Source organism: Streptomyces pinistramenti (assembly GCF_020564935.1).
In the GTDB taxonomy this organism is placed as follows: Bacteria; Actinomycetota; Actinomycetes; order Streptomycetales; family Streptomycetaceae; genus Streptomyces; species Streptomyces pinistramenti.
On sequence record NZ_JAJCXB010000008.1, the window covers coordinates 1 to 56773 of the forward strand.

Consider the following 56773-nt stretch of genomic DNA (forward strand, 5'->3'; position numbering starts at 1 on the left):
CGCCCCCCCCCCCCCCCCCCCACGCCCGATGCGCCGGGAGAAGTACGGTCCGCTGCCTTGTCGGGGACGGCGTGGGCGCCGCGCTCTGCGACGATGAGGGACACGTAGGGCCGGTCCGCGGCGGTGTCGTCATATTGTCCCGTGGTCGCGAAGCCGCAGTCGGCGAGGAGCTCGGGCCAGCGGTCGTAGGGCACCAGTGGGCCGTCGGGCCGGACGCCCCGGTCGGTGGAAAGCCAGAAGGAGTCCAGCAGGCCGAACACCGGAGCCAGGAGTTCCACGCTGTGGGTTTCCAGGGCGACCAGGTGGCCGCCGTCGGCGAGCAAGGTAGCCATGCCGCGCAGGGCGCGGGAGATGTCGCTCGTGGCGTGCAGGATGTTCGCGGCGATGACGAGGTCGTAGGCACCTGGCTCGAAGCCTTGGGCCACGGGGTCACTGCCTGCGTCCAGCACCTGGTGGATGAGGAAGTCGTAGGTGTGGAAGCGCTTCTTGGCGGGGGGGAAGAACGCGGGTGACACGTCGGTGAAGGTGTAGTGGACGCGCTCGGGCGGCAGGTGTGGCAACAGGGCCGCGGTGGTGGCGCCGGTGCCCGCACCGACCTCGAGGATGCGCAGCGGCCGGTCGGCGGGCCAGCCATCGACGACATTGCGGATCCAGCCGACGAGCGCATGGGTGTGCGGGGCGAAGAAGGTGCTGGCCTCGTAGAACCGTTGGACGAGGTTGTCGGACTCGGAGAAGAGGAGCTCCAGAGGGTTGGCGTCACCGGTGAGTACCTCGGCGAGGCGGCCCCCGCACACACCGTAGGTGAGGACGGTGACGCTCTGACCGGGAAAGTCCTCAAGCAGTCGGCCGAACAGTTCCTCGGGGCGTGGCGCGGCCGTGCTGCTCCAGGCGTCGGGCCCGGTGGCGGTGAGGACGCCGTGGCTGACGGCCTGGAGCAGCAGGACGTCGAGAAGCTTCGCGTGCTTGGCCTCGACTCCTGCGTCGATGAGGTCGGCCAGGCCGAACGAGGAGTGCTTCGAGGCCGGGAGCAGGTGGCGCACGGCCTGGGCCGTGAAGTGGGCGCAGACTTCGAGCAGACGCGGCTGGAGCGCGTCGCTGATCTGGTGCAGCCGGCCCAGATGGGCGTCATTCCGCCTTCCGACCAGGTCCGGCAGTGACTGCGGGGCAGGCAGCGGGCTCCGGCCGGGCTCAGGTTGGCCAGGTACGGGCGCCGCGCGCAGGACTTCGGTGAGGCGGTCCTGCTCGTCGACGGTCACGGTTTCGAAGCGTCGCAGTTCGCAGCCGAGCAGTTCCATGCACACGTCACCGTCGTCGTCGCACACGGCGATGTCCCACAGGGCGTCGGGGCCGGTGGCGCGGGTGACGTGGGTGAAGCCGGAGGAGGGCAGGGCCTGCCAACTGCGGATGGTGGTGATGCGGGCGGGCAGGAACGGGGCGGGTCGGTCCGCGGTGAACATCAGCGGCAGACAGGTCTGCAGGGCGCCGTCCACCAGCGTGGGGTGGGCGATGACCTCGGGCTCGGGCTGCATCGGCGCGGTGAACTCGTAGCGTCCTACGGTTTCTTCCGGCCCGGTGTGCAGGTGTGTGACGGTCCGAAATGCCGGTCCGTAGTCGAGACCGGCCTGATGGGCGGCTGCGTAGTGCTCAAGGGCGAGATGCTTGTTCGGCAGGCGGCGTTTCAGGGCGGCGATGTCCAGACAGGGGCGCTGTGGGCGCAGCAGACTCCGCACGCCGGCGCGGACGTGCTCGGTCCAGTCCTGTGCACCCGTGCGGCTTCGGATGGTGAGCCTGCCGTCCTGGGCAAGGTGAGTGGCCAGGTGGACGTCGTCCCCGTCCGTGGGGCTTGCCGAGTCGGCGCTCCAGTCGAGGGTCAGGGCTCGGTCGATGGACAGGCCGGTGATTTCGAGTGGTTCGTCGTGTCGGCTCCGCGCGGCGGCCAGAGCCATCTCCACGAAGCCTGCGGCGGGCCATACGACAGCGTCTGTGACCCGGTGGTCTTCCATCCACGACAGCCGGTCGGCGTCCAGACGGTTCAGCCACGTTGCCTCCGGCCCGGGTTGGCGGGAGCCGAGAAGGGGGTGGACACCGGCGGTGTCCTCGCTGGGGGCGTCTTCCTGCCACCAGGACGCGTCGCCGTTCCAGTGCCGCTCGCGCTGCCACGCCACCGCCGGCAGGTCGGCTACCGCGCCGGGACGGGGGAAGTAGCTGTCCCAGTCCACCGCTGCCCCGGTGGCGAGTACGCGCAGGACGGTCTGTTGCAGAGCGTCCACGCCGGCGAACGTCCGGGACAGTGTGGGAACGATCGTGCCGGGGGCGGAAGCGCCGGCGGTGGCACGTCGCAGATAGGCAGTCAGCACGGGGTGAGGGCCGATCTCGACCAGGACGTCGCAGGCGGCGTCCCCGGCTGTCAATTCGGTGGCGGCCTGGTGGAAGCGGACGGGGCGGCGGATGTTGGCCCACCAGTACCCGGCGTCCAGGGCGTCCCCAGACCCGGCGCGGCCGGTCACCGTGGAGATCATCGGAATGCGGAAGGACCCGGGGGCCAGGGATTTCAGTGCACGAGCCAGCTGGTCACGCACGGGGTCCATGGCTTTCGTGTGGAAGGCGTAGTCGAGGCGCAGGTCCCGGAAGAAGACGCCGTCGGAATCCAATGCGGCGCCAAGGGCTGCAAGGTCCTCGTGCGAGCCCGCGAGGGTGACGTCCTGGTCGGAGTTGACCGCGGCGATCTCCACGCGGTCGTTCAGCTGAGCCTGTTCGAGCCGTTCCCTGGCGGCGTGTTCGCTCAGGCCCACCGCGGCCATGCCTCCCGAACCCGCGGTGGCGGCCTGCCCGAGGCTGCGGGCGGCGATGACGCGGCAGGCTTGGGCCCGGGTGAGGCCACCTGCACAGTACGCGGCGGCCACTTCCCCGACGCTGTGTCCCATGACGGCGTGCGGATCAACGCCCCGGGCGGACAAGGCGGCAACCAGGCCCGCCTGAACAGCGAACAGCATCGGCTGCGCGACTTCCGTACGGTCCCAACGGGAGGCGTCGGCGCAGGCCAGCTCGTCGCGGACTTTCCAGCCGAGCAGGGGCTCCAGTTCGTTGCTGACGGCTTCGACTTCGGCGGTGAACGCCCCGTCCTGGTCGAGGAGTTCGGCTCCCATGCCCGCCCACTGCGAGCCGTTCCCGCAGAAGACGAAGCCGATCCGGCCTCCGCCCACCAGGCGTTCGGTAGCAGTGCCGACGTCCTGTCCTTGTGCCGCCCGGGCCAGGACGTCGGCGGCTTGGGCGGGGCCGGTTGCGAAGAAGGCCATACCGTGGCGGCGCCGGGTCCGTCGCCGGCATGAGGTGAAGGCGGCGTCGTACAGGGCCCCGGGCCCCTGCGAGGAGTCGGCGGCCATAGCGGTGAAGTGCTCCGCCCAGGACTCCAGGGCGGCGGTCAGCGCCTGGGGCGTATGCGCAGAAACGATGACCGGCACCGGTCGCGCTGCCGTGCTGACGACTGGCGCGGCGGCGACGTCGCTCACTGCGGCGCTGTCGGCGGTATCAGCCCGGGCTGGTTCCGCCGACAGCACAGGCGGTGCGGCCAGGACGGCGTGCGCGTTGGCACCGCCGATACCAAAGGAGTTGATGCCGACCACGACACGGCTGTCGCCGGGAACGGGGCGGGCGGCGAGTACCGGCTGCAGACCGAGGCGGTCGAAGTCGATCTTCGGATTGGGGGGATCGGAGTGCAAAGTCCTCGGTATGGAACGGGATTTGATCACGACCAACGACTTCAGGACTCCCGCCATCCCGGCCGCCGCTTCCAGGTGCCCGAGATTGGACTTGATCGAACCGATCGGCAGCGGTGTGTCGGCACGGTGGCTGCCGAGCACCTCCCCCAGCGCCGCGCACTCGACGGGGTCGCCGACCAGGGTGCCGGTGCCGTGCGCCTCCACATAGGAAACGTCGCGCGGGTCGATGCCGGCGGTGGCGTACACCCGGCGCAGCAGAGCGGCCTGGGTGCGTGAACTCGGCGCGGACAGACCCACGGTGCGGCCGTCGGAGTTGAGTGCGGTGGCCAGGATGACGGCATGCACCCGGTCGCCGTCGGCGAACGCGGCGGCCAGGGGTTTCAGGACGAGCATCACGGCGCCCTCGGAGCGTACGAAGCCGTCGGCTGCGGCTCCGAAGGGGTGGCAACGACCCGTCGGTGAGACCACTCCGGCCTGTGCAAAGCCGATGAAGGGGGCCGGCGACAGCATCAGGTTCACCGCGCCTGCCAGGGCGAGGGGGCTGCGGCCGGTGCGCAGATGCTCGCACGCCTGGTGCAGCGCGGTCAGGCCGGAGGAACAGGCGGTGTCCACGGCGCTGGACGGGCCGGTCAGATCCAGTTCGTACGAGACGCGGTTGGCCGTGATCGACAGCAATCCGCCGGTCGTGGTGTAGGGATTGCTCGAACGCAGGCGGCGCGCCTGCAGGTCGGCGTAGTCGTGGGTGGAGACACCAGTGATGACGGCGGTTTCGCTGCCGGCCAGGGCATCGATGTCGAGGGCGGCGTCGTCGAGGGCCTCGACCGCGCACTCAAGCAGCAGACGCTGCTGCGGGTCGATGCGGGATGCTTCCTTGGGAGCGATGCCGAAGTACGAGGTGTCGAAGCCGGTGACTTCCGGCTCGGGCAGGAAACCGCCCGCTATGGAGTGGAACTTGCCCGGCGTTCCCGGACGACGGGCTTGATGGGCACTGATATCGAAACGGTCCGATGGCATGGTGCCGACCAGGTCGCGCCCTTCATGCAGAGCATGGCCGAGCTGGTCCAGTCGGTGGATGCCGCCCGGCAGACGCAGGCCCACCCCGATCACCGCCACCGCATCAGCAGGCAGCGAGGCGGGGTCGGAGGCGGTGGAGGGGTAGGGAGAGGAAGGACGGGGTTCAGTCATGGATGCCTCCACGTAACCGGCGCAGGTTCGAATCTCAGGAATGGTGAGGGGACAACGGGGCGTGTCGGGTCAGCGCTCAAGTGCTGAGGGAGGTGCACGGACCGGGGCGGCGGCGTCCACTCCCCCGGAGCTGTCAGGCCGAGGGGCTACCCGGTCGGCTGCACGGGCTTCCGGCCCCATACGGAGACGGCGTGCATGCCGAGGTCCGTGAAGCCCGGATGGTCGATCATGGACAGCGCCGCGTCCAGCTCGCCGGTCAGGGGGGAGCTGTTCCTGGCCTGAAAGTCGCGGAGTTGAGCGAACGACAGACGCCAGAACTCATCCGCGGGACCGCCGTCACCAATCATCACCGGCTGCACCCCCATGCCGCCCAAGGTGAAGCCGCCGTCGGTCACCAGGGCTTGCAACCGTCGGCCCAGGCGGAGATCGCTGCCCTGGGAGACCCCAAGGGTCCGCTCGGCAACGTGCAATCCCTGACGCATCACCGGGTGGGGTGAGGCGTCGGCGGGCCCCAGGTCGAGATCCTCGACCAGGAGGAGACCACCGGGCCGCAGCCACTCAGCCATGGCAGCCAACACTTGTGCGGGGTCGGCCAGATGGCACAGGACCATCCGGGCGTGGATCACCTCGAAGGAGTCGGCGGGAAAGCCGTCCTGGGTCACGTCGTGGCACAGGACGGTGATGCGCTCTTCGGCCGCGAGCTCCTCGAAGAAGCGGGTGTCGATATCGGTCGCGGTGACGTCACCGCTCGGGCAGATCCGGGCCAGCATCCGGGCCACCGACCCAGAGCCTGCCCCGACTTCCAGACAGCGGGCCGTGGTGGGCACGCCTGCCTGTCTCAAGTAGTGCTCGGTGAACGGATCCCACAGGTCCTCCAGTGCACGCAGCCGACCCTGCTCACCGGTCCTCTGGTGGCCGAAAGCCCCGGCTTTGTAGCCGGGCGCCACCTCGGGTCCTGACTGGCGCCGGGGTATGGAATTGAGTCGGGTCAACGAGGGGCCTCCCTAAGGACTGTTCCGTACGGATGATCTTGCCATGCCGGTCTGATCACGGCGTTGGGGCCATCCTGGACAGCCCCGTTCACCGGGCTGAACCCGCGGCAGTTCGGCAAGCTGGTCACTGCGATGCGGAGCGAAGGTACGGACCAGGTGCACAAGGGTCGACCGTGGAGCCTGACTCTGGAGGACCGGATCCTGCTCGTAGCGGCCTACTGGCGTACGAACTTGACGCTGCGGCAGCTCGTCCCGCTGTTCGGGGTGTCGAAGTCGGCCGCCACCGCATCATCGGCCACCTCGGACCGTCGCTTGCGCTTCAGCCCCGGCAGCGGTTCCGTGAGGACGCCGTGCTGATCGTCGACGGCACCTGGTGACCACGCGGGATCATACGGTTGCCCAGCAGTCGAAGAACTACCGGTACTCGACCAACCACCAGGTCGCCATCGACGCCGACTCCCGACTCGCCGTCGCCGTCGGCCAGCCGGTCACGGGCAACCGCAACGCTTGCAAGGCGTGGGAACTTTCCGGTGCGAAGGCCGCCGCCGGTCGGGCCACCGCCCCCGGCAGCTGTTCGCTGACCGCGGCTACGACTACGACAAGTACCGCCGCCTGCTGCGGAAACGCGGCATCAAGCCGGTCATCGCCCGCCGGGGCGTGCCCCACGAGAAGGTTCTGACCTGACGCCCAATCAGGAAAGTCGGCACCGAGTCAGCAACAACCCTGCCAGAGCAGGCTTCACACTGCCGAACCTGCACATGCTCGAAAGGCCGTGAAAGCTACCTCCGACCTGCATGTTTACCTCTCTTGCCGGGGGGATCGTAGAGTCACCTCCCCAGGTGCCCGCACATGTGGAAGAGATTCTCCGCGTAACCGAGGCCGGAGTCCGGGAGGATCGGGGCCGGTCCCCGGCGGCGGCGCTGGTCGGCGGCGACCACGGTCGGCAGCTTCGCCGGCAGGGCCAGGGACTTGGCGCGGTTGGCGGCGGGGCTGCCGTCGTCCTCGGTGGGGTCCTCGGCGCCGAAAGAGCTGACGGCGGTGCGCAGCACGTCCATGGGGTGGCAGGTTTCGGGCAGCCGGTTCAGCAGCTCGGACGTGGTGCGCTCCAGCGGGCGCAGGGCGCGTTCGCGGGCCTGGAAGTCCGCAGCCGGCCCGGGTCGGGGAGTTCGCCGTACCACAGCAGGTGGGCGACCTCTTCGAAGGAGCGGTGCGCGGCCAGCTCCTGGACGGGGTAGCCGCGGTGGGTGAGGGAGTTGGTCTCCTGGATCACGGTGGAGATGCCGGTGGTGTCGGCGATGATGCCGGCGAGCCCGCGGTGGATTCCGGGCATGGTGGTGGTCATGGTGTGGGCCTCCGGTGTCAGGTGCCGGGCGGGAGGGTGAAGTCGAAGACGGCCGTGTCGAAGGCCGTGTATTCCTCGTAGCCGAGGAGTTCGTAGAGCCGGGAGCGGGACTGCATGCGCGGCAGCAGGGACTCCTGGGTGCCCTCGGCTGCGAGTGTGCGCAGGCCGTCCTCCACGGCTCCCATGGCCAGGCGCAGCAGGGTCACCGGGTAGAGGGCGATGTCGTAGCCGAGGTTCTGGAGGGTGCGGGTGCCGAGCAGGCGGCTCTTGCCGAACTCGGTCATGTTGGCGAGCAGGGGTACGGGAACCGCTTTGCGGAACGTCTCGAACTCGGCTTCGTCGGCGAGGGCTTCGGGGAAAATCGCGTCGGCGCCCGCGTCGACGTATGCCTTCGCCCGGTCGATCGCCGCGTTCAGGCCCTCGACGGCGCGGGCGTCGGTGCGGGCCATCAGCAGGAAGCCGGGGTCACGGCGGGCGTCGACGGCGGCGCGGATGCGGCGGGTCATCTCCTCGCGCGCCACGACGGCCTTGCCGTCGAGGTGGCCGCAGCGTTTGGGGTTGACCTGGTCCTCCAGGTGGAGTCCGGCCAGGCCCGCGTCCTCCATCAGCTGGACGGTGCGGGCCGCGTTCATCGGTTCGCCGAAGCCGGTGTCGGCGTCGATGAGGACGGGCAGGTCGGTGGCCCGGGTGGTCTGCTGGGCGCGGGCGGCGATTTCGGTGGAGGTGGTCAGGCCGATGTCGGGCAGGCCCAGGTCGGCGGCGAGTACGGCGCCGGAGAGGTAGGCGGCTTCGAAGCCGGTGTCCTGGATGAGGCGGGCGGAGAGCGGGTTGAGGGCGCCGGGCATGGTCAGCAGGCGGCCGGTGGCCAGCCGCTCGCGCAGGGCGCGGCGGCGCTCGGCCGGGGTGGTGCGGGTGTGCAGCATCAGAACAGCCCCTTCGGCAGACCCGCGTCGTACGCGGCGACGGCATCGGTGTCGGCGGCCGGGAACAGCCCATCGAGGCCGGCGGTGGTCAGCTCGGCCAGGTGCGCGGCGGCGGCCAGGAACCGGTCCTGGCCGTCCGGTGTGACGATGCCGTCGGCGAGGGTGCGGAACTTGCCCTCGTAGGCCGGGCGGTCGAAGGGGCGGGCGCCGGACGGGTGGGCGTCGGCGACGGCGAGTTCGTCCTTGATGACCGTGCCGTCGTCGAGGACGATCACCGCGCGTCCGCCGAAGGCACGGCGGTCCGGGTCGGGGTCGTGGTAGCGCCGGGTCCACTCCGGGTCCTCGACCGTCGTGATCTTCTGCCACAGCTCGACGGTGTCCGGGCGGCGGGCGCGGCCGGGGGCGTAGGAGTGCTCGTGGTGCCAGGTGCCGTCCTGGAGGGCGACGGCGAAGATGTAGGGCACGGAGTGGTCGAGGGTCTCGCGGCCGGCTGTGGGGTCGTACTTCTGGGGATCGTTCGCGCCGGAGCCGATGACGTGGTGGGTGTAGTGGCTGGTGTGCAGCACGATGGAAGCCACCCGCTCCAGCGGGCCGGTCTTCTCCCGCAGCCGCCGCGCCAGGTCGATGACCGCCTGGGCCTGGTACTCGGCGGAGTGCTCCTTGGTGTAGGTGTCGAGGATCGCGCGGCGGGGCTCGCCCGGTTCGGGGAGGCGGACGGTGTAGTCGGCACCGGGGCCGTCGAGCATCCAGGCCAGGAAGCCGTCCTCGCCCTCGTAGACCGGGGACGGGGAGGTCTCTTTGCGCATCGCCCTGTCCACGGCCTCGATGGCGGCCTTGCCGGCAAAGGCGGGCGCGTACGCCTTCCAGCTGGAGATCTCGCCCTTGCGGGACTGCCGGGTCGCGGTCGTGGTGTGCACCGTCTGCTGCACCGCCTGGTACACCGTCTCCGTCGGCAACCGCAGCAGGGCGCCGAGGCCGCAGGCGGTGGCGGCGCCGAGGTGGGCGATGTGGTCGATGCGGTGCGCGTGCAGGCAGATGCCCTTGACCAGCGCGACGTGGATCTCGTACGCGGCGACGATGGCGCGCAGCAGGTCGGCGCCGGTACGGCCGGTGTGCTGGGCGACGGCGAGCAGCGGCGGGATGTTGTCGCCGGGGTGGGCGTAGTCGGCCGCCAAGTAGGTGTCGTGGTAGTCGAGTTCGCGCACGGCGGTGCCGTTGGCCCAGGCGGCCCACTCCGGCGAGACCCTGGCGCGGGAGCCGAAGACCGCGGCTCCGGGGGCGGCGGCGCGGTGGGCGGTGGCCTGGGCGCGGGCGACGGCGACCGGGCGGCGCGTCAGGGAGGCGACGGCGACCGCGGCATTGTCGATGACCCGGTTGACGGCCATGGTGACGCTGTCGGCGTCCAGCTCCTCGGTGGCGGTGGCCACCGACGCGAGTTTCCAGGCGAGTTGCTCCTCGCGCGGGAGCCGGTCGGCGCTGGGACGGACGCGGACGTGGTGCTCGATCACGGGACTCCTCATGGTGTCGGCGTTCCTGTGGTGATGACCGTGAGACTGCCCGGTGGGCGTACCGGCGTACCAGCGTTCCTGCGTGCGGAATCCGTACGCGGCCGAGCTGCGAATCCGCGGAATCTGCGAACTCTGCGGATGCTACGTTCACTTCCCCCGCCGCCGTGGCACCGCTGCCCGGCGGCCCACGACGGGGAGGTGCCCCATGGCCCGGCGACCGGCAGGCCGCACGGTCTACGCCCACGCCGAGCTGCGCCGCCCGCGCCGGGAACACGGCATGAACCAGGTGGACCTGGCCCGCGCGCTGGGCATCTGCACCAGCTACGCCAACCGGATCGAACAGAGCCAGCGCCCGCTGACGGTCCCGGTGCTGCTGCGGATCGCGGAAGTCTTCGGCGTCGACACGGAGTTCTTCTCCGAGGCCGAAGAGGACCGCCTCGCCACCGATCTGCGGACCGCCCTCGCGGATGAGGCGTGCGGGGTGCCGCTGCCCGCCGCCGCGGAGATCACCGAGGCCGCCCGCGCCCACCCGGAAGTGGCCCGTGCCCTGGTCGCCCTGCACCGCCGCTACCGGGACGCCGCCGAACAGATCGCCGTGCTCGCCGCGCCCGACGCGTCCGATGCGCCGCTGCTGCCCGGCGAGCCGCACGACGAGGTCCGCGACTTCTTCTACGCCCACCACAACCACTTCACCGCGCTGGACGCCGAGGCGGAGCGCATCGCCGGGGCCATGGAGCTGGAGCCGGGCCGGGCGTCCGTGCCACTCACCGCACGCCTCGCCGAGCGGCACGGCGTCCGCGTGGTCCGGGCCGCTGCGCAGCGCTCGTCCGACGCCAGGCGCTACGACCCGCACACCGGCCTGCTGTTCCTGCCCCCGTGGCTCAGCGACGGCCGGCGCGCCTTCCAACTCGCCACCCAGCTGGCCCTGCTGGAGCAGGGACCGCTGCTCGGCCGGCTCGTGGCGAGCGCCCCTGAGCTGACCTCTCCGGATTCGGCGGCGCCGGCCCGCATCGGCCTGGCGAACTACTTCGCGGGCGCGCTTCTGATGCCGTATGCCGCCTTCCACACCGCGGCCGAGGAGGTGGGCTACGACATCGAGTTGCTGTCGGCGCGCTACGGCGTCGGCTTCGAGACGGTCCGCCACCGCCTGACCACCCTCCAGCGCACCGGCCGCCGGGGCGTGCCGTTCTCCTTCCTGCGGGTCGACCGGGCCGGAAACATCTCCAAGCGGCAGTCGGCGACCGACTTCCACTTCTCCCGGCTGGGCGGCACCTGCCCGCTGTGGACGGTGTACGAGGCGTTCTCCGCGCCCGGCCGGATACTGGCCCAGGTGGCCGAAATGCCGGAGGGCAAGCGGTACTTCTGGATCGCACGGACCCTCGCCCGCCACGGTTACGGCCACCGCGCCCCGCGCGCCGAGTTCGCCCTCGTGCTCGGCTGCGAACTGCGCCATGCGCACCGTCTCGTCCACGCCGAGGGTGTCGCGCTGGACGGCGCCGGTGCGGCCACACCCGATCAGCCTGGGCTGCCGGATCTGCGAGCGCCGCGACTGCGCGCAGCGGGCACGGCCACTGTCCGGCGGGCGGCCGGCCATCGACCCCGACCGCCGCACGTACGTCCCCCACCCCGTCGTCCACCGCGCCACCTGACCGCGGCGCACCCGAAGGAGCTTTTGTGACCAGCCGTGTCCTGCTCGTCTCGCCCGCCACGACCGCGTCGCTGCGCCGTGCGGCCTTCGACGACGGCGACCCGCTCGACACCGCGGGCGCGGCGCAGGCCCGCGCGGCGGCCGGGTCGCTGACCGCGCCGGCCGCCGTCGTCACCTCGCCGAGCGTCCGCTGCCGGGAGACCGCCACGGCACTGGGGCTCGATGCCGGGGACACGCCGGCGGAACTGGCCGGTCTTGACGCGGGAGGCTGGCGCGGCAGGACGCTGGAGGAGGTGAGCGCGACCGAGCCGGAGGCGGTGGCCCGCTGGCTCACCGATCCGCGGGCGGCGGCGCCCGGCGGGGAGTCGGTGGCCGCCGTGTGTGAGCGCGTGGCGCACTGGCTGGACGCGCTCCGTCCGGCGGGGCGGGTCGTCGCCGTGGTGGAGCCGGAGGTGGTGCGGGCCGCGGCCGTGCGGGCGACCGGGGCACCCGATGCCGCGTTCTGGCGCTTCGACGTGCCGCCGCTCACGTGCACCGAACTCAGCGGACGGGCCGGACGGTGGAACGTGCGACTCGGGGGTCCGCTCACCGCCATCTGAGAACGCGCTGCGCTCCACCGCCTTCAGGGAGCGCCTTCCGGTGACCGCACAGCAGTGCCGCGAGAGGGCCCCCGGATGATTCCGCGGGCCCTCTCGTACCGGTCGGTCGTGTCACCGGCCGGTCATGTCACCGCCCGGCCGGGCACCGCCGTCGCCGCCGGACGCAGCAGCCGCTCGGCCAACTCGCCGAAGAGCAGGCCGAATCCGGCCCACAGCGTGAGCTGCATGGCGAGGGCGGAGAGCCGGAAGCGCCACAGCAGGGCCGCGGGGAAGTGCTCCGGCGTCTCGTTGATCGCGGGCAGGAAGGCGAACGCGAGGCCGACGACCACGGCGAAGGCGGCCACGGCAGCGACCGTCGCGTACCAGGCGCCGATCCTCGGTGCGAGCCGCTTGCCCAGGAGGGTGGCGGCGACGGCGAGGAGCACGCTCAGCACCATCATCAGGAAGTACAGGGCGGTCCGCTTGCCGATGGTGTCGGGGTTGCCGACGGCGGGCGGGTTGGCCGGGTACTTCAGGAACGGGACGACGTACACCGCGAGCAGAGCGCAGCCGGACAGCAGCAGCGCGGTGGCGCGCGGGCCGAACCGGCCGACGCGGCCCAGGGCGAAGCAGTGGACGAGGGCGGCGATCCCGCCGAAGGCGATCCCGTACACCAGGACCCCGGTGGCGAGTCCGGCGGTGGACTGCACGCCCCGGGAGACGAGTTCGACCTCGTGTTCATGGGAGTGGCCCGCGTGGGCCTCCTCGAAGCCGATGGCGCTGTCGACGTTCGGCTCACCGAGGAGGTACGCGACGATCAGGGCGAGCAGCCCGGCGCCCAGACCGGCGAGCATGCCCCGAACGAGCAGGTTTCTTACCGTTGTTGAGTTCATGAGTATGCGGCGCCCCTCGCGTCAGTGGCAGGGGAAGCCGAGGAGATGGCGGGCGTCGTGCACCCACTCGTGGACTCCCGCGCCGCTGAACACGGAGGTGGCGCCCTGTTCGGCGCCGACGAAGTACAGCAGGATCAGCATCAGGATGCCGAAGAAGACCGCCCAGGGAGCGACCGCCTTCAGCGGCAGCTTGGCCGGTACGGCTGGATCGGTGGCGGTCGGCTGGGCGACGTGCTGCGCCATGGCGGTGCCTCCTTTGGGAGTTCGCGTCCCATCTCGGTGGTGCACAGGACGACGGCCACGGGTCTGACTCACACACCCGCCCCGTCCACGTGGACGGGGCGGGTGTGCACACAGTGGCGCGACCGTGCCGGTCTTGCACCGGCTTCCGTCGTACCGTCGTCGATATCGCACCGAAGGTACCGCGTGTCGCAGGCCCGGCCAAGGCCCGGTCCACGGCGTGATCCCGCTCGCCGGGCGGCCGGACCCGCACCGCCACCACCCGCTCACCCGCTGCCGGTCACCTCAGCCCCTCGCCCTCCGTCTTGCCTGCCCCGGTGAGGTGGTTCTGGAGGCGGGCGTGGCGGAACTGGTACACCGCGCCGGCGCGGCGCAGGGCGCCTCGTTCGCAGGCGTCTTCCAGGAAAGCGACCAGTCTCCAGGGCAGTTGGCCCGTCAAGGGGAGCCAGATGCGGGCGAGGGCGACCCACTGGCCCCAGGCGGTGAGGCAGAGGCAGTAGCCGATTCCGGCCCCGAAGGCGGCTTCGATGCCGAAGGCGAGGCCGAGTTGGAGGCTGCTGATGGGGTCGGCGGTGAGGCTGCCGACGAGTCCGGCCACGAGTCCTGGGATGAGGGCCCAGACGAGGAGATGGGAGATCACGTTCGCGTGGTTCGACCGCAACAGGTCGGTGCAGCTGGCAGCGGCCTTCACGTCGATGGGGGTTTCCAGCCAGGTCATGATCCCGAGTACGAGCCCGGCCGAAAGCCCGACCTCGGGCGGGAACACGAGCGCGGACAGGAGCCCGCCCCCGAGCCCGTCGTCGAGCCCGAGCCGCGGCACGACGACTCGGTCGACGAGCACGAGTACGACGGCGACCGCGAACCCGATCAGGGCTCCGGTCATGACCCGGGTCATGACCCGGGCGGAAAACCGTGCGCCCATGTGTCGTGGACGGCCGAAGAGGCGTGCCCGTACGGGCGAGGGTTTGAGGAGGTCACTGCTGTCGGCGAGCCAGTAGACGAAGCCGAATGCCAGCCCGGTCACGAGCCCGTGCAGGAGTCCGGCGACGGTTCCGCGCCGGATCGCGAAGCCAAGTCCGTGCGACGTGGCGATCAGGTCGATGGGGATGTTGCCGACGCAGGTGACGATCGCGAAGGACAGTCCCGCAAGGAACGCGATCAGGACGGTACGCGTCCAGCGGCTCATCGAGGTGCCGAGTTTCCACCAGGCCAGGTCGGGGGTGTCGAGCTGCTTCAGGTGGTGGGCGAGGTAGCCGAGCCACCGGTGAGCGCGCTGCGGGTTCCAGCTCCGGGCAGGTGCGGTACGCCGGTCGCCGGGCCGCCGCTGGTAGACGGACGGGATGAAGCTGCTCAGGAGATGGTCCTCCAGGGCTTCCCGGGTGGTGAACCGGCCGTCTTCCAGCAGCGCTGCCGGGCTGCGTTTCGGCTCGCCACTCTCAACCTCGTCCTCGTTCTCCGGCTCGCTCTCATCGCTCTCGCTGTAGATGGTGCGGGCGAGGGAGACCATCAGGGGTGTGGCCAGCACTGCGGAGAGGGGTGCCTCGGGCCTGTCACGCAACTCGGCCAGTACGCGGCCCCATTCGGGCATGGCGTCCTCAGGGCTGCTGAGGATCAGGTATTTCCCCGAGTCGGCCAAGGTGAGATCGGTCAGCTCGACAGCCGCAGCGTGTGTCAGACCTCTGGTGCTCTTCCTTTTCGCGGCGGCGTATTCGTCGGAGCGGCTGGTCAGGACCAGCGGCAGCAGGCTGAGGTGGGAGAGTTCCTTCAGCGCCGCAGGGCGGAGGCGCTCGGCGATCTCGTCGAATCCGTCCAGGACGGGCAGGATCAGTCCCCGCGCGACCAGCGCGGCGGCCAGCGTCCTGCCGTCGTCGCCGATCGTGGCCAGGCCGGGCTGGTCACGGATCAGTTGGCTGCTCAGCCAGTCCACCAGCGGGTCGGTGGTGGGGTTCCACGACCCGAGGCTGAAGATCTCCGGAACGGGTTCGCCGGAGGCGCGGGCCTGCAGCCGATCCAGCACGAACCGCAGGCCCAGGATGGTCTTTCCGGAACCTGCGCGGCCCAGCACCACAAGGCGACGGGAAGGGATTTTTTCGTAGGTCTCGGCGATCCGGTCCAGACATCCGTCCAGGTCCAGAGGGTCGGCCGTTTCCCCGTAGGACGTCCGAAGGATGTTTTCCCAATGATCCATCAGGCCCTTGCGCGCCGTTTTCCAGCGCACGGGCAGGGGCCTCGGATCCTGGATCTTCCGTCGTTCCTCCTCGCGTAGCCAGCGTTCCTCCACCGCGGCGGCGAGTCTGTCGGCGGTCTGGGCCAGCTCGCCGTGCGGTGCCTGCGCCGGTACGCCGCCGACGTTCACCACGCCGATGGAGTTGGCCTGGATGACCGGCCCGGTGTGGGAACCGCTCACCTCGTTGTGCACCGGCGGCTCGGCGCCGGCGGACGAAACCTCGGCCATCTCAGTCCTCCGGCCCGTCGGCGTCGGCCCGGCGCCGCCTGCGCCACCAGACGCGCCCCATTGCTGCGGCACCGGCCATGGCACCGACGACCAGGACGCCGACGACCGCACGGAGCGGGGCCGAGAGGTCCGAGCCGCGGCCGATCGCGGATGCGGTGGGGGAAGCGGTGGGGGAAGCGCCGGCCGGGGCGGCGGAGGCCGACGCCGTGCCGCTCGCGGTGGCCGACGGGTCCGCGCCAGGACCGGTGGAGCCGGACCGTCCGGAAGCCGATGCACTCGGGCCGGCCGACCCATCCGACCCATCTGCCCCACCCGACCCGGCAGTTCCCCCTGTCCCGCCCGGCTCAGCCGTGGGTATCCCCTTCGTCTCCGAAGCCGTCGGACTCGGCTCGACCGGCCGGATCGTGAATGACGCCAGAACACCGTCCTGCCCGGAATTCAGACCGCACGACGAGTCGACCTTGCCCAATGGCGTCTCGCCGCCACTCGCGTCTCTCGGCAGAATATGCATGGCAATCCCGCCGACAATGGCCTTCCCTGCCCCCGGCCGGTGAAAAACGAGCGAAGGCAGCGTCCCGCTCGCCTTGACCGTCAGTGAGCCGGAACCCGGGACCTTGGTCACGGGCACCTTGAGCCGCATGGAGATGGGGATCTCACCCTGCGGTGAGGCCACGACCGCGTTCACGGCTGCGGTGCCCTCGACGGTTGCCGCACCGGCCATGCGGAGCGACTGCGTGATGGTGGAACTGACCGTCGCCGAGGTGCTGATGGGCGAGCGGGGGGTGGGCCGGCCGACGACGTGCGTATGCGACGCATTCCATACGACCGAGGCCGTCATCGGCTGGTCGCCTATCAGGGGGTACGAGCACGTGTAGTGCAGAGTGCGCGGATTCGCGTCCGAGGCAGCCGGCCCGGCTCCGAACAACCACCCGACGCTGCCCACGACGGCCACTGCCGTGAACAAGCGGAGACCGCGGCCTCTCACGCCAGCCGTCGGTAATTCAACAAGCATGTCTCCGCACTTTACGCAGCGATATCGGTGGGCGCTGCTGAAATGGCCGAACCTTTACGCATTGCACCGGACCTCCATCAGAACGAAATCCAGTTACCGCTGTGCCTCCGTCTCCTCCTGATCCATGGCGTCGCCCGCAGCACCGACCGCCTCCCGGATTCCGTACCCACGGCGCCCCGTGCTGGACACCAGCACCACCACCGCGGACACTGTCCACCCTCGGCCAAGTTCGTTACGGCGCACGCGAATTCGTTCCCTGTTGCAGCCGTCCTTTCCCGAGCCCTCGCGCTCGGGCAAACCGGAAGCACCGCGCCGGGGCCCGATGACAGCCCCGTCCCCGGCACCAGCCCACACCCGACATCCGGCACCTCTCCCCTGGCATCGTGCCCAGGTCCGATATCCGAGCGGACCGCCCCTGCACGGCCCCTCGCTCGGACCCCGGACCGGGCGAGGTCACCGGCCCCGCATACGATGTGCGGGTGACCTGGACCCTGCAACGCCACGTGCGCCCGCGGCGTACGTTCATGCTGCTGGTCCTGGCGGTGCTGGCCGGGCTTCTGGCGATGCACGGTCTCGCCCCCGGCGGCCTGCCGGCCGGGCACGCCGCGATGTCCGCCCCGTCCGGCACTCATCTGACCCCCGCCGCCTCCGTGCACGAGGCCGGGGATGCCTGCGAGCACGTCTCCGGCCACGGCGCGGGCGGTCACATGCACCACGCGGACGCGACCTGCGCGGCCGCCGGCACCAGCACCGCGCCCGCCCCGATCACGCCGGCCCTGCTCCCCAGCGGGCCGGACGCCGACGTGGCCCCGCCGGGCTGGCCCGCCACCCCGGCCGCCGCCGGCCGGGCCCCGCCCGACCTGACACAGCTGCAACTCCTGCGGATCTAGAGGCGCCCGCACGGCACCCGCACGGCCCCGGCCGAACGACGGTGGTGCCGCGCTCCCGTACGCCTTTCCCCATCCGCACCCTCCTCAAGGAGTTGCCTCCTCATGACCGCACGCCGTTCTCTTGCCCGCCGTTCGCTTAATCGCCGGGCCACCGCCGTCGCCGCTGCCGCCACCGCCGCAGTGCTGCTGGCCGCCTGCGGCAGCAACGACAAAGCTGCCCCCTCCGGAGACGGCAAGGGCTCGATGGCCTCCACCCCCTCGGCTGCGGCGGCCGCCTCCCACGGCACTCACAACGCCCAGGACGTTGCCTTCGCCCAGGGGATGATCCCCCACCACCGCCAGGCCGTGGCGATGGCCGAACTCGCGCCGAGCCGCACGAAGTCCGCTCAGCTCAAGGAGCTGGCCGCAAAGATCGAGAAGGCCCAGGGTCCGGAGATCAGCACCATGTCGGGCTGGCTCAAGGGCTGGGGGGAGAGCGTCCCGTCCGGGGAGATGCCTGAGATGAAGGGGATGGACCACTCCGGCGGCGGCATGCCCGGAATGATGAGCGACGGGGACATGAAGAAGCTGGACAAGCTCTCGGGCGCGGCGTTCGACACGGCCTTCCTGAAGATGATGGTCGGGCACCACCAAGGTGCCCTCGACATGGCCAAGACCGAACTGTCCAAGGGCGCTTACGGCCCCGCCAAGGACCTCGCGAAGTCGATCAACGCCTCTCAGTCCGCCGAGATCGCTCAGATGAAGAAGTCGCTCGGCGAGAGCTGATCCGGCTCCGGAACGGGGGGACGGGAGGGGCGGGCGCCGTCGGTGCGCCGGCCCCTACCCGGCCAGGCCCCCGGCCGACGTCCCCGACCAGGTGGGCCGCGGACCATTGCCGCGACCGCGCCGACAGTGGAGAACCAGACGTACCCTTCGAAGCTGGTCATATCGAGCCGAGCGACGCCGGCGGAGACCGCGAAGGCGTCCCCGCGTAAGAGATGGAGACAGGGATGAGCACGGCCAAGAGGACGGAGGCGCAGTCGCCTGCGCTGCACGGTGCCGACAGCCACGATGTGATCCGTGTGCACGGCGCGCGCGTGAACAACCTCAAGGACGTCAGCATCGAGATCCCCAAGCGCCGGCTGACGGTGATCACCGGGGTCTCCGGCTCGGGCAAGAGCTCGCTGGTGTTCGACACGATCGCCGCGGAGTCGCAGCGGCTGATCAACGAGACCTACAGCGCCTTCGTACAGGGCTTCATGCCGACGCTGGCGCGGCCCGAGGTCGACGTACTCGAAGGGCTGACGACCGCGATCATCGTCGACCAGCAGCGGCTGGGCGGCGACCCCCGCTCCACGGTCGGCACCGCCACCGACGCCAACGCGATGCTGCGCATCCTCTTCAGCCGGCTCGGCCAGCCGCACATCGGCCCGCCCGGTGCGTACGCCTTCAACGTCCCGTCGGTCCAGGCGAGCGGGGCGATCACCGTCGAGCGCGGCGCCAAGAAGGCCGTGAAGGCGACCTTCAGCCGCACCGGCGGCATGTGTCCGCGCTGTGAAGGCCGGGGCACGGTCTCCGACATCGACCTCACCCAGCTCTACGACGACTCCAAGTCGCTCGCCGAGGGCGCCTTCACCATCCCCGGCTGGAAGTCGGACAGCTTCTTCACCGTGCGGGTCTACGCCGAGTCGGGCCTCCTCGACCCGAACAAGCCGATCCGCAAGTTCACCAAGAAAGAGATGCAGGACTTCCTCCACCGGGAGCCGACCAAGGTGAAGGTCGAGGGCGTGAACCTCACCTTCGAGGGGCTGATCCCCAAGATCCAGAAGTCGTTCCTGTCCAAGGACAAGGAGGCGCTGCAGCCGCACATCCGGGCGTTCGTGGAGCGTGCGGTCACCTTCACGACCTGCCCCGAGTGCGAGGGCACCCGGCTCAGCGAGGGGGCCCGGTCGTCGAAGATCAAGCGGACCAACATCGCCGACGCCTGCGCTATGCAGATCAGCGACCTGGCCGAGTGGGTGCGGGATCTCGACGAGCCGTCCGTCGCGCCGCTGCTGACGGCGCTCCAGCACACTCTCGAATCGTTCGTGGAGATCGGCCTCGGCTACCTCAGCCTCGACCGTCCGTCGGCCACGCTCTCGGGCGGCGAGGCGCAGCGCGTCAAGATGATCCGCCACCTCGGTTCCTCGCTGACCGACGTCACCTACGTCTTCGACGAGCCCACCATCGGCCTGCACCCGCACGACATCCAGCGGATGAACGGCCTGCTGCTGCGGCTGCGGGACAAGGGCAACACGGTGCTCGTCGTGGAGCACAAGCCGGAGGCGATCATGATCGCCGACCACGTCGTCGACCTCGGCCCCGGCGCCGGTACGGCGGGCGGCACCGTCTGCTTCGAGGGCACCGTCGAGGGGCTGCGGACCGGCGGCACCCTCACCGGCCGCCATCTCGACGACCGGGCCGCCCTCAAGGGGGCGGTGCGGAAGCCCACCGGCACACTGGAGATCCGCGGCGCTACCGCGCACAACCTGCGCGCCGTCGACGTCGACATCCCGCTCGGGGTGCTCTGTGTGGTCACCGGCGTCGCCGGTTCCGGCAAGAGCTCGCTCGTGCACGGGTCGATCCCGGCCGGCGCGGACGTGGTGTCGGTCGACCAGGGCGCCATCAAGGGCTCCCGACGCAGCAACCCGGCGACGTACACCGGGCTGCTCGACCCGATCCGCAAGGCGTTCGCGAAGGCCAACGGCGTGAAGCCGGGGCTGTTCAGCGCCAACTCCGAGGGCGCCTGCCCCACGTGCAACGGCGCCGGCGTCACCTTCACCGACCTGGCGATGATGGCGGGGGTCGCCACCACCTGCGAGGAGTGCGAGGGGAAGCGCTTCCAGGCAGCGGTGCTCGACCATCACCTCGGCGGCCGCGACATCAGCGAGGTGCTCGCGATGTCGGTGGCCGAAGCCGAGGAGTTCTTCGGCGCAGGCGAGGCACGCACACCGGCCGCGCACCGCATCCTCGACCGGCTCGCCGATGTCGGCCTCGGCTACCTCACCCTCGGCCAGCCGCTCACGACCCTCTCCGGCGGCGAGCGGCAGCGGCTCAAGCTCGCCACGCACATGGCCGACAAGGGCGGCGTCTACGTCCTCGACGAGCCGACCACCGGCCTCCATCTCGCCGACGTCGAGCAGCTGCTCGGCCTGCTCGACCGGCTCGTCGACTCCGGCAAGTCGGTCATCGTCGTCGAGCACCACCAGGCGGTCATGGCGCACGCCGACTGGATCATCGACCTCGGCCCCGGCGCCGGCCACGACGGCGGCCGGATCGTCTTCGAGGGCACACCCGCCGACCTCGTAGCCGCCCGCTCCACCCTCACCGGCGAGCACCTGGCGACCTACGTCGGCACCTGACCGGGAACCGCACGCACACCACCTGTCAGACCTCACGCCCCGGGGCGGCAGCTCGCTCAGCTACCGCCCCGGGAACTCCATCGACGGCTGACCGCGGTCGGCAGCCTGGTCCGCCGCGGGTTGCAGCTGTCCGCCTGTTCCGGCTGGTCACATCACGTGATCGATGGCCGACGGGACGGCGGAGCTGCTTGACGGGAGCGCGCCCGCCACGGCCCACGTCGCAGACCCCGGCGCGAACCAGCCGGCCAGGCGCCCTCATTCGACTTTGACGAGGGTGACCTTCATGGATGGCCTGTAGGTTGTGCCGTCGTCGGTGCGTTCGTGCAGGACGGTCTGGACTCGGTGGTTGTCGCCGAACTCCACGGTGGAACGCGTGGTGTCGCCTTGACAGGTCCACGTGTCGCCGTGCGCGACCAGCCTGCTGACGGTCACGTTGCCCTGGCTGTCGAAGAAGTGAGACCTGTAGTCGCCGCTGGTCTCCTCGTACCCGATGATCTCTGTGCCGCCGACGCCGAACTCTCCGATGCGCCCGTATGCCGAATGGACGATGAAGCAACCTCCGGGAGCCCACTCGTACACGTCGGAGGTGATGATCGCCGGCCCGGGGCTTCCGTCATCGTTGGTCATGTGGCCTTCGTTGATCCATCTCCCCACCCAGGCGTCGAGCGCATCGTGCTGCGGGCCTCGGCCGGATCCCGGGCCGTCGGCGTGCTCCGTGCCTCGGTTGACTGCCACTACTCGTGGTGTCGTCTCGTTCGTCATGGTTGCTCCTCATGAGGTCGGGAGGATGCTCCCGTCGCGCTTCGCCGGCGGCCCGGTCTCGGGGCGGCGGTCTCTGGACGGGCCCGGCTCGGCCAGGGGAGCGGCGCCGCCACGCTTTCGGGCCGTCGGTGCGTCAAGGGCCAACGGCATTCGCAGCGGTGACGGGCGGGCGCTCCGGGCTGGTGTGGTGTTTCCGGATCAGCCGGAGTGCTTCGTTGCGATCCCGTCGTTCGAGCGCAAGGACGATGTCCCGGTGCAGTGCGTGGCGCTGGGCGATGTAGTCGCCCAGGGGCTGCTCGCCGGCCGGCCGGACGTCCAGCGTGTGCGACTCGATGAGATCGAGCAGGTTCTTGTAGAGCGACCGGAGCAGGGCGTTCGGGCTGATGGCCGCGATCTGCGCGTGGAACTGCCAGTTGGCGTGCACGAAGGCGACCGCGTCGGCGGCATCCACCGCCTGCCCCATGACCTCGACCTGCCGGTGCAGACGAGCGATGTCGGCCGGCGAGGCATTCCAGAGCGCGTCCTCGATCAGCAGCGGGTCGAGTGCGTCTCTGATGCGCACGGCGTCCGCGACGTCGGTCTCCTTCGCGTCCAGGGCGAGGACCGAGTTTCCCAGCCTGACCATCGGCGACTGTTCCGCGGCGAAGATGCCGCCGCCGGGGCCGGGGCGCAGCGTGACCAGGCCGCGGGCCTGGAGGAGGCGGAGGGTCTCGTTGAAGGTCCCCACGGAGACGGCACACCGCTTGCGCAGTTCTTCCTTGGTTCCCAGCCGCGTGCCGGGTTCCGCGTCGTCGACAAGGACGGCGATGCGGTCTGCGGCCTGCTCGGCCCGACTGGACACCGCGGAGCGGACGGTATTCAAGGCACTCCCCCATATAGCTGAACCTATTCATTATGAATGTTATGCCCTGCCTTCCCTTGACGTCACCAGTAGCAGCGGCACAATATCGACGTAATCATCATGTTCAATTGGTCGAGCGGGTCGCATCGGCCGGCTCCGGCCGCCTCTCCCAGGGGGTCTCCCTTGCGTATCGCCAATCTTTCGGGCCGTCTCGCCCTCGTCTCCGGTGACGGCCGTGCTCTCGATGTGGAGCGGGCCGGCGGCGGCCGGTTCTCCGCCGACCCGCAGGCCGTCTACGAGCGGTGGGACGAGTTCCGTGCCTGGGCCGCGGACACCACGCTGCCGGACGGCGCCGCCTTCGACCCGGCAGATCTCGGCTCGCCCGCGCCGGCGCCGCGCCAGCTGCTCGCCGTCGGCCTCAACTACCGCGGCCACGCGGCCGAATCGGGCTTCGCCGTCCCCGAGGGGCTGCCGCCGGTGTTCACCAAATTCGCCGGCAGCATCAGCGGCCCGGTCACCGAGGTCGCCCTGCCGAAGGGCGGGCACACCGACTGGGAGGTGGAGCTGGTCGCCGTGATCGGCCGCCGCGCCGAGCACGTGGCCGAGGCCGACGCCTGGAGCCATGTCGCGGGCCTCTCCGTGGGCCAGGACATCTCCGAACGGATCACTCAACTGGCCAGGCCCGCACCGCAGTTCAGCCTCGGAAAGTCGCTGCCCGGGTTCGCCCCGATCGGGCCGTGGCTGGTGACGCCGGACGAGTTCGAGAACCCCGACGACCTCGAACTGCGCTGCGCCATCAACGGCGAGGAGGTCCAGAAGGGCCGCACCCGCGACCTCATCTTCTCCGTCCCCACGCTCATCGCCCGCCTGTCGGCCCTGCTGCCGCTGCTGCCGGGCGACGTGCTCTTCACCGGCACCCCGGCCGGGGTGGGTCTGGGCCGTGAACCGCAGCGCTGGCTGGCCGACGGCGACGTACTGGAATCGGCGATCGAGGGCATCGGCGAGCTGCGTCAGACCTTCGTCGCGAACTGAGCCGCATCGCCACGAACGTAAGGACAAAGGAGTCCCGGACATGGCACTGCACCGCCTGACCTCCGTCACCATGGGGGTACCGAACGTCGCCGAAACGGCCGCGTACTACACGGACTTCGGCCTCACCCCGGACGGCGAGGGCTGGTTCACCACCCGCGACGCCGGCCGCCAGCTCCGCATCGTGCACGCGCCCACCCGCCGCCTGATCGAGGCCCGGATCGGCGTCGACGACCCCGACGACCTCGCCGCCGCGGCATCCCGCCTCGCGCGCATCGGCGTGACGTGCGAGACCACCGGCAGCTGCCTGACCGCGTACGACGAGGCCACCGGCGTACGCGCCGTCCTCGACGTCACTCCCCGTTTCACGCAGCCGGCGATCCCGGCGACGCCGTACAACGGACCGGGCCGCGTGGAGCGGGCCGACACGCGTGCGCCGGCCATCGCGCGCTCCGCACCGGTCCGCCCGCGCAAGCTCGGCCACGCCGTCGTCGGCACCCCCGACTTCGACGCGACGACGGCGTTCTTCCGCGACGGCCTGGGCCTCAAGGCGAGCGACTACATCAAGGACGCCGGGGCCTTCCTGCGCTGCTCCGCCGACCACCACAACATCCTCGTGCTCAAGGCCCCGGTCGCCTTCCTGCACCACACCTCCTGGCAGGTCGACGACATCGACGACATCGGGCGCGGCGCCACCGCCATGCTGGAGGACCATCCCGAGCGGCATGTCTGGGGCCTGGGCCGTCACCACGCCGGATCGAACTTCTTCTGGTACCTCAAGGACCCGGCGGGCAACTTCTCCGAGTACTACTCCGACATGGACTGCGTCGTCGACGACCAGCTGTGGACACCCGAAGTCCTGGAAGGCGCCAAGGGATTGTTCACCTGGGGCCCGCCGCCGCCCCCGTCCTTCCTGCACCCCGATGACCTCGCCGCCCTCATGACCGGCGCCCACCGTGCGGCGAGGTGACCGCACGCCGATGACCCGTGACCCGCAGGGCGCGTACGACGTGGCGATCGTCGGCTTCGGCCCCGTCGGTCAGCTTCTCTCCCTCCTGCTGAGCGGTAAGGGCCACTCCGTCCTCGTACTGGAGCGCTGGCCCGAGCCCTACGAGCTGCCGCGCGCCGTCACCTTCGACGACGAGATCGGCCGCATCTTCCAGGCCGCCGGCGTCGGCGAACAGGTCCGCGCGATCAGCGACCCGGTCCCCGACCACTACGAGTGGCGCAACCGCGACGGCGACACCCTGCTCCGCATCGACTGGTCCGGCACCGGCCCCTCAGGCTGGCCCACCGCCAACTTCTTCTCCCAGCCCGAACTGGAGGCCGTCCTCACCGCTGCCATCGCCGAGCAGCCGACTGCCACGGTGCGCCGCGGCCAGGAGGTGCTGGGCCTCCGCCAGGGCAGCGAGCACGTCGAACTGACGACGCGCGGCGGCGAGACCTTCCGTGCCCGGTACGCCATCGGCGCGGACGGCGCCAACAGCTTCGCCCGCTCCCGCATGCGCACCACCGTCACCGATCTCGGCTTCTTCTACGACTGGCTCATCGTCGACATCGTCCCACGCGACACCGACACCCGCTGGTCGCCGATGAACTGGCAGCTGTGCGACCCGGAACGGCCCACCACCCTCGTATCCGGCGGGCCTGGACGCCGCCGCTGGGAGTTCATGCGGCTCCCCGGCGAAAGCGTCGAGAACCTCAACACCCTCGATACGGCATGGAAGTTGCTCAGGCCCTGGGGCCGCAACCCCGGGAACACCGTCATCGAACGGCACGCCGTCTACACCTTCCAGGCCCGCTGGGCCGACGTCTGGCGCGAGGGGCGGCTGCTGCTGGCCGGGGACGCCGCCCACCAGATGCCGCCGTTCGCCGGGCAGGGCATGTGCTCCGGCCTGCGCGACGCGATCAACCTCGCCTGGAAGCTGGACCTGGTCCTGACCGGTACCTCCGCGCCCGCCCTCCTGGACACGTACACCACCGAGCGGCGCGGCCACGTCCAGCACGCCATCGGCATGTCGATGGCGCTCGGCCGGATCATCTGCGTGCCCGACGAAGCCGCGGCCGCCGAACGCGACGCACGCATGATCGCCACCGGAGCCGACCCGGCCCGCGCACTGCCGCCCACTCCCCCGCCCGTCCTCGGCGACGGCGTGCTCCAGCAGGCTCCGAACGGCGCCCCGCGCCCGGACGTCGGCCGCCTCACCCCTCAGTACCGCATCAGCCACAACGGCAGAACGGACCTGCTCGACGCCCTCACGGGCGGCGGATTCATCGTCCTCACCGACGGCGAGGCGCCTTGCACCGCGCTCGGCACCATGGAGCGGGAATTCCTCGACCGCATCGACGCCACCCTCGTTCCGCTCCACTCCCCCGGCTCCCCTGACACGGTGTACGCGGACGTGGACGACGCCTATCTCCCCCACCTCCGCAAGCACGCCCACATCGCCGCCGTCATCCGCCCCGACTTCTACCTCTTCGGCGCCGCCGCCACACCGTCCGAACTACGCGGCCTGATCACCCAGCTGAAAGAACGGATCCACCTCCTGCCGAACGCTCCGCACCGCGCCCCTCCCACGCCGGCATCCGACGGCGCTTCACGTCACTTCTGAAGGCGCGGGAAGAACCGCCGCGCATTCCCCTCGAACACGGCGACCCGCTCGTCGTCCGAGAGCCGGTCCGTGCCGGCCAGCCGCCGGCCCAGCTCGACTGCGACCGGCGCGGGTGTGAAGGGCCAGTCCGAGCCGTAGAAGACGTGACCGGGGCGGGCCACCGAGCGCAGCGCCGTGAGCAGTTCGGGCACCGGGGCCCCCGCGACGTCGAAGTAGAGCCGGCTGAGCGCGTCACGGAGGCCGGGGACGTCCGCGCCGCTGATCTCCGACATCAGGTCGACGCGGCCGGCGAGCACCGGGAGCGCCGCGCCGGCATGCGGCACGATCACCCGCAGGCCCGGATGTTGCTCCAGGGCACCGGACAGCACCATGTCCGTGACCGACCGCGTGGTGTCGAACATGAACTCCAGCATGGGCCGCGGACAGTCCAGCGTGGGACCGGCGGCACACAGGGGCGAGGTCGGGTGCACGAACAGGGTGGCCGCGCGGCGGTCCAGCTCCGCGTACAACGGCCGGTAGAGGTCGTCGCCCAGGTAGTGGCCGTGGTGGTTGGTCTCCAGGACCACCCCGTCGGCGCCCAACTCGTCGAAGGCATGGGCAGCTTCGGCCAGCGCTCCCTCGATGTCGGGCACCGGCAACGAGGCGAAGAATCCGAAGCGCCCAGGGTGCCCGGCGCACAACTGGGCCGCCTCCTCGTTCACCCGGCGGGACAGGAGACGAGCGGCCTGGTCGTCGCCGAAGTGGATTCCGGGCGATGAGATGGACAGGAAGGCGGTGGCGACGCCGAGTTCGTCCATCGTGCGCAGCGCCGTCCGCACGTCCCACCCGGGGATCCGCGCGATACCGTCGGGCCGTTCGTGCCCGGCCTCGATCAGCGCGTCCCGGTAGAAATCGGGCACGAAATGAGTGTGGACGTCGATGCGGCGCAAAGACATGTGTGCTCCAGAAGCCAGAGCCAGAGCCGGGTGGAGGCTCTGGGACGAAGGTGTGACGCTGATCGGCCGACTATGCATCAGGGCGGGGTGGGCGAGTTCGCCGCGCAGGTGGGTGGGGCCCGTTCAGATGGACCAAAGCTGCGCGGCGGGACACTGTGCGCCGAGTATGCCCAAGCCCCGCCCGTCGCGCCCGGCCGGCCGTGCGCCGGGCGAGGTGTTCCCGCCGTCCCTGGAGCCCGTCCGGATACCCGCGGATCATCCGGGTGTCCGCAGATTCCGCGCCTGAAAGGCGGCGCCATGAGCCGGCTGATCGTCACCGCGTTCGTCACCCTGGACGGTGTCATGCAGGCCCCCAGCGACCGGGGCGAGGACGTCGACGTCGTGGGCCGGCACGAAGGGCTTCGTCGGCGGAACCGACGAGACGAAGGGCGGCGGCCTCACGCATCTCGGCGCCCGCGAATACGGTCCGGACACAGGCCGGTTCATCTCGGTCGACCTGGTGATGGACACCTCGAACGCGCAGCAGACGCCTACGGGAACAACAACCCGCTGGTGTTCGCGGATCCGAATGGGAGACCCTTCGGCCGACTTTTCGACCAGTTGATGGACAGCGCCTTGGACTCGATCGGCGCAATCAAGAAGGCATTCAAGACTCGAAACGCGAATCTCGGTGTCTCAAGGCCGAGGACGTCGATTCCGACGGTCAGCAACCGGGACCTTGCCAGCGACCTGAAGAGCATCTACGCAAAGCCCCAGGCGGAGTCGGTCATGGGTGACGTCAAGGCCGCGACAGCCATCATCTACGACTTCAACACGGGGAAGCGCCTTGACAACAAGGACGAATGGCACATCCAGAAGGGCTGGGGTGCGCCGAGGAGCATTCGTCGATCCTGGGGAAGGACCGAAAGGCACGGGAGACCGGAAAGGGCATGGACAACCTTCTCGACGATCGCGACCGGGCGGTCGCGAAGTCCGAGGCGAAGGAAATCTGGAACGCTCTCAACTCCCGCGACATCACCGGAAAGACCACCCAGACGGTGAAACAGGACGCGGGGTCGAAGAACGTGATCAAAAAGGAAGTCGGCGACGTCACCGAAACGGCGGCCGTCAAGGACCTCACGGGCCAGAAGTTCGAGCCGACCCAGCACAAGGGCCCCAGCCGTTCGGCGAGCCCACACCGCTGTGCGGTTTCGCCAAGTCGTTCGGCATCGCGGGCGGCGTGGCATCGGCGGCCAGGCACCCAGCTACATCAGAGAGTACGGGTGGAAGCGAGATGGAGGGGAATTGTTCAAGGGCGAGGCCGGCCCGTTCTGAGTTTCCAAGGGACAGGGCCCCCACTACCCTGAGGAAAATGGTGGCAGGGGCGGCGGATCCATCTGCGATCCCTCGTCCGGCAACTGCGCCTTATGGTGAACATGATGAGTGAAATCGACCCGCTGGAGATTCCGGCACTGTTGCTGCGCATGGTGCCGGAGACCGCGGAACACATCGCCGAGCTGTACGAGATGCCCGCGGAAAGGGCCGTCATCAGTGAAGCCGCGCGGTATGACACCTTCGTACTGCTGGATGAGGAATTCTCAAGACCGGTGGTCCAGTCGGAACTCAGGAAAGCGCCGCCGGACGGGGAACTCACGGGTAAGTGCTTCGAGTTCGTGGACGTGCTGGTGCGCAGCTCAAACCAAGCCCTCTCGGGGCCCGTGTACTTCCAAGGTCCCGGAGGAACTCCTGGAAGAGGAGGTGTTCCTCCAGAGGCCATCCCCTTCATGTGGGAGGCAACTCGGAAGGCTACGGCGCGAATGCTGACCAGCTACAAAAATCCGGTGCCGGACGCATTACTCCGATGAGATCGTCTGCACCCATATATGGGCCCTTTTCTCCAGAAAGGGCCCATATTCTTTCCTCTGGTGGAGGACGGCGGAGCCTGTCGCCATCTGCGCAGGAGGCGTTGGTCACCGTCCCCTATGGGTAGCTGAAGCCGTGCGGCACTGGTTGTCAGATGCCGCACGGGACACTTCCCGCTACGCCCCAGTCAAGGGGGAGGCGTCCGCATCAGGAGTCGCCGTTCAATCGGTCGTGGAACGTGGGTGCGTCCACCACGGTGGCCAGGGAGTTGGACTGCTCCCGGCAACAGTCATCGGGACGTCCCTCCACTCGTCGGCGCGTGCGCGGTCGTCGTGCCCGGTTCCGGCTGGGGGCGTTGGGCCAGTGCGGTGTCGGCGGCGTCGAGGATGCTGCCGAAGGAGCGGGTGATCATCGGTCGTACGAGGTGTCGGGTGAGGAAGGCGCCGACCAGCGGGGCGCGCATTTCGGCGCGGGTGGTCCAGTTCACCCGGGTGCCGCCGTCGGCCTCGGTGAACGTCATGCGGCCGAGTTCGTGCCGGGACGGCGGGAAGCTGCGCTCGACCACGTACTCGGTGGCGTACGGCGGGTCGTAGTGGGTGATGCGTTCGCGGAGCCGACCGATCAGCCAGAGGTGGCTGCGCACCGCGCCGACGCCATAGGGCGCGGACTCGCCGTGCCGGGTCAGGCGGCAGCGCAGTACCAGGGGCGAGCAGGTGTAGTTGGTGGTCGTGGTGAGCCAGGCGAAGACCTCGTCGATCGGGGCGTCGATGGTGCGCTCGACGGTCATGGTTTCCATGGCTGGGGTACTCCTCGGTCGAGTGGGCGCACCGCGTCGGCGCGGTGCAGCTTGTCCGGGTTGCGCATGGCGTAGAGGCCGGTGATCCGTCCGTGGTGGATCTCGAAGGCGAGCAGCCAGTCGAGTTCTCCACCGGTGCGGCAGAGTGCCGCGGGCATGCCGTTGTAGGTGGCGTGCTCGATGTGGGTCGTCGCGGTGATGCTGGTGCGGGCCACGCCGACGACGAACCGGGCGACGTCGTCGCGGCCGGTGACCGGGCGGCGCGCGGCGACGACTTTCCCGCCGCCGTCGGAGATCTGCACGACGTCGGGCGCCAGCAGGTCCATCAACGCCTGGACTTCGCCGGTCGTCGCCGCGAGCAGGAACCTCTGGACGATGCCCCTGGTGGCGTCGGATTCGGGTTCGAAGCGGCGCCGGCGCGCGTGGACGTGCCGGCGTGCGCGGTGGGCTATCTGCCGGACGGTGACCTCGGCCTTGCCGATCGAGGCGGCGATCTCGCCGTGGGTGTAGCCGAAGACGTCGTGCAGCACGAACACCGCGCGTTCGGTCGGGTTCAGCGTTTCCAGGACGAGCATCATGGCCATCGACACCGACTCGGCCAGGATGGCGTCATCGGCCACTTCGGGTGCGGTGCGGATCGGTTCGGGCAGCCACGTGCCGGGGTATTCCTCGCGCCGTGCCCTGACCGTGCGCAGGTGGTTGAGTGCCTGTCGGGTCACCACGCGGACCAGGTAGGCGCGCGGATGCCCGACCGCGGCCGGATCGACCACGCTCCACCGCAGGTAGCTCTCCTGCAGCACGTCCTCGGCGTCGGCGGCGCTGCCCAGCATCTCGTAGGCGATGGTGAAGAGGAGCGGACGGTGCTCGATGAAGGCGTCGTCAGCCATGGCCAGCCCCCGCTCGGTTCCGGGTGCGGTGACCGGTGCACGGTTGCCGCGCCGTGGACCGGCAGACCGGTTCCGCGGTCAAGCGGACCGAGGTCCCAGTGCCCGTGCCTGCCGCTTGCCGGTGCAGGCGGATCCGTTCGACGCACTCAGCCCGGGGATCCGCCCTCGTCACGGCCACGCCCGCACGCCGGTCCGCCGCCCGCACCCCGGCACGGCCCGCCCCCGGCACCGGCCCACCCCGGCGCCCGTATCCCGTCACCACATCCGGCCCCTCTCCTGGAACGCCCGTCTCGTCGGACGCCCATCGAGACACCCCGGACCGGCGGAGCGTGACAGCCCACCACCGTGATTCACCTCACAACAGGGGCTGTTGGGGCCTGGCGCCCGTCTGCGCCGGGCTGCCGGAGCACGGGATCACCGGCCGCATCGCGCAACGCGGCTCAGCTGCCGCCGATGCTCAGTCCTCCGTCGTGAGCGCGCCCCGCAGCAGCGGGACGAGGGCGTCGGGGTCGGCCCGGGTCAGTTCGTCGAAGGCGCCCGAGTGGCGTCCGAGCATGACGCCGACGACGGCCGCCACCATGATCTCGGCCCGCAGCTGCGGCCGGTCGAGACCTTCCCTGACGAAGCGGTCGCGCAGCGGATCGACCAGGCGGGTGTGGAGTGCCGCGCGTGCGGCGTCCTGTGCGGCGGGATCGCTCAGCCGCTGCACGGCGACCTGGGCCAGGGGGACGGGGCCGCGGCGGTCGGCCCGTTCGAAGATCTCGCGCATCCGTTCCGGGTCGAGCAGGTCGGCCGGGGGCACGTCGCCCCGCTCGGCCTCCAGCGCGGCGACGTACAGCAGGGTCTTGCTGCCGAAGTACCGGGCGATCAACGCCGGGTCCACGCCGGCCCGTTCGCCGATGTCGCGGATCGTCGTACGGTCGAAGCCGCGCTCGGCGAAGAGTTCGCCGGCCGCCGTCAGCAGCAGTTCGCGGCTGCGTGCCGAGTCGTGGCGGCGCCGTTGCGTGCCGCCGCTCACCGCTGGACCTCGGCGCTGCGGGACGTGCTGTCGTTGCGGTCGTTGCGGCGACCCGGCACGGGGGCGCCGGCCGGCCGGCGCGGGCCCACGGGCAGCGGATTGCGGGCGCCTCGCCGGATCAGCGCCACACCCACCAGGGCCGTCACCACCCACACGGCGCAGCCGAGCAGGCCGGCGGCGTGGTAGCCGTCGTTCGACGGAAGGGTCCGCCCGGGGGCGGTGTGGGCCTGCAGGATCACGGCGCTGAGCGCGCTCCCGGCCGAGTAACCGATGTACTTCACGACTTGATTGAAGCTCATCGCGCTGCCGGTTTCGTGCGCGGGCACCGCACCCACGATGAGCGCGGGGGTCACGGCGAAGTTGACACCGACACCGAGCCCGGCCACGGCCATGGTCGCGCACACCCCCCACATGCTCCCCCGGGCGAACACGAAGCACAGCATGGCCGCGAGGGAGAGCAGGCACCCCAGGGGCAGCAGGCGGGGAAGCGGATTACTGCGGGCCAGGAGCCGCACCAGCCGGCCGGACACCAGGCTGGCCGCCGAGAAGGGCACCAGGACCAGGCCGGTGACGACGACGGTGGACCCGAAGCCGTAGCCCGTGCTCCGCGGCGTCTCCACGTAACGGGTCACCAGCGAGATCAGCAGGTATGTCCCTATGCCGCCGACCATCGTGGTGAGGTCGGCGATGAGGACCGTCCGGTCGCGGACCAGCCGCACATCGACCAGGGGGTGCGGCGTGCGCAGTTCGTGGGCCACCCATCCGATCAGCAGGAGAACCGCGGCCGCGGCCAGGATGAGCAGCCGGGCCGACGCCCAGCCCCAGCTCTCGCCTTCGGTGAGGGCGAACAGCAGCGCCGTCATCCCGAGAGTGAGCAGCACCGCGCCCGGCACGTCCATCGGGTGCGCCGGACGCCGCGGGGGCTCGGGCAGCACGAGGGCGGCAGCGATCAGCGCCGCGCCGGCGGCGATCAGCGCGAACCAGAATCCGGCGTACATCCCGAGGTACTGGGTGAGCAGCCCGGTGATCGGATAGCCGAGACCGACCCCGGCCACGGTCGTCAGCGAGAGCGTCGCCAGCGCCGACCGCGCCCGGTCGGGCGGCAGGGCATCGCGGGCGGTGGCAATCGCGAGGGGAACGAGCCCCATACCGACGCCCTGGAGCGCCCGCCCCGCGATCAGGAAGCCGAAGCCCAGCGGCAGCGCCGCGAGCAGGCTGCCCGCCAGCACCGTGGCCAGACCGCCGAGGATCACCTTGCGACGGTGCGGACCGTCGCCGAGGCGCCCCATCGCCGGGGTGGCGACGGCGCCCATCAGCATGGTCACGGTGAGCGACCACTGCGCGGTGGACACCGAGACGCCGTCGACGTCGGCGATTGTCGGGACCAGCGGCGCACCGAGGCCACTGACGATCGCGACCAGCATGCCCAGACAGACCAGCACCGGAACCAACGCCCGGTGCTCCTCCCCGGACGACGTGCGTGTGCGCCGCATGGCCACCTCAATCATCTCCATGTTGTCATCAGGCAATGTCTTCGCATGATGACACAGTGAGCGGTGGCCTCTCGTGACCGGGGCGGATCCTCCCGGCGCGGGGCTCGTGCCTACTTTCCGGCGCCGACGGGGTCGACCGTGATGGCCGGGGTGGAGCTGTCGGAGGCGGGGATGTCGATGCTGACGGGCAGAGTGTGGGAGCGGGTCTCGTCGCCGGGTTCGACGCTGACCTTCGTCGGGGCGAGCTTGCTGCGGGCGGCGCTGATGGAGCCGTCCTTGCTCGTGAGGTCGACGCCGGGGAAGCCCTGGAGGGTGCGGGCGGCGGGCCCGGTGTTCTTGAGGTTGACGAGGACGGTGCCCTCGCTCATGCCTCCGAGCTGCTGAAGGCGAGCTGGGAGGTCTTCAGGAGCCGGAAGCGGCAGCGGAGTTGCCGGAGGAGCCGTTGCTCGCGGGCGGCTCCGTGGCGGTGGAGTTCTTGTCGGTGGTTGTGCCGCTGCCGCCGGATGTGCTGCTGCCGCCTGAGCCCTGGGAAGAGGAGGCGTTGCTGGCCGACGCGGTGAGCCGCGCGCTGCGCGCCGTCCTGGACAGCTGGACCCCGCCGAACGGATCGCGTTCGTGCTGCACGACATGTTCGCCGTGCCGTTCAGCCAGATCGCAGCCGTCCTGGAGCACACGCCGGCCGCCGCGAAGAAGCTCGCCGGCCGCGCGCGCCACAAGGTACAAGGCACCCCGGTGGTCCCAGCGGCCGAGCTGGCCCGGCACCGGCAGGTCGTGGCGGCGTTCCTCGCCGCCGCGCGAGCCGGTGACCTCGCCGCGATCCTCGCGGTGCCTGCCCCCGACGCTTCACCATCGAAAACGACAAGATCGCCGCATACGAGGTGACCGCCGCCCCGGCACGCCTTCGGCAACTCGACCTCGCCGTCCTCAATTGACGGGGCCTGGTACCCCTCCCCGGGGGGTCGCTTGTGTTGGCGAACGCAATGAAGTAGGTCCCCCCATACCCTCACGACGTGCCAAGTACCCTTGCGCCATGACGATGCACAAGGCCGTCGATGTGAATGTTGACGCGATGCTCGAAGACCTCAGGACACTCGTCGAAATCGAGTCTCCCTCGCGCGATGCCGACGCCTTGAGGGCATCGGCCGAAGCTGTCGCCGCTGTTATCGAGAACCGGCTCGGCGGGCGGGCCGTCATGATGGAGAGCGAAGCCGGGCCGCACGTCCACTGGTCGGCGGGCGGCGAACCCGAAGTCCTGATTCTCGGTCACCATGACACGGTGTTTCCGCTCGGCACCCTTGAACGCCGCCCGTTCACGGTCGAAGACGGGCATGCGACCGGCCCCGGAGTCTTCGACATGCTCGGCGGTTTGGTGCAGGCCATTCACGGCCTGGCGGCGCTCGACGACCGGTCGGGCGTCGAGATCCTGGTGACCGCCGACGAAGAGGTCGGCTCCCGCTCCTCCCGTGCTCTCATCGAAGAACGAGCCCTTGCCTGCGGTGCGGTGCTGGTGTTCGAGGGCGCCGCAGAGGGCGGAGCCCTGAAGACCGGCCGTAAAGGCTGCGGCACGTTCCAGGTTTCCGTCACGGGCCGGGCGTCGCATGCGGGCCTTGAGCCCGCGGCCGGGGTCAACGCCCTGATCGAAGCCGCACATCAGGTACTCGATATCGCGGCGCTCGGCCGGGCCGATATTGGGACGACCGTTACCCCGACCGTCGCGTCCGCAGGAACGCTGGACAACGTCGTTCCCGCGGAAGCGACCGTCATCGTCGATGTCCGGGTCGAATCGGCCACCGAGAAAGAACGTATCGAGTCCGCGTTCGCCGCGCTGGCTCCGTATCTCGATGAGGCGGAGATCACGGTTCAGGGAGGTGTCGGCCGACCGCCGATGCCCGAGTCGGCTTCGGCCGAGCTTTTTGCGGTGGCAAAGCAACTGCTTCCCGGCCTTGAAGGCAAGGCAGTTGGCGGCGGAAGCGACGGAAACTTCACGGCCGCACTGGGGGTGCCCACACTCGATGGCCTCGGAGCGGTCGGGGGCGGCGCCCACGCCGACCACGAGTACCTGGTGATCGAAGCGATGGCCGAGCGGGCGACCCTTGTTGCGGGCCTGGTGAAGGCGATTCGGAAGTGAGATTCGCGTTCGGTGGCGGGGGCTGCTGCGGACGGTGGCCCACGGTGACGCTCTCCGCCGGCAAGGGCTGGGGCGGGGCGCAGCCGGACCGCCATCGCCGCCGCCCGCGCCGGGCTCCCTTCCCGCCCGCCTCCCGGCCCCCGCACCCATCGCCTTTCAGACAGTCCCGGAGGCCGGACCGTCCGGTTGACCGCACCGGGCGGTCCGATGCGGTCAGTTGGTGCCGGAGGGCGGGCAGCCACAGCAGCAGTTCCCCGTTCCGTCGGACGGCGGGGCGATGCAGAGCAGGGCGGCGACGCCCGTGTGCAGATGTTCGCGCAGGGTGTCCTCGGGGGCGGTGTCGAGGGCGGGGGTGCGGAACGCTTTGCACAGCAGGCTGGTTCCGAGCAGCCACGCGGCCAGCAGTTCCGCCCGCACCTGCGCGTCGGGCCCCTCCAGGCGGGCTGCGAAGCGCTCGGTGAACACCTCGGTGACCTCGTCGCGGAAGCGGTCCACCGCCTCCCCGCGGCTCGACGAGCGCAGTACGGACAGCACCGGGTGCGGCACCTCGTCGTCCTTGGGGCCACGGGTGAGGAAGTCGCAGATCCAGGCGGGAACCTCCTCCAGCGGGATCTCCAACAGGGGGTCGAAGAGCGCGATGTTGGTCGACACCAGCCGGAACAAGGCGTCCTTGGAGCCGAAGTAGCGGTAGACGAGCGCGGCGTCCACGCCGGCGTCCCGGGCGATGTCCCGGACGCTGGCGCCGTCGTACCCGTACCTGCCGAACCGCACGGCCGCTGCTTCGATGAGGGCGGAGCGTGTGCTCGCCGCGCCGTGCTCGCGGGCTCGTGGGGGATGCATGGCGGTCTCTTCCTGCTCTGTTGACGTGGTCACCTGGCGTACCTCTGCTCGGTTGGTGGTCCAACGGCTCATGGTCCTGCGTTCGGACGCTGTCCGGAAGTCATCGATCGTTGTCACCAATCGTTGACTGATTCTCGGGCCGGTGGCTTATGTTCGGTGAACCGAGCGGTGGTTCGCATCATCGCTCCCGTGTTCCCCGGTCCGGACGAGGAGTCCGGCCGTACCCGTCGACGCCGCGGCCGCTGTGCCGCGACGCCACAGCATCGGGGGCCGGCACCCGCCGGTCCCCCGCACACCCACGGCGCGGACCCTCGACGGGCCCGGGACCGAGGGCCTTTGCCCAGGACCCCCCACGGCAGGAATGGTGATCTCCAGTGCCCGCAAGACACATCGCCGTCATAGGAACCGGCTACGTCGGACTGACCACCGGCGCCTGTCTGGCGTCCCTCGGTCACCATGTCGTCTGTGCGGACGCCGACCCGCACAAGGTCGGACGGCTCCGGCAGGCCCAGGTCGACATCCTGGAACCCGGACTGCCCGAACTCGTGGCGGAAGGGCTCGACTCGGGAAGGCTGAGCTTCGTCCAGGACAGCGCGGGAGCGGCCGCGGACGCGGACACCGTCTTCCTGTGCCTGCCCACCCCCATGGGCGCCGGGGGTGCGGCGGACCTGGCCGCCGTGGAGTCCGTCGCCGCCGAGATCCGCTCGGTCCTGCCGGAAGGCTGCGCGGTGGTGAACAAGTCCACCGTGCCGGTGGGTACCGCCGAGCGCGTCGCGGAGCTGCTCGGCCGTCCGGACACGACGGTCGTCAGCAATCCGGAGTTCCTCCGTGAAGGCCGCGCCGTCCACGACTTCCTGCACCCCGACCGCATCGTGGTCGGCGCGGACGCCCCGGACGCCGCGGAGCACGTCGCCGGGCTCTACGCGGCGCTCGAAGCGCCGGTGGTGCTCACCGACACCGCCAGCGCCGAACTCACCAAGTACGCGGCGAACTTCTTCCTCGCCATGAAGCTGTCCTTCGCCAACAACCTGGCCACCGTGTGCGAGCGCTTCGACGCCGACATCGCAGCCGTCACCGTCGGCATCGGCCACGACCCCCGCATCGGCGGCGCGTTCCTCCAGCCAGGACCCGGCTGGGGCGGCTCCTGCCTGCCCAAGGACACCCACGCGCTGCTGACCGTCTGCGAGCAGGCCGGTGTGGAATTCCCGCTGCTGCGCGCCACCATCGAGACCAACGTCGAGCACCAGCGGCAGCTCGTCGAGCGCGTCGCGGCGGGCTGCGCCGGGCCGGACGGGTCGCTGCGCGGCGTACGCCTCGCCCTGCTCGGACTCGCCTTCAAGGCGGGCACCTCCGACCTGCGCGACTCCCCGGCCCTGGCCATCGCCCGTCAACTGCGGGAGCGTGGGGCCGAGTTGTACGCCTACGACCCGGCCCTCAGCGACACCAGGCCCGACCTCAGCGACCTGCTCACGCTCGTCGACGACCCGGCGCAGGCCGCCGCGGGGGCCGCCGGCTGCGTCGTCCTCACCGAGTGGCCGCAGTTCCACGACCTGGACTGGAACGCCATCGCCCGGCAGCTGCACCGACCCATCGTCTACGACTTCCGCAACTTCCTCGACCCCGGCCGGCTCGCGGAGGCGGGACTGGCCTGGCAGGGCATCGGCCGCACCCTCAGCATGACCGGCTGACCCGCGGCCCCGGCGCTGCGACGCCCTCCCCCTCCCCGGGGCTACCGCGTCACGCCGCACGTGACGCGGTAGCGCCCGTACCGGCTCACCACCGATGACTGAACAGGAAGGTCCCCTCATGCGGGTTCTGTGCACCACCCTCGGCAGCCCTTCGCACGGGCGCGCCCAACTGCCCGTCCTGCGGGCGCTCGCCGCCGCCGGGCACGACGTCCTCGTCGCGACCACCCCGACGCTCGCCGCCGTCTTCCAGCACGACGACGTCCGCGTCCTCAGCTGCCTGCCGGACCTCACGCCCAGCACCTTCGCAGGGTCCGCCATGGCCGAGCTCACCGAGCGCACCGACCTCGACGAGGCACAGCGCCAGGAATTGATGCGGCGCCTGCTGGCCGAGGCCATCTCGGGCACGCTCGCCAGGAAGCTGCTCGACCTCCTGATCCCCGTGGCCGAGGACTTCCGCCCCGACCTCGTACTGCGCGACGGAATGGACCTCAGCAGCGTCCTGATGGCCGAGAAGTTCGGCATACCCCAGCTGCCGACGCCGTCCGGCACCAGCAACACCCTCGATCCCGCCCACACCGTGGACAGCCTCAACACGCTGCGCGGGGAACTCTCCCTGCCCACCGTCGACGACCCCCTTGCGATAGCCGCGCACGGACGCATCGACTACGTGCCCCCGGCCTTCTCCTACACCCATCACCTGCCCGGCTCGCTGGCGTACCGGCAGACGGTCAACGTGGACCGCACCTCCGTACTGCCGCCGTGGGTGGCCGAGTTGCCCACCGACCGGCCCCTGGTGTTCGCGGCGCTGGGCACCGCGCTTCCCCAGATGCTCAAGCGGATGGGGGACGGCGGCCCGTCGGCCACGTTGCCCGTGCCCGTGCCCGATCCCGCCCAGACGCTGAAGACGATCACCGAGGCGGCGGCGCAGCTCGACGACTGCACCGTCATCGTCGCGACGGCCGGCATGACGGTCGACGGCACCGGGCTGCCCCCGCACGTCCACCTCACCGAACGGCTCCCGCAGCCCCTCCTGCTGGAGGCCGTCGACCTCTTCCTCACCCATGGCGGCTTCAACAGCGTGCGCGAGTCGCTGCGTACCGCAACGCCCACGGCCGTGCTGCCGCAGTTCGGCGATCAGTACCTGAACGCGCGCCGGACCCAGGAGCTGGGCCTCGGCCGGGAGATCACCGACCGTTCGTCCGAGGGCATCGCCGCCGCCTGCCGCGACGTGCTCGCCGACACCGCCGTGCACGCGCAGGCGCGCCGGGCGCGGCTGGCGATGCTCACCCTCCCCGAGGTCGAGAGCGCCGTCACCGATCTGGAGAAGCTGACGGACTGACCTGACGTCCTCCGATCGCCCCGGGGCCGGACCGTAGCCGTGCTCCGGCCCCGGGGCCGAGGGCTCAGGCCCCGCTCTCCGCTCTCGCATCCACGGCACTCAACTCCCCACTCTGACATGGTTGTTGAGAACGTCATCGCCCTGGCCGGCTCACAGTGCCCGGACGGATGACCAAGCGCTCACGTCCCAGCAACCCCAAGGAACACACGTGACGTCATCGGACGCGCTCGCACGCGAGCCCGCGGACACCGCACCCGCCGACACCGGCCGCCCGGCCCGGCTCACCCACCGGCAGATCACCGTGGTGCTGTCCGGTCTGATGCTCGGCATGTTCCTCGGCGCGCTCGACCAGACCGTGGTCTCATCGGCGCTCCGCACCATCGCCGACGACCTGCACGGCCTGACCGCGCAGGCGTGGGTGACCACCGCGTACCTGGTCACCGGCACCATCGCCACACCGCTGTACGGCAAGCTGTCCGACATCTACGGGCGCCGCATCATCTACCTCGCCGCGATCCTGCTCTTCGCGGCGGGGTCGCTGCTGTGCGGCTTCGCCGGATCCATCCACCAGCTGGCCGCCTTCCGAGCCGTGCAGGGGCTGGGCGGCGGCGGACTGATGTCCCTGGCCATGACGATCATCGCCGACATCACCTCTCCTCGCGCACGCGGCCGCTACCAGGGCTGGTTCATGGCCGTGTTCGCCGGGTCCAGCATCGTGGGCCCGGTGATCGGCGGGGTGTTCGCGGGCCACGACACGCTGCTGGGCATCGACGGCTGGCGGTGGATCTTCCTGATCAACCTGCCCATGGCTGCCGTCGCCCTCTCCGTCATCATGCGCGTGCTGCGCCGCGTGCCGCACCAGCCCGTTCGGCGCCGCCTCGACTACGGCGGCGCCGTCGCGCTCACCGTCGGTGTCGTCCCCTTGCTGACCGTCGCCGAACAGGGCCGCAGCTGGGGCTGGTCCTCGGCACCCGCGCTGACCACGTACGCCGTCGGCGCCGTCGGGCTCGTCGCGTTCCTCCTGGTCGAGCGGCGGATGGGAGAGGCCGCGCTGCTCCCGCTCCGGCTGTTCCGGACCCGTTCCTTCCGGCTCGGTACCGTGCTCCACTTCATCGTCGGCATCGGCATGTTCGGCGCCATGACGACGCTGCCGCTCTACCTCCAGCTCGTGCAGGGGATGAGCCCCATGACGGCCGGGCTCGCCATGCTGCCCACCATGGCGGCGAACGTCGTGGTCACCCTGGTGGTCGGCCGCCTCATATCCCGCACCGGCAACTTCAAGGTCCATCTGGTGACCGGCGTCGTCTGCATCACGGCCGCCATGCTCGCCTACGCCACTCTGCGCGCCGACAGCCCCATGTGGCACGTCTCCATCGGCATGCTCTTCATGGGCGCGGGGCTCGGCGCGTCGATGCAGACCATGACCACTCTGGCCCAGTCGGAGGTGCCCGGCCGCGACATGGGCGCCGCCACCGCATCGGTGAACTTCTTCCGCTCCAACGGCGGGACCGTCGGCGCCGCCGCCTTCCTCTCCATCCTCTTCTCCCTCGCCGGCGCACGCATCAGCACTCGCCTGGCCACCGCACTCCAGCAGCCGCAGCTGCGCGAGCTGGCCGAACAGGAGCGCAACGCCGACGCGTTGAAGGGCGTGCTGGGCCCGGACGGCACCGTGAACCTGGAGGACTCCGCCTTCCTCCACACCCTCGACGCCCGCCTCGCGCGGCCCTTCCTGGAGGGCTACGTCAGCGCCATGCAGGTCGTCTTCCTCACCGGCGCGGCCGTCACCCTGATCGCCGTCGTGATCGCCGCCTGGCGCGTACCGAACCTCAAACTCGCGGACGACTGAGCCCGACGCCTCCACCGCGCCGCCCGGCGCCCACGTCAGCGGTCGACGGCGTCTCCCCGGCTCTCCGGCGTGGGGAGATCCTGGCGATCGTCGGCGTGAACGGCTCCGGCAGCTCCACTCTCACCCGCCTGCCCACCGGGATCCACCTGGCCGACAAGAGGCACGTGACCTGGAACGGCTCCGACCTGCCCACCATCGATCCCGCCACCGTCTGGGCCTGCACCGGACCGGTGCCGCAGATCTTCGCGCAGCGGCCACTGCGCGTGCGCGAGAACGTGACGCTGGGGCAGCCGCGCACCTTCGACGACGGCCGGGTCCGGGAGGCGGTCGAGATGAATCCGAGAGGCGAACACCGGATCTTCGAGCGGATCAAGGCCATCGCCGGGGACCGCATCACGAGCGTCGTCACCCACCGCCTGGAGAACACGCAGGTGGCCGACCGCATCGCGGTCATAGAGCAGGGCCGCATCACCGAACAGGGCCGGTACGACGACCTCGCCCACGCCGCCGGCGCCTTCGCCGGACTCCTCGCACTCTCTCAGGGCCGAGAGCGGAGGCACATCGGTCCTCAACGGTGCTGCGGCCGCACAGCCGATCACGCCCGCTCACCCAAGCCGCCACGGGGAGGCACCTCCTCGCTTGTCTATTGGTTGCACGCCCAATAAAATTCCCGTATGTCACCCGCCGCCCAGCGCAAGCGCATCCGGAAATCACCTGCCGACCGACGTGCGGAGATCGTCGACGCGGCCGCCGCCGTCGCCCTGACCGAGGGCCTTGAGTGCATCACCCTGCGGCGGATCGGCGAACGGCTCGCCGTCCGGCCGGGATTGATCGGCCACTACTTCCCCGCGGCGGAGGACCTCGTGGCCGAGGCGTTCGGCAGCGCCGCGAGCGCCGAACTCGACACCCTCCTCCCCACCGAGAGGCCCGAGGGAACACTGACGCGACACCTCGCCCGACTCCTGGCGCACGCGACGGGCGAGGCGTACGACAACATCAGCCGCCTCTGGATCAACGCCCGGCATCTCAGCCGCTACCGGCCCGCCCTGCGCGAACGGGTCGGCGAACAGGAGGCCGCCTGGCGCGGGCGGCTGACGGACCTGATTCGCGAAGGCGCCGAGCGCGGCGAATTCCATCCGGACGACCCACATGTGACGGCCATTCAGATTCTGGTCGTGCTCGACGGACTCGGCGCCCACGCCAACACCGACACCAGCAACCGCCCGCTCGCGGTGACCCGCATGGCCGTCACCACCGCGGAACGAGAACTCGGCCTGCCCGCCGGGGCCCTCGCCCACCCTGCCGACACCTCCGACGACACCCGCGGCGGCAGCCGCGATGACGACCACGACGCCACCCCGGATGGCACGCCTCCCCCACCCGACGCCAACGGCCGCCCCACTGCCGGACCGCTCGCCGACCCCGTTTAACGAATGCCCCACGCCGACAAACGGGACAGAGTGTCCTATTTCACCTCTCCTTCTCTAGGCGCCGGCGGCGGCCGCCCGTATGGTCGCCCTGTACCACGGAGGTAATCCGCCCCCCAGCCCACCCGCCGGCAGGGTGCCAGGCCGGTCACGTAGGGCCCGTAGCGCAGCCTCCGACACTCAGTGGACAGGACACACGCCTTCATGCACCGATCACGCACGGCACGCTGCGCACGGCGCGGTCTGGCCGCTTCCCTGGCCGTCGGGGCGCTGCTCACCGCGCTCACCACCGCGACCCCGGCATTCGCCGACACCTCAACCGCCGCCGCGCAGGACTCACGAGTCGTGTGCACCTCCCGTACGCCTGGGCTGGCGCCCGCGCTGTCGCGGGACATAGCCCGCGCCCTTGCACCCCGGCAGGGCGATTCGGCACTCGCCCTGTACGACCGGCACACCAGAACCCACTGCGAGTTCAATTCCCACGCACGCTTCGACTCGGCCAGCGTGGTGAAGGTCACAGTGCTGGGCGCCTTGCTGCGGCAGGCCGAAGAGGCGCACCGCGAGCTGACACCGGACGAGGTGAAGCTGACCACGGCAATGATCACCAAGTCGGACAACGCCTCGACCTCCACCCTGTGGCGCCGGATCGGGCCCGGCGGCATCAAGCACTTCCTGGCCCTGGCCCACCTGCGGCACACCGTCCCGGGCCCGGGTACGACCTGGGGCCTCACCCAGACCACGGCCGGCGACCAGCTCGCCTTGATGCAGCTCCTCACAACGGAGAACCCGGTGCTCTCCCCGGCCTCACGGGGCTACGCCCTCGGCCTCATGCGGCACGTCGCCCCTGACCAGCGGTGGGGAGTACCCGCCGGTACGCCCGCCACGGCAACGACGGAGGTCAAGAACGGCTGGCTGCCGCGCGCAACCGACGGGTGGCGGGTGCACAGCATCGGCTCCTTCACCGGCCACGGCCACGACTACGGCATGGCCGTCCTCTCGTCCGGCAACCGCACCATGGGCGACGGCATCACCACCATCGAAGGCGCTTCCCGCGTCATCCACCGCGACCTGAGCCGTACGCCCTCCCCGGCGAGCCGCTGAGCCGGGCCCGGCGTCAGGTCCCGGACAGTGCCGGCCCGAGCAGTTCGGCCGCGAAGTCGTCGACCGAGCGCGGCGGGCGGCCGAGCACCTGCTGGACGCCGTCGCCGAGGCCGGTCACGCCTTCGCTGCGGTAGTTCGCATACAGCCCGTACAGGCCGTCGACGACACCCGGCGCGACACCCTGCCGCAGCAGTGCGTCACGCCAGGCGGCGTCGAGCGGGACGTCGACGTACCGCGCCGGCCTGCCCAGGGCGGCGGCGAAGCGGTCGGCGAGCCTCGGCAGGGTCAGCGCCTGCGGTCCGCTGATCTCGATGCCGCCGCCGACCGGGTGCTCCGCCAGAAGTTCGGCGACCGCGACGTCCGCGACGTCCGCGACGTCGCGTACATCCACATATCCTCGGGCGCCGGGTCCGGCCGGGTCGGCCAGTGTGCCCCGGCCGATCGCAGCCGCGGCCGGGAGGAAGTTCTACAGGAAGCGATCGGGCCGCAGCACGGTCAGTTCCGGGACGCCCACGCTGTGCAGGCGTGCCGTGATGAGGTCGTGGGCGCCGGTGACGGCGTCCGGGAGGATGCCGTCACCGGCGAACGGGCGAGCACCGAGCTTGACGATCCGGCGCACGCCGGCCTCGACGGCGGCGGTCCCGAGGTGCGTTTCGGCGGCGACCTGGTCTTCGGCGAAGGGGTGCGCGAGATAGAGCCGGTCCACGCCGACGACCGCGCGCCGGACGTCCGCCGCGTCCGTGACGTCCCCGCGGAAGATCTCGCCGCGGACCCCGTCGAGCGCCTTGGCACCGGCCTCGGAGCGCACGAAGTAGCGCACGTCGCTCCGCTCGCGCAGCGCCTCGGTCAGATGGCGCCCCACCCCGCCGTTCGGTGTGGTGACCAAGATCGGCATCGAACTCCCTCTGTCCACACCGGCCCCGGACCCTCACCCGACCGACCGTGATCACGTCTCCTCTCGCCCCAACAGCGCCCGGACACCTGCGCATTCCCCACCAGGAACTCCACTCGGAAACCCGGCAGCGGCTCCCCACGGAGTGCCCAGCGCCGGGAGCCGCCTTCACCACGGCCCGCGAGAACGCAGCCTGACGACCCTTCAGGCGATGACGTTCTCCGGCGTATCCAGCCAGACCTGCTCTCCCTCACGGGTGACGCTGATGCCGGCGCGGTCCCGTTCGGGCCGGCCGCGCCGCTCCCACTTGCGGTAGGAGCGTTCCGCCTCGTCCCACAGGTTCCGCGGCCCGTACTGGCCGATCACAAACTCCTGGGCCCCGGGCTCGTAGTCGGCACAGGCCCATGAACTCCGGTCGTCGCCGAGGATCCAGAGCGTCGATTCGCCGCTGTTGTCGTCCGCCTCGGCGAGCAGGTACCACGCGTCCGGCAGGTCGAGGCCGACGAAGAACAGCGCCTCCGCGTCGCCTGCGATGTTCAGTGGCGACAGGGGACTTCGGGTTTCCCGCTCCTCGCCTCGGTGGTGCAGGAAGTCGCTGAGGTAGCCGCGGGCAGGACGGCCGGTGCGGGTGCCCATGAAGGCGGGGTAGCCGCAGAACCGGCCGTGGGCCCGGCCGTCGGCCGTGTCCAGCACGGCGAAGCTGTGCGAGAAGAAGCTGCCGCCCCAGGGCGCCACGATCCGGCCGGCGGGCACCTGCTCCACCCACGCGTAGGGAATCGGGGTGGTGTAGGTCGCGATCAGCCGGTCGTAGGGGGCACCGTCGGGCCTGCCCTGCTCGCCACGGCCGCAGACGATCCGCGGACTCAGGCCGGCGGCACGGCAGTTGGCCCTGGCCGCGGCCACCAGCGCGGGGTCCACGTCGACGGACGTCACGGCGCCGGAGCCGATACGGTGGGCGAGCCAGGCGGCGTTCCAGCCCGTACCGGTGCCCAGTTCCAGGACGCGGTGACCGCTCTCGGCCTGGAGCAGGCCCAGCATCTCCAGCATGATCGTGGGCATCGAACTGGACGAGGTCGGCAGCCGGAACGCGCCCTCGGGGTACTCCTGCCCGTCGTTGACCTGAGTGATCACCGGCACGTCGTCATAGACCGCGGCCAGCCACTCCCCCGGGCGCTCGCTGCGCACGACCGTACGGCCCCGCACCTCGATGGCGTCCGGCAGGAACAGCTCGCGCGGCACGCTCCCCACGGTGTCCGCCCAGCCGGGCGGGATCGAGCCCTTGTCCCCGAGGATCTTCAGCAGGCGTGCCGGTGAGCTCACGTGCTACTTCTTCGGAGGGTCGGGGACCGGCTTGCGCCACTGCCCGTCGCCCTCGCGAGGGGACTGCTGTTTGTCCCCGTCGGAACCGCCCTTGCCGTCTCCGTGCTTGCCCATGAGCCGTTTCCTTCCCCCGGAAATCAACAACGGAAAGTCTGCCGGATGCGCAGCGGCGGCAAAAGCCCGCATCACGCCACCTCTGCGCTCCCTCACCGCGCCGACGGCTGCCGTCCGGGCCCGCCCCGGTTCGGATGGCGGCCGCGTCCGTGCACGTTGACGCCGTGCCGTGGCACCCGCCAGGAAGCCGGGCGCCCCCGCAACCTCCTCCGTACCGGCCGGAATCCGGACCCCACGAAGGAGTGATCCGTGAACCGTCCACAGGCTGCGGTTCGGGCCTCGGGCGCCCCGTTCTACGGATCGGGGAGGAAGCCGCGGTAGCTCAAGTCCGCGTGCGCCCAGGTCACTCGGGCGTCGATCAGCCGGGTGAGGGTGTAGCGCACGGGGGTGAAGCCGTGCCCGCGCCAGAAGGCGTCGCCCACCGGGTTCGCCGATGTCCACTCCGTGCCGCATGTCTCGAAGCCGTGCGCGGCGGCCCAGTCCGTCATCCCGGCAAGCAGCGCGGTGCCGGTCCCCCGGGACCGTGCGGACGCGGTCACCACGGCGATGCCGATCGTCGCCGTCGCGCGGAAGCGGGCGTCGGGACCGGCCTGCGTCATCCCGGTGAGGTGCCCGTGCTCCTCGGCCACCAGGAGCAGTTGGCGGTCCTCGGTGAGGGCTTGCCGGAAGCCGTCATGGATCGCCCGGAGGTCAATGAGCGCGGGGCGGAGCATGGGCGGTTGCGCGTGGAACTTCTGCGACTCCAGGGTGAGTTCGGCGAGGTCCTCGGGTCGTGCGGGGCGTACTCGGGCGGCCCGTGCGGTGGCGGGCGGCGGCTGCGGGGGCCGGATGCCCTTGATCTGGTCGATGCCGAAGCCGAGTTCGGTCAGGCAGTCGGTGACGTCGCGGTGGCCGGCCGCGACGAGGACGGTGTGCTCGAATCTGCCGGCGGCGACGAGGTGGCCGGACAGGGCCGCGTACAGGGCGCGGTAGGTCTGCCGCCGGCCGGTGGGCGCGGCGGCGTGCTGGTGGATGCGTATCCGCGCGCGCTGGTCTCCCGGGGGCCCGGTCAGGGCGGCCGCCAGGTAGCCGACGAGTCGGCCGTCCCGGACGGCGGCGACGGCCGGTCCTGCGTCCAGGACCGCGTCCACGAGGCGCCTGGCCACCTCCACGTCGGCCAGGTCGAGCGCACCAGCGCCCTGCGCTTGCCTGTGCCCGCCGGCCAGCAGCGCCGCGGCCGGCTCCGTGAAACGGCTCTCGAACGGGACGACTTCCAGGTCCATCCGGCCTCCGGGGAGAACCGGCCCGGCAGGGACAGAAGGAAGGCTCTCGCGAGCCGGGCCGTTTCGGCAGGGCCGGCATGGGCCCCGGTGGCGGCCCGTGTGTGTCGTACCGCCACCGGGAGGGCGGGTGGTCAGCCGAGGGTCTTGGACCACTCGTCGATGGTGACGGCATCGGCCTGCCGGGGGAACACCTTCGCGGTGAGGAGCTGGTGGACTTCGGGGTCGGGGTCGTAGCAGGCGTCGGTCAGGACGGTGAGCCGGTAGTCGAGGTCGGCGGCCTGGCGCAGGGTGGACAGGACGACGCCGCTGGTGGCGATGCCGGTCAGGACGAGGTGGTCGATGCCGCGGGACCGGAGGACGAGTTCCAGGTCGCTGCCGCTGAACGCGCTGACCCGCCTCTTGGTGACGACGGTCTCCTCGGGGCGGGGCGTGAGGTCGGGGTGGATGGCGGCGCCGGGGTCGTCCGCGGTGAACGCGCCGGTCGGCAGGGCGCCGAAGGACTTGTTCCGGGGGTGGGCCTCGGGGTGGCCCGCGCGGAATCCGATGACGACGTGCAGGACCGGGATGCCGGCTTCGCGGGCGGCGGCGACGGCTCCGGCGAGCCGCGGCAGATAGCCGGGGTCGTCGACGCGGCTCACGATGGCGTTCTGGACGTCCATCACGAGCAGGGCGGTGTTGTGGTGCGTCATGTTGCGTGGCCTTTCGGGTGTTGGTCGTTGGTGCCGTTGGTGAGGTTGTCGGTGGCAGCGGCTCAGGGGGTCGGCGTTCCGGGTCCGACGCGGTTCAGTGAGCGGTCCGCGACGGTGATCGCCAGGAAGAGGACGCCGATGGCGAGCAGGAACCAGGCCAGGTGGTGCAGGCCGTTGGTGTCGGCGCGCTCGGAGAAGAAGACGCCGTTGGCGCTGGAGGCGACCATCGCTCCGAGGTAGGTGAAGGTGCGCAGCAGGCCCGCGCAGGATGCCATCCGTTCGGGGTCGGCCTGGTGGTAGACGGCGTTCTGCAGGGCAAGGCTGTTCAGGCCCTGCGGGATGCCGGAGACGAGCGCGACGGCGATCAGCAGCCAGACCGCGGTGTCGGGGTGGAACAGCAGCAGCATGCCGCAGGCGGCGATCTGGGCGAGGGCCCCGACGAGGAGCTTGCCGCGGATCTCCGTGCGGCGGCCGGTGGTGGTCGAGACGAGGATCCCGGTCACGAACAGTGGCAGTTGCGCGAGTCCGGCCTGGGACGCGGTCAGTCCGCGGCCTTCCTCCAGCCATTGCGTGTAGCCGTAGAGGAAGGCGTAGGACACGGAGTAGGCGAGGAGGGTGCGGGCGTAGGTGGTCAGCAGGGGGAGGTTGCCGGCGAGCACTCGCAGGTCGATGAACGGGTCGGGCGCGCGCAGTTCGCGCAGGGTGAAGCCGGCTGCCGCCACGGCCGTGATGACCGGGAGGTACCAGTGGGCGGCCGACAGGGACATCAGGAACAGCAGCAGTGACACCAGCATCGCGGCGAAGAGCGCCATGCCCGCCAGGTCGAGACCGGCCGCCGGCCGCTCGTTTCCGCCGCGCCCGCGCGGGGGTGTCTTCGGCAGGCGCAGGATGCCCAGCAGCAGACCGGCCGCCGCCAGCGGGATGTTGACGGCCAGGGTGGTGCGCCATCCGCCGAGGCCGATGAGCAGTCCGCCCAGGGTGGGGCCGATGACGGCGATGGTCTGGCCGGCGACCGCGAGCAGGGTGAGGATCCCGGCCGGGCTGTCGTGGCCGGTGCGCCTGGCCTCGCTGCGGATGAGGAACATCGCGGCCGGGTAGCCGGCGCACGTACCGAATCCGAGCAGCACCCGCGCGGCGATCAGGACTCCCAGATGTGGGGCAAGTGCGCCGACCAGGCCCGCGATTCCCGCCAGGGACGTGCCGATGAGGAAGAGGCGGCGGGGGCCGTAGAGGTCGATGAGCCGCCCGATGACGGGCTGGCCGATGGCGGTGGCCAGGTAGAGGGCGGAGACCAGCCAGGCCGTCTGCGCCGGCGGCGCCCCGAACGCGGCACCGATGGGCACCAACGACACCGAGATGATCGAGGAGTTGACCGGGTTCAGCACCGAGCCGAGGATCATCGGCGCGAGCAGTCTGCGGTCGAATTCGCCCTGGTCCTTTGTCCTGGTGCCGGGGCGGAGCGCGCGGACGAGCCGGGTGGTTTTCGGCGTCATGGGTGCGTGAGCCTTTCCAGCAGGGCCAGCGCCTCGATGAGCTTCTGCCGCTCGTCCTCCGTGTAGCGGTCCTGGAGGGCACGGGCCAGCCATTCCTCGCCCGTCCGCCGTTTGTCGTCCAGGAACGCGCGGCCGGATTCGCCGAGCGAGAGCAGTGTCCGCCGGCCGTCGTCGGGGTCGGGGCGTCGTTCGATCAGTCCGTGTGCGTCGAGGGCGGCGAGTGTGGCCGCCATGGACTGCGGGCGGACCCGTTCCGCGGCCGCCAGGTCGCTGGTCGACAGGGGCCCCGACTTGTCCAGCCGGCTGAGCGCGGAGGTCTGCGAGGGGGTGAGCCCCTCGGTGTCGTACGTCTCCTTCAGCCTCCGCCGCAGCCGGCTGAACACCACCCGCACCTCGCCGGCCGCCTGTACGGCCGATGCGGACATGCCGTCAAAGGTCTCCGTCATGGCTCCACCATAGATAGACAGTCCAGCCTGCACAATTTGATCTGTGAAAGTTGAGTTGAATACTTCGTGGCGATGATCTTTGGGGCAGTCGGCGAGGGTGCGAAGGGGCAGCATCTTCAAGATCGTTTGAAGTGGACCGCCGGTGGATGTGATGCTGAAACCGGGGCGAATTCTGCCGAGTTGCACAGCGGCCGGGCAGGTCCCGCAGGCATGACCGAGTCAGGAGCGGAACGTGGATCAGGGCCTCGTGGACGAGAGGCAGGAGCGGGACGGCGCCGGGGAGGCGCCCGGTTCACGGGGCCTGGAAGGCCGTACGGCACTGCGGTGCGCGGACGGACCGGCCGTCGTCAGCTTCCTGGCCGGGGAATGGCGCGGGCATCCCCGTGCCACCTCGGTCCGGGTCGAGGCGGGGACACCCGGGGAGGCCGCCGCCCTGCTGCTGCGGGAATTGCCGGACTGGCTGGTGGTCACCGATGACAGCCTGGCCGCCGAGCTGGCCGCTGCGGGGGCCACGGTCCAGCGGCGGGCACACCGTTACGGCTGGGACCTGTCCCTGAACCCTCCCGACCCGGCGTGGCTGCACCCCCCGCTCGCCCTGCGGCCGGCCGCGGAGACACCGGTGGACAGCCTGCGTGAGCTGTGGCTCGCCGCGTACGCGCACGGCCATCCCGACCGGGCGCGCTACGAGCGGGCGGAGGACGGCCTCGCGGTTCTCGCGAGCCTGTGGCAAGGGGAACTGCTGGGCCCGGTACTGCCGTTCAGCGCCGTGGTCGTGGATGATCAGGGCCCTGCCGCGGCGCTGGCCGTCCATGCCCTGGAGTCGCCGTGGATCACCCAGATCTTCCGTGATCCGGCACCGCGCGGACGGGGTCTCGGGTCGGCCCTGATCCGGTACGCACTCGCCGCGGCGGCCACGAACGGGCTGCACCGCCTGGGCGCATCGGTCACCACGGACAACGTCAGGTCCGGCCGGATGTTCACTCGCGTCGGCTTCCGCCGCCTCGGCGACAGCGTCGACCTGAGACTCCCCGCCGCCCCCGAACACCCCGCGTACCCCACCTGATTGATGAGAGCGCTATGTCTTCCCCCACACTCCTGATCACCGACGGCCCCGGCGGCCCCACCCCGCCCTGGTACCTGCCCCGGCTCTGCCCCCACTACGACGTCCACGTGCTCTGGCACCACGGCCCCGACCCTGCCGTGAACGAACAGCGCAGGCGCACCTTCGACGCGTGGTGCACCCACACCGTCGTCCCCGAAGGCGCCGAACTCACCGACTTCACCGTGGAGTACGCCAAGCAGCACGCGGCGGACGGCATCGTGGCGTTCAGCGAGATACCGGTCGTCGCGGCGCACACCGCGGCCGCGGCGCTGAGCCTGCCGGGCAATCCGCCCGAGTCGCTGCCCGCCTTGCGGAACAAGCTCCAGCAGCGGGCCAGGCTCCAGGCCGCCGGCGTGCCCGTCCCCCGGTTCGCCGAGGTGCGCACGGCGGAGGAATTCCGGCGGGCCCGGCGGGAGGTCGGTCTCCCCGCGGTGCTCAAACCGGTCGTCGGAGCGGGCAGCATGGCCACCCACGCGGTCGACACGGACGACGAAGCGGACGGGATCTGGGCGCGGGCCTGCGAGGCGTACCTCAACGACCCGCGCGGCGGCACCCGCCCCGCGTTCATCCTGGAGCAGCGCCTGATCGGCTCGTCGTGGTACCCGGACCCGCGGTACGGCGACCACATCAGCGTCGAATCCCTCGTGCGCCGTGGGGAGATCACCCATCTCGCGGTGACCGACAAGTTCCCGCTGTCGCCGCCCTTCCGGGAGAACGGCGGGATGCTCCCCTCGGTTCTGCCGCCGGACCGGATCCAGGAGATCGAGGCGTGCGCGACGGCGGCCGTCAGGGCGCTCGGGCTCACCAACTCCGCAGTCCACACCGAGTTCAAGCTCACCGGCGCGGGACCGATGGTGATAGAGGTGAACTGCCGGATCGGCGGCGGAGCGGCCGAAATGCTGCACCACAGCGCCGGATACGACTTCGTCCAGGCCACCGCGGCGGTGGCGACCGGCGGTCCGCTGCCCGTAGCCCCCGAACCGCACCGCTACGCCGGCCGCTTGATACCGCAGCCGCCGGACCACGCCGTCGTCCTCACCCGCGTGCCCTCCGCCCCCGAGGTGCTGGCCGTCTCCGGCGCTCAGGAGGTCGTCCTGCCGCACAGGGTTGGCGCCCGCCTCTCCCCGGAACGGGGCAGCACCAATTACCTGGCCGCCGCCATCGCGGTGGCCGACCACCCCGAGAACCTGCTCGACTGCTTCGACCGGCTGACCGCGCCGGGCCTGTTCACCTTCGACCGGTCCGAGGAGCGGGCAGCGGGCTGACCGCGCGGCCGGGAGGCGGAACGGGGGACGAAACAGCGGGCGAAACGGGGGCCGTCGACGGGACCGACGGCCCCCGTTCATATCGTGCCGTCCACCGGCCGCTCATCGGCGGGACCGCCACCGACGTTACCGGCACGGCCACGGTCGCCCGCGAACGAGCGCAGCAGGGACAGGCCGTCGGCGCCGGGGCTGCCCGGCTCGGCGGAGTAGACGAAGAGCTGCTGACCCGGTGCGCTGGTGATGGTGAACGCCTCGTAGTGCAGCCGCATCTCGCCGACGTCCGGGTGCCACAGCCGCTTGTCCTCGCTGGTCCTGGGCCGCACCTCGTAGCGGGACCACAGCGACACGAAGGCCGGGCTGTGCAGCGAGACGTCCCCGATGATCTCGGCGACGCGCCGGTCACCGGGAAAGGGCGCGGACAGGGCGCGGAGGGTGCTGACCGCGCCGCGCGCCGCCTGGTCCCAGTCGCGGAAGAAGCGGCGGGCGAACGGGTCGAGGAAGGTCATCCGCAGCAAATTGTCGAACTGCGCGAACCCGCTGTACAGCTGCTCCGCGACCGGATTGGCGGCGAGGACGTCCAGCGCGGGGCTGAGGACGCAGGCCGGCACGTCCAGGAAGTGGTCCAGCAGGCGCAGCAGTTCCGTGCTGACGGTCGGCTCGGCGGCGGCCGCGGCTCCGGACGGCGCCGGATTGGCCAGCCGGAAGAGATGTTCGGCGGCGGCCGCCTCCAGGCGCAGGGCCCGCGCGACGGCGTCCAGGACCTGGTGCGAGGGATGCCGTTCCCTGCCCTGTTCGAGCCGGGTGTAGTAGTCGGTGCTGACGCCCGCCAGCAACGCGACCTCCTCGCGCCGCAGCCCCTTCACCCGGCGGACGGTGTACGACCGCAGCCCCATGTCCTCGGGTGCGAGCAGATCACGGCGTGCCCGCAGAAAGTCGCCCAGCGCATTCTCCCTCGTCATGGCTCCAGGTTAGCCAACCGCCCGCCGCGGCAGCCTGGGTGTACTGCACCCCGGCTGACGGGCCGGATGAGGTTCCCGGGGTCGTTACGTTGGCTGAGCCGGGCGGCCGAAGCGCCACCGGCCATCGGTCAGTTGGGCCCGGCGGCAAGCGCGGGCCGCATCTCACAAGGAGGCATTCCATGTCCGAGCAGGCACACGCACCGGTGGCGGTCACCGGCGTCACCGGAGCCCTCGGCAGCCGCATCGCCGCCGGGCTCGCCCGCCACGGCGTCCCCCAACTGCTCATCGGCCGCCGCCCCGGACAGCTGCCCGAGCTGCCCGGAGCCGAGCGGCGCGGCCCGGCCGCCTACGCCGACGCCCCTGCCATGCGCACCGCACTCGAAGGCGCCTCGACCCTCATCCTGGTCTCGGGCCATCCGACGGGACGGCGGCTGGAGGAGCACGCCACCGCCGTCGACGCCGCGCTCGCGGTCGGCGTGACCCGCGTCCTGTACGTGTCCCTGGTGGGAGCCGCGCCCGACGCCACGTACCGCAACGCCCGCGACCACTGGCTGACCGAGCGGTTCCTGGCCGGCACCGGCGCCCGCCACACCATCTTCCGGGCCGGCTTCTACGCGGCGACCCCGGCAGCCCTCGCCGACGAGGAACTCGTCGTGCGCGGCCCCGGTGGCGACGGGCGGGCCGCCTTCGTCACCCACGACGACCTCGCCGCCGTCATCGAGAAGGTCGCCCTCGACAACGGTCCCAACTCCCCTTACGACGGGGCGACCTTGGACGTCACCGGGCCGCAGGCCCTGACCCTCCACGAGGTCACGGCCCGCATCGCCGCCGCGACCGGCCGGCCCTACCGCTACCAGCCCGAGACCTTGGACGAGGCATTCGCGCGACGATGGCGGCAGGGCACGAGCGGCGAGCAGATGGAGAGCTGGATCTCGTGGTACCGGGCCATCGCCAACGGCGAGCTGTCGACGGTCACCGACACCGTGCCCCGGCTGACCGGCTCCCCCGCGTCCGACGCCTCGGCCGCCGGCTGGTGGCCCGCACCCAACACGGCCTGGTGAGGCCGCCGCACCGGCAGGCGGGGCTCCCGGCCTGCCGGTGTCAGAGGCTCTCGCCCAAGCGCTCGATCAGCGGCGCCGCCGCTCGCAGCGTCTCCAGTTCGGAGACCGTGAACTGCTCGCCCAGGGCCTTCGCCAGCTGCTGAGCCCGAGCGTCCCGCTTGTGCCGCAGTATCTCCACCCCGGCCTCGGTCACGGACATGATGACCCGCCGGCCGTCATGCGGATCGGGGCGGCGCTCGACGAAGCCGCGCTCCTCCAGGGCGCTCAGGGTGGTTCCCATGGCCTGGGACGTGATCTGCTCGGCCCTCGCCAGCTCGGCCGCCGTGTTCGGGCCGCCCCGGTCCAGCCGCGCCAGCGCCGAGCGTTCCGGCAACGACAGGTCGCCGGGCGCCTGGAGGTGACGGATCCGCCGGGCGAGCAAACCGATGCCTCCGTAGAGCCCTGCGGCCAGGTCATCGATGTCCGGGGTCTGCGCCATGATCCCGACCCTAAATTGCCCCCTCCAGACAGTCAATCTGGGCTGATGACCTCGGCCGGACCCCTGCCGGAGCGCGGCACGGCACGGCGATACCGGCGCACCGGCTTGGCGATTCGGGCACCCGCGAGCGGCGGGAGCGCCAAGGCCGCCGCTCACGAGCGGCCCGCATTCGGGTCAGCCGCGGAGGAACGCGAGGATGGGTTCGGTCCGGCCGAAGATCGCGTGACCCACCTCGGGCAGGACGTTGACGCGCGCGTGCGGGACGCACTCGCGCACGCGCCGGGCGGTGGCCGCGGAGTCGAACATGGCGTCGCGGCCGCCGACGGTCACCAGCACGGGCGCGGCAAGCCGGCGCAACGCCTCGTCGGGGAACGCGGGAAGCCGCTCCGTGCGCGGCCTGAAGTGCTTGAAGGTCAGCACGACATGATCGATGACGGGTTCGGCTTCCGGCCCCTCCAGCCCCACAACGGCACGTATCGACCTGCGCGCCCCCCAACGTCCGAACGGGCTCAGGAGCAGGGCCTTGACCAGAACACCCATCTTCTGCCGCCCCAGACCACCGGGGCACAGGAGCGCCAGCCGCGTCACCCGCTCCGGCCTGCGGATGGCGTAGTCCAGCGCCACCCAGCCGCCGAGGGAGACCCCGACGACCGAGGCGCTCGCGATCCCCAGCCCCTCCAGCACCTCGTCCAGCCACCGCGCGTGGGCGTCGGAGTCCAAGGGCGGACGGGCGGACGCGCTGAGGCCCGGCTCACCGATGAGGTCGATGGCGTAGGTGCGGAAGTGCCGCGACCAGGAGGCGACATCGTCCCACCAGGCGGTGGTGTTGGCGCCCGAGCCGTGCAGCAGGAGGAGGGGCGGCGCGCCCTTCGGACCGGAGGCGACGACGAAGGTCTCGCCCTCGCCGGTCGGCACCCGCACCTGCTCGGACGGGACCGGCCAGGCGTGCAGCGCCTCCCGGTACCGCCGCCGGATCTCGCTCGCGCCCGCCTCGGACTTGTAGATCGCATTCATGACGCGAGCACGCCTTCCATGTAGTCGAGCAGCCGGGCGGTGTCGCCGAGGCCGCCCAGAACGATGACCTTCATCCGTGCCCTCTCCTTGTCGTAGGCCGTCTCGATCCGCAGCCGCGCGTCACCCGGGCGCCGGTGGGCGGCCGCACTCATCAGGAGGGTGGTCAGGCGGTGGGCCATATCGGCACCGACCGCGTCGATCTCCACGATGCTCGACACCTCGGAATGCCGCGGCCCCTCGGCGGTTTCGCCGGTGCCCGAGGGCACCGGGCGGCCGGTGAACGCCTCCAGATCCTCGTGCGCGATGCGGTACTGCTTGCCGATACGGACGGCGGGGAGCCGTCCGTCCCGCACGTAGTTGCGGATGGTGCGGACATGCAGGCCGAGGTGCTCGGCGACTTGTTCCACAGAGTAGAAGTGATCACTCATGAAAGTACTCTATTTTCCTCTAACCGAGGAAGCAATAGGGAAGTTTACGGAACGATGGATGATGGAGGCGGTTGAGGGAATGGGGGAGGCAAGTGGGTGCAGGGGCGGGGCGGTAGCGGCAGACACTTGGGCGCGGGTCAGCGGCGGAAGCGTGCCTCCACTCCCCGCACATGCAAGGCGGCGAGCACCTCGGCCGCCCCGTCGGCGTGGAGCACGACCTGCGGCGCGTGTTCGGTGAGTGGAGGCAGGCGAGGGCGGGGAAGTCGAGCAGCGGTGCCACGCTCGGACTGTCGAACCTGGAGATCCGCAGGTCCAGCCGCGTCAGCGCGGGCAGCCCGGCCAGGCCCAACAGGTCGCGCAGCGTTACCGATTGACCCTTGAGCGACTCCAGGGACGTATCGCCCACCAGGAAGTCGAAGTCCGGCCGGTTTCACCCTCGGCTACCGCTTCACCCTCGGTTGCCGCGTTACTCATGGTTGCGGCACTGCTCATGGTTGCGGCACTGCTCATGGTTGCGGCCGGAAAGGTCGTCATGACATCGCAGCGTAGGACGTGGGTCCGACAACCGGCCTCGGACGGCAGCTCCCTGACGGCCTGTCTGCACGCCCTCATCCAGGTGCCACGAAGTCCGGGCGACGGCACAGTACCGACCCGGCCCAGTCCGGCCGACTCCGCCCGCCCCGGTCCGGTCCGGTCCAAAGTGTTGACGCACCCAGGAGCGAGGGTCACCCTGTGGAGCAATTGGTCTGGACCACCTTGCTTCTTCGTGGGAGGGCACGTGCCACTTCGTCACGTCAGAACGCTCGCCGCCGTCGTCTCCGCGGCCTGCCTCGCGCTCACCGCCACCGCCACGGCGCACGGTGCGGGCCGCGGCGCCGCCCCGGAGCCGAAGGCCCTGGGC

48 protein-coding genes and 6 pseudogenes (1 of these 54 cut by a window edge) are annotated in these 56773 nt (G+C 70.8%); 25 read left to right on the forward strand and 29 right to left on the reverse strand.

The annotated features are described in order from the left end of the window. On the reverse strand, nucleotides 1–4904 hold a 4904-nt coding region (locus tag LIU39_RS08010), incomplete at its 3' end, for a type I polyketide synthase (protein WP_227045882.1). 146 nt (nucleotides 4905–5050) lie between these two features. Next, nucleotides 5051–5851 carry a class I SAM-dependent methyltransferase gene (locus LIU39_RS08015; protein ID WP_227045883.1) on the reverse strand — a complete coding sequence of 267 codons (801 nt, stop codon included), beginning with the start codon at nucleotides 5849–5851 and terminating at the stop codon, nucleotides 5051–5053. Nucleotides 5852–5947: 96 nt separating this feature from the next. Between LIU39_RS08015 and LIU39_RS08020 the strand changes: the two are divergent. Next, nucleotides 5948–6449: pseudogene (locus tag LIU39_RS08020) on the forward strand (helix-turn-helix domain-containing protein); the annotation flags it as partial. Continuing rightward, a pseudogene (locus LIU39_RS08025) lies at nucleotides 6434–6562 on the forward strand (IS5/IS1182 family transposase); the annotation flags it as partial. The pseudogenes LIU39_RS08020 and LIU39_RS08025, both read left to right, overlap by 16 nt. A 179-nt stretch (nucleotides 6563–6741) precedes the next feature. Here LIU39_RS08025 and LIU39_RS08030 read toward each other — a convergent pair. The 3 genes and pseudogenes from LIU39_RS08030 to LIU39_RS08040 form a co-directional block, all read right to left on the reverse strand. Continuing rightward, a pseudogene (locus tag LIU39_RS08030) lies at nucleotides 6742–7238 on the reverse strand (citrate/2-methylcitrate synthase); the annotation flags it as partial. Nucleotides 7239–7255: 17 nt separating this feature from the next. After that, nucleotides 7256–8161, reverse strand: a complete 906-nt coding sequence (prpB, locus tag LIU39_RS08035) for a methylisocitrate lyase (RefSeq protein ID WP_227045884.1) — start codon at nucleotides 8159–8161, stop codon at nucleotides 7256–7258. After that, the gene (locus tag LIU39_RS08040; protein WP_227046040.1) at nucleotides 8161–9669 is read right to left on the reverse strand and encodes an MmgE/PrpD family protein; all 1509 of its coding nucleotides are present in this window, start codon (nucleotides 9667–9669) and stop codon (nucleotides 8161–8163) included. Before LIU39_RS08040 ends, prpB begins: the two co-directional genes overlap by 1 nt. Before the next feature lie 205 nt (nucleotides 9670–9874). Between LIU39_RS08040 and LIU39_RS08045 the strand changes: the two are divergent. Continuing rightward, a pseudogene (locus LIU39_RS08045) lies at nucleotides 9875–11318 on the forward strand (short-chain fatty acyl-CoA regulator family protein). A gap of 25 nt (nucleotides 11319–11343) precedes the next feature. Continuing rightward, entirely contained in the window at nucleotides 11344–11916 is a 573-nt protein-coding gene (locus LIU39_RS08050) for a histidine phosphatase family protein (RefSeq protein WP_227045885.1), read from the forward strand. A gap of 122 nt (nucleotides 11917–12038) precedes the next feature. Here the strand turns inward: LIU39_RS08050 and LIU39_RS08055 are convergent, their stop codons facing one another. The 4 genes from LIU39_RS08055 to LIU39_RS35505 form a co-directional block, all read right to left on the reverse strand. Beyond that, complete coding sequence (locus tag LIU39_RS08055) at nucleotides 12039–12788, reverse strand: CbtA family protein (protein ID WP_227045886.1); 750 nt, start codon at nucleotides 12786–12788, stop codon at nucleotides 12039–12041. Between the two features lie 21 nt (nucleotides 12789–12809). After that, on the reverse strand, nucleotides 12810–13031 hold the full coding sequence (locus LIU39_RS08060) for a CbtB domain-containing protein (RefSeq protein ID WP_227045887.1): 222 nt from the start codon (nucleotides 13029–13031) through the stop codon (nucleotides 12810–12812). 277 nt (nucleotides 13032–13308) lie between these two features. Continuing rightward, nucleotides 13309–15483: an NACHT domain-containing protein gene (locus LIU39_RS08065; RefSeq protein ID WP_227045888.1), complete on the reverse strand. Its 2175-nt coding sequence runs from the start codon at nucleotides 15481–15483 to the stop codon at nucleotides 13309–13311. A 1-nt stretch (nucleotide 15484) separates the two neighbouring features. Next, entirely contained in the window at nucleotides 15485–16495 is a 1011-nt protein-coding gene (locus LIU39_RS35505) for a DUF6801 domain-containing protein (RefSeq protein ID WP_372463825.1), read from the reverse strand. Nucleotides 16496–16974: 479 nt separating this feature from the next. Here LIU39_RS35505 and LIU39_RS08075 point away from each other — a divergent pair, with 479 nt between their 5' ends. The 3 genes from LIU39_RS08075 to LIU39_RS08085 all read left to right on the forward strand — a co-directional run bounded on the left by LIU39_RS08075 (nucleotide 16975) and on the right by LIU39_RS08085 (nucleotide 20765). After that, a complete protein-coding gene (locus LIU39_RS08075; protein WP_308409353.1) occupies nucleotides 16975–17385 on the forward strand; it encodes a DUF6153 family protein in 411 nt (136 codons plus the stop codon). Nucleotides 17386–17487: 102 nt separating this feature from the next. Beyond that, a complete protein-coding gene (locus tag LIU39_RS08080; protein WP_227045890.1) occupies nucleotides 17488–18150 on the forward strand; it encodes a DUF305 domain-containing protein in 663 nt (220 codons plus the stop codon). Between the two features lie 224 nt (nucleotides 18151–18374). Then, the gene (locus tag LIU39_RS08085) at nucleotides 18375–20765 is read left to right on the forward strand and encodes an ATP-binding cassette domain-containing protein (RefSeq protein ID WP_227045891.1); all 2391 of its coding nucleotides are present in this window, start codon (nucleotides 18375–18377) and stop codon (nucleotides 20763–20765) included. Between the two features lie 255 nt (nucleotides 20766–21020). On the opposite strand, the gene LIU39_RS08090 is transcribed toward LIU39_RS08085, so the two are convergent. Together LIU39_RS08090 and LIU39_RS08095 are read right to left on the reverse strand one after the other, a co-directional pair. Beyond that, nucleotides 21021–21527: a DUF1579 family protein gene (locus tag LIU39_RS08090; RefSeq protein WP_227045892.1), complete on the reverse strand. Its 507-nt coding sequence runs from the start codon at nucleotides 21525–21527 to the stop codon at nucleotides 21021–21023. Between the two features lie 133 nt (nucleotides 21528–21660). Then, a complete protein-coding gene (locus tag LIU39_RS08095; RefSeq protein ID WP_227045893.1) occupies nucleotides 21661–22368 on the reverse strand; it encodes a FadR/GntR family transcriptional regulator in 708 nt (235 codons plus the stop codon). Between the two features lie 183 nt (nucleotides 22369–22551). On the opposite strand from LIU39_RS08095, the gene LIU39_RS08100 reads away from it, so the two are divergent. The 3 genes from LIU39_RS08100 to mhpA are packed head-to-tail and all read left to right on the forward strand — an operon-like array spanning nucleotide 22552 to nucleotide 26009. Continuing rightward, the gene (locus tag LIU39_RS08100) at nucleotides 22552–23400 is read left to right on the forward strand and encodes a fumarylacetoacetate hydrolase family protein (protein ID WP_227045894.1); all 849 of its coding nucleotides are present in this window, start codon (nucleotides 22552–22554) and stop codon (nucleotides 23398–23400) included. A 40-nt stretch (nucleotides 23401–23440) separates the two neighbouring features. Next, the gene (locus LIU39_RS08105; RefSeq protein ID WP_227045895.1) at nucleotides 23441–24367 is read left to right on the forward strand and encodes a VOC family protein; all 927 of its coding nucleotides are present in this window, start codon (nucleotides 23441–23443) and stop codon (nucleotides 24365–24367) included. A 10-nt stretch (nucleotides 24368–24377) separates the two neighbouring features. After that, nucleotides 24378–26009, forward strand: coding sequence for a bifunctional 3-(3-hydroxy-phenyl)propionate/3-hydroxycinnamic acid hydroxylase MhpA (mhpA, locus tag LIU39_RS08110; RefSeq protein WP_227045896.1), 1632 nt, complete (start codon nucleotides 24378–24380; stop codon nucleotides 26007–26009). On the opposite strand, the gene LIU39_RS08115 is transcribed toward mhpA, so the two are convergent. Then, entirely contained in the window at nucleotides 26000–26944 is a 945-nt protein-coding gene (locus tag LIU39_RS08115; protein ID WP_227045897.1) for an amidohydrolase family protein, read from the reverse strand. The two genes, mhpA and LIU39_RS08115, sit on opposite strands and share 10 nt — an antisense overlap. A gap of 297 nt (nucleotides 26945–27241) precedes the next feature. Between LIU39_RS08115 and LIU39_RS08120 the strand changes: the two genes are divergently transcribed. Both LIU39_RS08120 and LIU39_RS08125 read left to right on the forward strand, forming a co-directional pair. Beyond that, nucleotides 27242–27985 (forward strand): hypothetical protein, encoded by a 744-nt coding sequence (locus LIU39_RS08120; protein ID WP_227045898.1) that lies wholly within the window; start codon nucleotides 27242–27244, stop codon nucleotides 27983–27985. 377 nt (nucleotides 27986–28362) lie between these two features. Then, complete coding sequence (locus LIU39_RS08125) at nucleotides 28363–28788, forward strand: hypothetical protein (protein ID WP_227045899.1); 426 nt, start codon at nucleotides 28363–28365, stop codon at nucleotides 28786–28788. Between the two features lie 287 nt (nucleotides 28789–29075). On the opposite strand, the gene LIU39_RS08130 is transcribed toward LIU39_RS08125, so the two are convergent. The 5 genes from LIU39_RS08130 to LIU39_RS08150 all read right to left on the reverse strand — a co-directional run bounded on the left by LIU39_RS08130 (nucleotide 29076) and on the right by LIU39_RS08150 (nucleotide 33348). Then, nucleotides 29076–29582 carry an SRPBCC family protein gene (locus tag LIU39_RS08130; protein ID WP_227045900.1) on the reverse strand — a complete coding sequence of 169 codons (507 nt, stop codon included), beginning with the start codon at nucleotides 29580–29582 and terminating at the stop codon, nucleotides 29076–29078. Continuing rightward, entirely contained in the window at nucleotides 29570–30469 is a 900-nt protein-coding gene (locus LIU39_RS08135) for an RNA polymerase sigma-70 factor (RefSeq protein WP_227045901.1), read from the reverse strand. The genes LIU39_RS08130 and LIU39_RS08135 overlap by 13 nt, the downstream gene beginning before the upstream one ends. Nucleotides 30470–30926: 457 nt before the next feature. After that, nucleotides 30927–31487, reverse strand: a complete 561-nt coding sequence (locus LIU39_RS08140) for a TetR/AcrR family transcriptional regulator (protein ID WP_227045902.1) — start codon at nucleotides 31485–31487, stop codon at nucleotides 30927–30929. After that, nucleotides 31484–33001 (reverse strand): MFS transporter, encoded by a 1518-nt coding sequence (locus LIU39_RS08145; protein ID WP_227045903.1) that lies wholly within the window; start codon nucleotides 32999–33001, stop codon nucleotides 31484–31486. Before LIU39_RS08145 ends, LIU39_RS08140 begins: the two co-directional genes overlap by 4 nt. An 89-nt stretch (nucleotides 33002–33090) precedes the next feature. Next, nucleotides 33091–33348 (reverse strand): DUF4232 domain-containing protein, encoded by a 258-nt coding sequence (locus LIU39_RS08150; RefSeq protein ID WP_264482541.1) that lies wholly within the window; start codon nucleotides 33346–33348, stop codon nucleotides 33091–33093. 161 nt (nucleotides 33349–33509) lie between these two features. Here LIU39_RS08150 and LIU39_RS08155 point away from each other — a divergent pair. Both LIU39_RS08155 and LIU39_RS08160 read left to right on the forward strand, forming a co-directional pair. Continuing rightward, nucleotides 33510–33820, forward strand: a pseudogene (locus LIU39_RS08155) (sigma factor-like helix-turn-helix DNA-binding protein); the annotation flags it as partial. A gap of 190 nt (nucleotides 33821–34010) precedes the next feature. Then, nucleotides 34011–35108, forward strand: coding sequence for a M20 family metallopeptidase (locus LIU39_RS08160; protein ID WP_227045904.1), 1098 nt, complete (start codon nucleotides 34011–34013; stop codon nucleotides 35106–35108). A gap of 213 nt (nucleotides 35109–35321) precedes the next feature. Here the strand turns inward: LIU39_RS08160 and LIU39_RS08165 are convergent, their stop codons facing one another. Next, the gene (locus LIU39_RS08165) at nucleotides 35322–35981 is read right to left on the reverse strand and encodes a TetR/AcrR family transcriptional regulator (protein ID WP_227045905.1); all 660 of its coding nucleotides are present in this window, start codon (nucleotides 35979–35981) and stop codon (nucleotides 35322–35324) included. Nucleotides 35982–36322: 341 nt separating this feature from the next. On the opposite strand from LIU39_RS08165, the gene LIU39_RS08170 reads away from it, so the two are divergent. The 6 genes and pseudogenes from LIU39_RS08170 (at nucleotide 36323) to LIU39_RS08195 (ending at nucleotide 43349) form a co-directional block, all read left to right on the forward strand. After that, entirely contained in the window at nucleotides 36323–37636 is a 1314-nt protein-coding gene (locus tag LIU39_RS08170; protein WP_227045906.1) for a UDP-glucose dehydrogenase family protein, read from the forward strand. A 118-nt stretch (nucleotides 37637–37754) separates the two neighbouring features. Next, nucleotides 37755–38975 (forward strand): glycosyltransferase, encoded by a 1221-nt coding sequence (locus tag LIU39_RS08175; RefSeq protein WP_227045907.1) that lies wholly within the window; start codon nucleotides 37755–37757, stop codon nucleotides 38973–38975. Nucleotides 38976–39183: 208 nt separating this feature from the next. After that, a complete protein-coding gene (locus LIU39_RS08180; RefSeq protein WP_227045908.1) occupies nucleotides 39184–40821 on the forward strand; it encodes an MDR family MFS transporter in 1638 nt (545 codons plus the stop codon). A 38-nt stretch (nucleotides 40822–40859) separates the two neighbouring features. Then, nucleotides 40860–41369, forward strand: a pseudogene (locus LIU39_RS08185) (ATP-binding cassette domain-containing protein); the annotation flags it as partial. A gap of 126 nt (nucleotides 41370–41495) precedes the next feature. Then, nucleotides 41496–42251, forward strand: a complete 756-nt coding sequence (locus LIU39_RS08190) for a TetR/AcrR family transcriptional regulator (protein ID WP_227045909.1) — start codon at nucleotides 41496–41498, stop codon at nucleotides 42249–42251. Nucleotides 42252–42452: 201 nt separating this feature from the next. Then, nucleotides 42453–43349, forward strand: coding sequence for a serine hydrolase (locus LIU39_RS08195; protein ID WP_227045910.1), 897 nt, complete (start codon nucleotides 42453–42455; stop codon nucleotides 43347–43349). A 13-nt stretch (nucleotides 43350–43362) separates the two neighbouring features. Here the strand turns inward: LIU39_RS08195 and LIU39_RS08200 are convergent, their stop codons facing one another. From LIU39_RS08200 to LIU39_RS08230, 7 genes are all read right to left on the reverse strand, one after another. Continuing rightward, nucleotides 43363–43740, reverse strand: a complete 378-nt coding sequence (locus LIU39_RS08200) for a Rossmann-fold NAD(P)-binding domain-containing protein (protein WP_227045911.1) — start codon at nucleotides 43738–43740, stop codon at nucleotides 43363–43365. 75 nt (nucleotides 43741–43815) lie between these two features. Then, on the reverse strand, nucleotides 43816–44244 hold the full coding sequence (locus tag LIU39_RS08205; protein ID WP_227045912.1) for an SDR family oxidoreductase: 429 nt from the start codon (nucleotides 44242–44244) through the stop codon (nucleotides 43816–43818). A 201-nt stretch (nucleotides 44245–44445) separates the two neighbouring features. Continuing rightward, nucleotides 44446–45561: a methyltransferase domain-containing protein gene (locus LIU39_RS08210; RefSeq protein ID WP_227045913.1), complete on the reverse strand. Its 1116-nt coding sequence runs from the start codon at nucleotides 45559–45561 to the stop codon at nucleotides 44446–44448. A gap of 407 nt (nucleotides 45562–45968) precedes the next feature. Then, the gene (locus LIU39_RS08215; RefSeq protein ID WP_227045914.1) at nucleotides 45969–46937 is read right to left on the reverse strand and encodes a GNAT family N-acetyltransferase; all 969 of its coding nucleotides are present in this window, start codon (nucleotides 46935–46937) and stop codon (nucleotides 45969–45971) included. 131 nt (nucleotides 46938–47068) lie between these two features. Further along, entirely contained in the window at nucleotides 47069–47626 is a 558-nt protein-coding gene (locus LIU39_RS08220) for a cysteine hydrolase family protein (RefSeq protein WP_227045915.1), read from the reverse strand. A 62-nt stretch (nucleotides 47627–47688) separates the two neighbouring features. Beyond that, nucleotides 47689–49119 carry an MFS transporter gene (locus tag LIU39_RS08225; protein ID WP_227045916.1) on the reverse strand — a complete coding sequence of 477 codons (1431 nt, stop codon included), beginning with the start codon at nucleotides 49117–49119 and terminating at the stop codon, nucleotides 47689–47691. Next, on the reverse strand, nucleotides 49116–49565 hold the full coding sequence (locus LIU39_RS08230; RefSeq protein ID WP_227045917.1) for a MarR family winged helix-turn-helix transcriptional regulator: 450 nt from the start codon (nucleotides 49563–49565) through the stop codon (nucleotides 49116–49118). The genes LIU39_RS08225 and LIU39_RS08230 overlap by 4 nt, the downstream gene beginning before the upstream one ends. 232 nt (nucleotides 49566–49797) lie before the next feature. On the opposite strand from LIU39_RS08230, the gene LIU39_RS08235 reads away from it, so the two are divergent. Then, on the forward strand, nucleotides 49798–50628 hold the full coding sequence (locus LIU39_RS08235) for a GNAT family N-acetyltransferase (protein WP_227045918.1): 831 nt from the start codon (nucleotides 49798–49800) through the stop codon (nucleotides 50626–50628). Nucleotides 50629–50642: 14 nt separating this feature from the next. After that, complete coding sequence (locus LIU39_RS08240) at nucleotides 50643–51932, forward strand: ATP-grasp domain-containing protein (protein ID WP_227045919.1); 1290 nt, start codon at nucleotides 50643–50645, stop codon at nucleotides 51930–51932. Nucleotides 51933–52009: 77 nt separating this feature from the next. On the opposite strand, the gene LIU39_RS08245 is transcribed toward LIU39_RS08240, so the two are convergent. After that, nucleotides 52010–52891 (reverse strand): helix-turn-helix domain-containing protein, encoded by an 882-nt coding sequence (locus LIU39_RS08245; protein WP_227045920.1) that lies wholly within the window; start codon nucleotides 52889–52891, stop codon nucleotides 52010–52012. A 179-nt stretch (nucleotides 52892–53070) separates the two neighbouring features. Here LIU39_RS08245 and LIU39_RS08250 point away from each other — a divergent pair, with 179 nt between their 5' ends. Beyond that, nucleotides 53071–53952, forward strand: a complete 882-nt coding sequence (locus tag LIU39_RS08250; protein ID WP_227045921.1) for an NAD(P)H-binding protein — start codon at nucleotides 53071–53073, stop codon at nucleotides 53950–53952. 40 nt (nucleotides 53953–53992) lie between these two features. Here the strand turns inward: LIU39_RS08250 and LIU39_RS08255 are convergent, their stop codons facing one another. The 3 genes from LIU39_RS08255 to LIU39_RS08265 form a co-directional block, all read right to left on the reverse strand. Continuing rightward, nucleotides 53993–54430, reverse strand: coding sequence for a MarR family winged helix-turn-helix transcriptional regulator (locus LIU39_RS08255; RefSeq protein WP_227045922.1), 438 nt, complete (start codon nucleotides 54428–54430; stop codon nucleotides 53993–53995). 174 nt (nucleotides 54431–54604) lie between these two features. Beyond that, nucleotides 54605–55444, reverse strand: coding sequence for an alpha/beta fold hydrolase (locus LIU39_RS08260; RefSeq protein ID WP_227045923.1), 840 nt, complete (start codon nucleotides 55442–55444; stop codon nucleotides 54605–54607). Then, nucleotides 55441–55872, reverse strand: coding sequence for a helix-turn-helix domain-containing protein (locus LIU39_RS08265; protein ID WP_227045924.1), 432 nt, complete (start codon nucleotides 55870–55872; stop codon nucleotides 55441–55443). Before LIU39_RS08265 ends, LIU39_RS08260 begins: the two co-directional genes overlap by 4 nt. A 170-nt stretch (nucleotides 55873–56042) precedes the next feature. Between LIU39_RS08265 and LIU39_RS08270 the strand changes: the two genes are divergently transcribed. Together LIU39_RS08270 and LIU39_RS08275 are read left to right on the forward strand one after the other, a co-directional pair. After that, nucleotides 56043–56246, forward strand: coding sequence for a hypothetical protein (locus LIU39_RS08270; protein ID WP_227045925.1), 204 nt, complete (start codon nucleotides 56043–56045; stop codon nucleotides 56244–56246). 404 nt (nucleotides 56247–56650) lie between these two features. Next, nucleotides 56651–56773, forward strand: partial view of a chitinase gene (locus LIU39_RS08275; protein ID WP_227045926.1) — the start only. 963 nt of this gene lie beyond the right edge of the window; only the first 123 of its 1086 coding nucleotides appear in the window; its start codon is at nucleotides 56651–56653; its stop codon lies beyond the right edge, outside the window.

Excerpts from the sequence above, each read along its gene's own strand:
- LIU39_RS08115 (WP_227045897.1), bottom strand. The coding sequence starts at position 26,944 with ATGTCTTTGCGCCGCATCGACGTCCACACTCATTTCGTGCCCGATTTC.
- LIU39_RS08060 (WP_227045887.1), bottom strand. The coding sequence starts at position 13,031 with ATGGCGCAGCACGTCGCCCAGCCGACCGCCACCGATCCAGCCGTACCG.
- prpB (WP_227045884.1), bottom strand. The coding sequence starts at position 8,161 with ATGCTGCACACCCGCACCACCCCGGCCGAGCGCCGCCGCGCCCTGCGC.
- LIU39_RS08175 (WP_227045907.1), top strand. The coding sequence starts at position 37,755 with ATGCGGGTTCTGTGCACCACCCTCGGCAGCCCTTCGCACGGGCGCGCC.
- LIU39_RS08245 (WP_227045920.1), bottom strand. The coding sequence starts at position 52,891 with ATGACGAGGGAGAATGCGCTGGGCGACTTTCTGCGGGCACGCCGTGAT.
- LIU39_RS08065 (WP_227045888.1), bottom strand. The coding sequence starts at position 15,483 with ATGGCCGAGGTTTCGTCCGCCGGCGCCGAGCCGCCGGTGCACAACGAG.
- LIU39_RS35505 (WP_372463825.1), bottom strand. The coding sequence starts at position 16,495 with ATGCTTGTTGAATTACCGACGGCTGGCGTGAGAGGCCGCGGTCTCCGC.
- LIU39_RS08230 (WP_227045917.1), bottom strand. The coding sequence starts at position 49,565 with ATGACGGAGACCTTTGACGGCATGTCCGCATCGGCCGTACAGGCGGCC.
- LIU39_RS08260 (WP_227045923.1), bottom strand. The coding sequence starts at position 55,444 with ATGAATGCGATCTACAAGTCCGAGGCGGGCGCGAGCGAGATCCGGCGG.
- mhpA (WP_227045896.1), top strand. The coding sequence starts at position 24,378 with ATGACCCGTGACCCGCAGGGCGCGTACGACGTGGCGATCGTCGGCTTC.
- LIU39_RS08255 (WP_227045922.1), bottom strand. The coding sequence starts at position 54,430 with ATGGCGCAGACCCCGGACATCGATGACCTGGCCGCAGGGCTCTACGGA.
- LIU39_RS08215 (WP_227045914.1), bottom strand. The coding sequence starts at position 46,937 with ATGGACCTGGAAGTCGTCCCGTTCGAGAGCCGTTTCACGGAGCCGGCC.
- LIU39_RS08130 (WP_227045900.1), bottom strand. The coding sequence starts at position 29,582 with ATGGAAACCATGACCGTCGAGCGCACCATCGACGCCCCGATCGACGAG.
- LIU39_RS08085 (WP_227045891.1), top strand. The coding sequence starts at position 18,375 with ATGAGCACGGCCAAGAGGACGGAGGCGCAGTCGCCTGCGCTGCACGGT.
- LIU39_RS08220 (WP_227045915.1), bottom strand. The coding sequence starts at position 47,626 with ATGACGCACCACAACACCGCCCTGCTCGTGATGGACGTCCAGAACGCC.
- LIU39_RS08135 (WP_227045901.1), bottom strand. The coding sequence starts at position 30,469 with ATGGCTGACGACGCCTTCATCGAGCACCGTCCGCTCCTCTTCACCATC.
- LIU39_RS08225 (WP_227045916.1), bottom strand. The coding sequence starts at position 49,119 with ATGACGCCGAAAACCACCCGGCTCGTCCGCGCGCTCCGCCCCGGCACC.
- LIU39_RS08125 (WP_227045899.1), top strand. The coding sequence starts at position 28,363 with ATGAGTGAAATCGACCCGCTGGAGATTCCGGCACTGTTGCTGCGCATG.
- LIU39_RS08090 (WP_227045892.1), bottom strand. The coding sequence starts at position 21,527 with ATGACGAACGAGACGACACCACGAGTAGTGGCAGTCAACCGAGGCACG.
- LIU39_RS08265 (WP_227045924.1), bottom strand. The coding sequence starts at position 55,872 with ATGAGTGATCACTTCTACTCTGTGGAACAAGTCGCCGAGCACCTCGGC.
- LIU39_RS08195 (WP_227045910.1), top strand. The coding sequence starts at position 42,453 with ATGCACCGATCACGCACGGCACGCTGCGCACGGCGCGGTCTGGCCGCT.
- LIU39_RS08150 (WP_264482541.1), bottom strand. The coding sequence starts at position 33,348 with ATGAGCGAGGGCACCGTCCTCGTCAACCTCAAGAACACCGGGCCCGCC.
- LIU39_RS08190 (WP_227045909.1), top strand. The coding sequence starts at position 41,496 with ATGTCACCCGCCGCCCAGCGCAAGCGCATCCGGAAATCACCTGCCGAC.
- LIU39_RS08145 (WP_227045903.1), bottom strand. The coding sequence starts at position 33,001 with ATGGAGATGATTGAGGTGGCCATGCGGCGCACACGCACGTCGTCCGGG.
- LIU39_RS08205 (WP_227045912.1), bottom strand. The coding sequence starts at position 44,244 with ATGCCGATCTTGGTCACCACACCGAACGGCGGGGTGGGGCGCCATCTG.
- LIU39_RS08160 (WP_227045904.1), top strand. The coding sequence starts at position 34,011 with ATGACGATGCACAAGGCCGTCGATGTGAATGTTGACGCGATGCTCGAA.
- LIU39_RS08080 (WP_227045890.1), top strand. The coding sequence starts at position 17,488 with ATGACCGCACGCCGTTCTCTTGCCCGCCGTTCGCTTAATCGCCGGGCC.
- LIU39_RS08120 (WP_227045898.1), top strand. The coding sequence starts at position 27,242 with ATGAGCCGGCTGATCGTCACCGCGTTCGTCACCCTGGACGGTGTCATG.
- LIU39_RS08240 (WP_227045919.1), top strand. The coding sequence starts at position 50,643 with ATGTCTTCCCCCACACTCCTGATCACCGACGGCCCCGGCGGCCCCACC.
- LIU39_RS08105 (WP_227045895.1), top strand. The coding sequence starts at position 23,441 with ATGGCACTGCACCGCCTGACCTCCGTCACCATGGGGGTACCGAACGTC.
- LIU39_RS08055 (WP_227045886.1), bottom strand. The coding sequence starts at position 12,788 with ATGAACTCAACAACGGTAAGAAACCTGCTCGTTCGGGGCATGCTCGCC.
- LIU39_RS08250 (WP_227045921.1), top strand. The coding sequence starts at position 53,071 with ATGTCCGAGCAGGCACACGCACCGGTGGCGGTCACCGGCGTCACCGGA.
- LIU39_RS08270 (WP_227045925.1), top strand. The coding sequence starts at position 56,043 with ATGCAAGGCGGCGAGCACCTCGGCCGCCCCGTCGGCGTGGAGCACGAC.